This window comes from Roseateles subflavus, from assembly GCF_030285365.1.
GTDB classification, from domain to species: domain Bacteria; phylum Pseudomonadota; class Gammaproteobacteria; order Burkholderiales; family Burkholderiaceae_C; genus Roseateles_B; species Roseateles_B subflavus.
Genome location: NZ_JASVDS010000007.1, coordinates 1 through 56,059, shown reverse-complemented (window position 1 = coordinate 56,059; position 56,059 = coordinate 1). Strand labels below are relative to the sequence as shown.

Annotated in this window: 50 protein-coding genes (1 of these 50 cut by a window edge); 27 read left to right on the top strand and 23 right to left on the bottom strand. The window is 70.1% G+C overall.

Going from position 1 to position 56,059, the window contains the following annotated elements; all coding sequences use genetic code 11:
• A protein-coding gene (locus tag QRD43_RS19895) for a YaeQ family protein (protein ID WP_285984248.1) crosses the window boundary here: on the bottom strand, positions 1-58 show its start. It extends 503 nt beyond the left edge of the window; only the first 58 of its 561 coding nucleotides appear in the window; its start codon is at positions 56-58; the stop codon falls past the left edge of the window.
• 194 nt (positions 59-252) lie between these two features.
• Between QRD43_RS19895 and QRD43_RS19890 the strand changes: the two genes are divergently transcribed.
• Positions 253-921 (top strand): hypothetical protein, encoded by a 669-nt coding sequence (locus tag QRD43_RS19890; protein WP_285984247.1) that lies wholly within the window; start codon positions 253-255, stop codon positions 919-921.
• A gap of 120 nt (positions 922-1,041) precedes the next feature.
• Here QRD43_RS19890 and QRD43_RS19885 read toward each other — a convergent pair whose 3' ends face one another.
• Positions 1,042-1,458: a response regulator gene (locus QRD43_RS19885; RefSeq protein ID WP_285984246.1), complete on the bottom strand. Its 417-nt coding sequence runs from the start codon at positions 1,456-1,458 to the stop codon at positions 1,042-1,044.
• A 168-nt stretch (positions 1,459-1,626) separates the two neighbouring features.
• On the opposite strand from QRD43_RS19885, the gene QRD43_RS19880 reads away from it, so the two are divergent.
• The 4 genes from QRD43_RS19880 (at position 1,627) to QRD43_RS19865 (ending at position 4,349) form a co-directional block, all read left to right on the top strand.
• Complete coding sequence (locus QRD43_RS19880) at positions 1,627-2,691, top strand: 6-phosphofructokinase (protein WP_285984245.1); 1,065 nt, start codon at positions 1,627-1,629, stop codon at positions 2,689-2,691.
• Between the two features lie 139 nt (positions 2,692-2,830).
• A complete protein-coding gene (locus QRD43_RS19875) occupies positions 2,831-3,124 on the top strand; it encodes a hypothetical protein (RefSeq protein ID WP_285984244.1) in 294 nt (97 codons plus the stop codon).
• A 62-nt stretch (positions 3,125-3,186) separates the two neighbouring features.
• Positions 3,187-3,975, top strand: coding sequence for an SDR family oxidoreductase (locus tag QRD43_RS19870; protein ID WP_285984243.1), 789 nt, complete (start codon positions 3,187-3,189; stop codon positions 3,973-3,975).
• A gap of 35 nt (positions 3,976-4,010) precedes the next feature.
• A complete protein-coding gene (locus QRD43_RS19865) occupies positions 4,011-4,349 on the top strand; it encodes a hypothetical protein (RefSeq protein WP_285984242.1) in 339 nt (112 codons plus the stop codon).
• Between the two features lie 118 nt (positions 4,350-4,467).
• Here the strand turns inward: QRD43_RS19865 and rsgA are convergent, their stop codons facing one another.
• From rsgA to QRD43_RS19850, 3 genes are read right to left on the bottom strand one after another with little or no spacing between them, the layout of a single operon-like run.
• Positions 4,468-5,421 (bottom strand): ribosome small subunit-dependent GTPase A, encoded by a 954-nt coding sequence (gene rsgA, locus QRD43_RS19860; RefSeq protein ID WP_434063912.1) that lies wholly within the window; start codon positions 5,419-5,421, stop codon positions 4,468-4,470.
• Positions 5,418-5,747, bottom strand: a complete 330-nt coding sequence (locus tag QRD43_RS19855) for a 4a-hydroxytetrahydrobiopterin dehydratase (protein ID WP_285984241.1) — start codon at positions 5,745-5,747, stop codon at positions 5,418-5,420. The genes rsgA and QRD43_RS19855 overlap by 4 nt, the downstream gene beginning before the upstream one ends.
• Positions 5,744-7,072 carry a M48 family metallopeptidase gene (locus tag QRD43_RS19850; protein ID WP_285984240.1) on the bottom strand — a complete coding sequence of 443 codons (1,329 nt, stop codon included), beginning with the start codon at positions 7,070-7,072 and terminating at the stop codon, positions 5,744-5,746. The genes QRD43_RS19855 and QRD43_RS19850 overlap by 4 nt, the downstream gene beginning before the upstream one ends.
• A 69-nt stretch (positions 7,073-7,141) precedes the next feature.
• Between QRD43_RS19850 and orn the strand changes: the two genes are divergently transcribed.
• From orn to QRD43_RS19820, 6 genes are all read left to right on the top strand, one after another.
• Entirely contained in the window at positions 7,142-7,711 is a 570-nt protein-coding gene (orn, locus tag QRD43_RS19845; RefSeq protein ID WP_285984239.1) for an oligoribonuclease, read from the top strand.
• Positions 7,712-7,748: 37 nt separating this feature from the next.
• Complete coding sequence (locus tag QRD43_RS19840) at positions 7,749-9,557, top strand: bifunctional chorismate-binding protein/class IV aminotransferase (protein ID WP_285984238.1); 1,809 nt, start codon at positions 7,749-7,751, stop codon at positions 9,555-9,557.
• A 41-nt stretch (positions 9,558-9,598) separates the two neighbouring features.
• Positions 9,599-12,484, top strand: a complete 2,886-nt coding sequence (locus QRD43_RS19835; RefSeq protein WP_285984237.1) for a helicase-related protein — start codon at positions 9,599-9,601, stop codon at positions 12,482-12,484.
• 547 nt (positions 12,485-13,031) lie between these two features.
• Positions 13,032-14,825, top strand: a complete 1,794-nt coding sequence (locus tag QRD43_RS19830; RefSeq protein WP_285984236.1) for a DEAD/DEAH box helicase — start codon at positions 13,032-13,034, stop codon at positions 14,823-14,825.
• A 70-nt stretch (positions 14,826-14,895) separates the two neighbouring features.
• Positions 14,896-15,546, top strand: a complete 651-nt coding sequence (locus tag QRD43_RS19825; protein WP_285984235.1) for a DUF1294 domain-containing protein — start codon at positions 14,896-14,898, stop codon at positions 15,544-15,546.
• A gap of 17 nt (positions 15,547-15,563) precedes the next feature.
• A complete protein-coding gene (locus QRD43_RS19820) occupies positions 15,564-16,094 on the top strand; it encodes a GNAT family N-acetyltransferase (RefSeq protein ID WP_285984234.1) in 531 nt (176 codons plus the stop codon).
• On the opposite strand, the gene QRD43_RS19815 is transcribed toward QRD43_RS19820, so the two are convergent.
• Both QRD43_RS19815 and QRD43_RS19810 read right to left on the bottom strand, forming a co-directional pair.
• Entirely contained in the window at positions 16,095-16,553 is a 459-nt protein-coding gene (locus QRD43_RS19815) for a CYTH domain-containing protein (RefSeq protein WP_285984233.1), read from the bottom strand.
• An 18-nt stretch (positions 16,554-16,571) separates the two neighbouring features.
• Entirely contained in the window at positions 16,572-17,618 is a 1,047-nt protein-coding gene (locus tag QRD43_RS19810) for a quinone-dependent dihydroorotate dehydrogenase (RefSeq protein ID WP_285984232.1), read from the bottom strand.
• A gap of 118 nt (positions 17,619-17,736) precedes the next feature.
• Here QRD43_RS19810 and QRD43_RS19805 point away from each other — a divergent pair, with 118 nt between their 5' ends.
• The 3 genes from QRD43_RS19805 to QRD43_RS19795 all read left to right on the top strand — a co-directional run bounded on the left by QRD43_RS19805 (position 17,737) and on the right by QRD43_RS19795 (position 20,191).
• Positions 17,737-18,867 (top strand): 3-deoxy-7-phosphoheptulonate synthase, encoded by a 1,131-nt coding sequence (locus QRD43_RS19805; protein WP_285984231.1) that lies wholly within the window; start codon positions 17,737-17,739, stop codon positions 18,865-18,867.
• A gap of 66 nt (positions 18,868-18,933) precedes the next feature.
• Positions 18,934-19,596, top strand: a complete 663-nt coding sequence (gene rpiA, locus QRD43_RS19800) for a ribose-5-phosphate isomerase RpiA (RefSeq protein WP_285984230.1) — start codon at positions 18,934-18,936, stop codon at positions 19,594-19,596.
• A gap of 10 nt (positions 19,597-19,606) precedes the next feature.
• Positions 19,607-20,191: a hypothetical protein gene (locus tag QRD43_RS19795; protein WP_285984229.1), complete on the top strand. Its 585-nt coding sequence runs from the start codon at positions 19,607-19,609 to the stop codon at positions 20,189-20,191.
• A gap of 136 nt (positions 20,192-20,327) precedes the next feature.
• Here QRD43_RS19795 and QRD43_RS19790 read toward each other — a convergent pair whose 3' ends face one another.
• The 8 genes from QRD43_RS19790 to QRD43_RS19755 all read right to left on the bottom strand — a co-directional run bounded on the left by QRD43_RS19790 (position 20,328) and on the right by QRD43_RS19755 (position 34,768).
• On the bottom strand, positions 20,328-21,887 hold the full coding sequence (locus QRD43_RS19790; RefSeq protein WP_285984228.1) for a M4 family metallopeptidase: 1,560 nt from the start codon (positions 21,885-21,887) through the stop codon (positions 20,328-20,330).
• 194 nt (positions 21,888-22,081) lie between these two features.
• Entirely contained in the window at positions 22,082-24,238 is a 2,157-nt protein-coding gene (locus QRD43_RS19785) for a sensor histidine kinase (protein ID WP_285984227.1), read from the bottom strand.
• A 92-nt stretch (positions 24,239-24,330) separates the two neighbouring features.
• Positions 24,331-26,310, bottom strand: a complete 1,980-nt coding sequence (mnmC, locus tag QRD43_RS19780) for a bifunctional tRNA (5-methylaminomethyl-2-thiouridine)(34)-methyltransferase MnmC2/FAD-dependent 5-carboxymethylaminomethyl-2-thiouridine(34) oxidoreductase MnmC1 (protein WP_285984226.1) — start codon at positions 26,308-26,310, stop codon at positions 24,331-24,333.
• Between the two features lie 47 nt (positions 26,311-26,357).
• Positions 26,358-27,719: an MBL fold metallo-hydrolase RNA specificity domain-containing protein gene (locus tag QRD43_RS19775; protein WP_285984225.1), complete on the bottom strand. Its 1,362-nt coding sequence runs from the start codon at positions 27,717-27,719 to the stop codon at positions 26,358-26,360.
• Between the two features lie 241 nt (positions 27,720-27,960).
• The gene (locus tag QRD43_RS19770) at positions 27,961-28,545 is read right to left on the bottom strand and encodes a DUF3617 family protein (protein WP_285984224.1); all 585 of its coding nucleotides are present in this window, start codon (positions 28,543-28,545) and stop codon (positions 27,961-27,963) included.
• Positions 28,546-28,678: 133 nt separating this feature from the next.
• Positions 28,679-29,035, bottom strand: coding sequence for a hypothetical protein (locus QRD43_RS19765; RefSeq protein ID WP_285984223.1), 357 nt, complete (start codon positions 29,033-29,035; stop codon positions 28,679-28,681).
• Positions 29,036-29,078: 43 nt separating this feature from the next.
• On the bottom strand, positions 29,079-33,038 hold the full coding sequence (locus QRD43_RS19760) for a M48 family metallopeptidase (protein WP_285984222.1): 3,960 nt from the start codon (positions 33,036-33,038) through the stop codon (positions 29,079-29,081).
• A gap of 227 nt (positions 33,039-33,265) precedes the next feature.
• Complete coding sequence (locus QRD43_RS19755) at positions 33,266-34,768, bottom strand: DEAD/DEAH box helicase (RefSeq protein ID WP_285984221.1); 1,503 nt, start codon at positions 34,766-34,768, stop codon at positions 33,266-33,268.
• 533 nt (positions 34,769-35,301) lie between these two features.
• Here QRD43_RS19755 and ettA point away from each other — a divergent pair.
• The 4 genes from ettA (at position 35,302) to QRD43_RS19735 (ending at position 39,876) form a co-directional block, all read left to right on the top strand.
• Entirely contained in the window at positions 35,302-36,966 is a 1,665-nt protein-coding gene (ettA, locus tag QRD43_RS19750) for an energy-dependent translational throttle protein EttA (RefSeq protein WP_285984220.1), read from the top strand.
• Positions 36,967-37,182: 216 nt separating this feature from the next.
• Entirely contained in the window at positions 37,183-37,665 is a 483-nt protein-coding gene (locus QRD43_RS19745; RefSeq protein ID WP_285984219.1) for a Spy/CpxP family protein refolding chaperone, read from the top strand.
• A 118-nt stretch (positions 37,666-37,783) separates the two neighbouring features.
• A complete protein-coding gene (locus QRD43_RS19740; RefSeq protein WP_285984218.1) occupies positions 37,784-38,497 on the top strand; it encodes a response regulator in 714 nt (237 codons plus the stop codon).
• A complete protein-coding gene (locus QRD43_RS19735; RefSeq protein ID WP_285984217.1) occupies positions 38,494-39,876 on the top strand; it encodes a sensor histidine kinase in 1,383 nt (460 codons plus the stop codon). The genes QRD43_RS19740 and QRD43_RS19735 overlap by 4 nt, the downstream gene beginning before the upstream one ends.
• Before the next feature lie 84 nt (positions 39,877-39,960).
• Here QRD43_RS19735 and QRD43_RS19730 read toward each other — a convergent pair whose 3' ends face one another.
• From QRD43_RS19730 to trpS, 3 genes are read right to left on the bottom strand one after another with little or no spacing between them, the layout of a single operon-like run.
• Positions 39,961-41,370 (bottom strand): MATE family efflux transporter, encoded by a 1,410-nt coding sequence (locus QRD43_RS19730; protein WP_285984216.1) that lies wholly within the window; start codon positions 41,368-41,370, stop codon positions 39,961-39,963.
• Entirely contained in the window at positions 41,367-41,795 is a 429-nt protein-coding gene (locus tag QRD43_RS19725) for a DUF3717 domain-containing protein (protein ID WP_285984215.1), read from the bottom strand. The genes QRD43_RS19730 and QRD43_RS19725 overlap by 4 nt, the downstream gene beginning before the upstream one ends.
• 32 nt (positions 41,796-41,827) lie before the next feature.
• On the bottom strand, positions 41,828-42,820 hold the full coding sequence (gene trpS / locus QRD43_RS19720) for a tryptophan--tRNA ligase (RefSeq protein ID WP_285984343.1): 993 nt from the start codon (positions 42,818-42,820) through the stop codon (positions 41,828-41,830).
• 150 nt (positions 42,821-42,970) lie between these two features.
• Here trpS and purN point away from each other — a divergent pair, with 150 nt between their 5' ends.
• Positions 42,971-43,597, top strand: a complete 627-nt coding sequence (purN, locus tag QRD43_RS19715; protein WP_285984214.1) for a phosphoribosylglycinamide formyltransferase — start codon at positions 42,971-42,973, stop codon at positions 43,595-43,597.
• A 6-nt stretch (positions 43,598-43,603) separates the two neighbouring features.
• Here purN and QRD43_RS19710 read toward each other — a convergent pair whose 3' ends face one another.
• The gene (locus QRD43_RS19710; protein WP_285984213.1) at positions 43,604-44,272 is read right to left on the bottom strand and encodes a DUF1345 domain-containing protein; all 669 of its coding nucleotides are present in this window, start codon (positions 44,270-44,272) and stop codon (positions 43,604-43,606) included.
• Positions 44,269-44,511 (bottom strand): DUF1653 domain-containing protein, encoded by a 243-nt coding sequence (locus tag QRD43_RS19705; RefSeq protein ID WP_285984212.1) that lies wholly within the window; start codon positions 44,509-44,511, stop codon positions 44,269-44,271. The genes QRD43_RS19710 and QRD43_RS19705 overlap by 4 nt, the downstream gene beginning before the upstream one ends.
• A 72-nt stretch (positions 44,512-44,583) precedes the next feature.
• Between QRD43_RS19705 and QRD43_RS19700 the strand changes: the two genes are divergently transcribed.
• The 3 genes from QRD43_RS19700 to QRD43_RS19690 all read left to right on the top strand — a co-directional run bounded on the left by QRD43_RS19700 (position 44,584) and on the right by QRD43_RS19690 (position 47,958).
• Positions 44,584-45,846: an RsmB/NOP family class I SAM-dependent RNA methyltransferase gene (locus QRD43_RS19700; protein ID WP_285984211.1), complete on the top strand. Its 1,263-nt coding sequence runs from the start codon at positions 44,584-44,586 to the stop codon at positions 45,844-45,846.
• A 175-nt stretch (positions 45,847-46,021) separates the two neighbouring features.
• The gene (locus tag QRD43_RS19695; protein ID WP_285984210.1) at positions 46,022-47,245 is read left to right on the top strand and encodes a DesA family fatty acid desaturase; all 1,224 of its coding nucleotides are present in this window, start codon (positions 46,022-46,024) and stop codon (positions 47,243-47,245) included.
• 212 nt (positions 47,246-47,457) lie between these two features.
• On the top strand, positions 47,458-47,958 hold the full coding sequence (locus QRD43_RS19690; RefSeq protein ID WP_285984209.1) for a DUF3016 domain-containing protein: 501 nt from the start codon (positions 47,458-47,460) through the stop codon (positions 47,956-47,958).
• Between the two features lie 89 nt (positions 47,959-48,047).
• Here QRD43_RS19690 and rpmG read toward each other — a convergent pair whose 3' ends face one another.
• From rpmG to trxB, 3 genes are all read right to left on the bottom strand, one after another.
• Positions 48,048-48,218 (bottom strand): 50S ribosomal protein L33, encoded by a 171-nt coding sequence (rpmG, locus tag QRD43_RS19685; protein ID WP_285984208.1) that lies wholly within the window; start codon positions 48,216-48,218, stop codon positions 48,048-48,050.
• A 31-nt stretch (positions 48,219-48,249) separates the two neighbouring features.
• Positions 48,250-48,483: a 50S ribosomal protein L28 gene (rpmB, locus tag QRD43_RS19680; RefSeq protein ID WP_183106657.1), complete on the bottom strand. Its 234-nt coding sequence runs from the start codon at positions 48,481-48,483 to the stop codon at positions 48,250-48,252.
• A 221-nt stretch (positions 48,484-48,704) separates the two neighbouring features.
• Positions 48,705-49,661, bottom strand: a complete 957-nt coding sequence (gene trxB / locus QRD43_RS19675) for a thioredoxin-disulfide reductase (RefSeq protein WP_285984207.1) — start codon at positions 49,659-49,661, stop codon at positions 48,705-48,707.
• A 169-nt stretch (positions 49,662-49,830) separates the two neighbouring features.
• Here trxB and QRD43_RS19670 point away from each other — a divergent pair, with 169 nt between their 5' ends.
• From QRD43_RS19670 to QRD43_RS19650, 5 genes are all read left to right on the top strand, one after another.
• Positions 49,831-50,496 (top strand): Crp/Fnr family transcriptional regulator, encoded by a 666-nt coding sequence (locus QRD43_RS19670; RefSeq protein ID WP_285984206.1) that lies wholly within the window; start codon positions 49,831-49,833, stop codon positions 50,494-50,496.
• Positions 50,497-50,686: 190 nt separating this feature from the next.
• Entirely contained in the window at positions 50,687-52,924 is a 2,238-nt protein-coding gene (locus QRD43_RS19665; RefSeq protein WP_285984342.1) for a DNA translocase FtsK, read from the top strand.
• Positions 52,925-52,935: 11 nt separating this feature from the next.
• Positions 52,936-53,553: an outer membrane lipoprotein periplasmic chaperone LolA gene (gene lolA / locus QRD43_RS19660; RefSeq protein WP_285984205.1), complete on the top strand. Its 618-nt coding sequence runs from the start codon at positions 52,936-52,938 to the stop codon at positions 53,551-53,553.
• Positions 53,554-53,574: 21 nt separating this feature from the next.
• The gene (locus tag QRD43_RS19655; RefSeq protein WP_285984204.1) at positions 53,575-54,978 is read left to right on the top strand and encodes a replication-associated recombination protein A; all 1,404 of its coding nucleotides are present in this window, start codon (positions 53,575-53,577) and stop codon (positions 54,976-54,978) included.
• A 238-nt stretch (positions 54,979-55,216) separates the two neighbouring features.
• A partial coding sequence (locus tag QRD43_RS19650) for a branched-chain amino acid ABC transporter permease (protein WP_285984203.1) occupies positions 55,217-56,059 on the top strand: 843 nt, incomplete at its 3' end.

Below are 56,059 nucleotides of genomic sequence, written 5' to 3'. Positions count from 1 at the left end.
GGCGGTCCATGTCGGCGATGTTCAGCAGGGCCTTGTAGATCGTTGCCTTGAGTGCCATGAGCGTGTCTTTGTACCTGGGCCGCGGCGGAGCGCCGTGCCTGCGTGGGAGGAGTCGGCGCAGGTTCTCGGGCTGCGCCAGGACGAAGGGGCGGATTATCCCCGCCCGGCCGGCGGACCCGCTCGTGGCATCATTCCGGCTTTGCGCCATCCGGCGTGCCAACCGCTGTGCCGCAGCACCAGCCCCGCACCGTCATGAAACGAATCCTCCTCTCCGTCTGCCTGGCCGCCCTCCTGCCGGCCCTGGCTTCCGCCCAGACCGTGAACCCCAACGCCAAGGTCGACCCCAAGAACAACAAGGTCAGCCGCCCCGTGGTGGAGAAGCCCAAGCAGAAGCTGATGACGCGCGACGAGCTGCGCGCCTGCTTCAAGCAGCAGGCCGACAACGACGCCGAGGCCAAGGGCGTCCTGGCCGCCGAGGCCGAGTACAAGCAGGCCCGCGAGCGCCTCATGGCCGACAAGGAGACGCTGACCAAGGAAGGCGAGGCCATCGACGCCAATGCCGTCGCCATCAAGGCCGAGCAGGCCGAGCTGATCAAGTCCAACGAAGACCTCAAGACCAAGCTGCCCGACATGAGCCGCAGCGAGCAGAAGGCGGCCATCGACGCCTACAACGAGCGCGCCAAGGCCAACGACGCCAAGATCGAGACGCACAACAAGCGCAAGGACGAGTACATCGCCCGCGCCCGCGCATTCGACGAGTCCATCGAGAAGTTCAACAAGAGCGGCAAGGACCTGGAGAGCCGCAGCCTGGATCACCTGGACGCCGTCGACAACTGGAAGAAGGCCTGCGGCAACAAGCCCTACGACGAGGCCGACGAGATCGCCATCAAGAAGGAACAGGCGGCCGCTGCCGGCAAGTAAGCCACGCGCTGCGGGCCCCGGGCGGGGTCCGCGACGCTCGATGCCGACGATCAGGCGCTGGCCCGCGAGGGTGCAGCGCCTTTTTCATGGCGTTGCGGGTCGAGGCCCGGGCCGGAGGTGTCAGGCCGCGCCGTAGTAGGCGTCCAGCCCCGCCAGGAAGACCTTGAAGTCGATGGGCTTGGTCCAGTAGTCGGCGAAGCCGGCCTCGTTCGCCCGCCGCACGTCTTCCGGCATGGCATTGGCCGACAGGGCGACGCAGGGGATGTGGGCCGTGGCGGGATCGGCGCGCAGGGCCTGCAGCAGCTCGTGACCGTCGCCATCGGGCAGCTGCATGTCCACGAGGATCAGCCGGGGCTGCAGCGCGGCCGCCATCCGCAGGCCCTCGGCCACCGTTTCCGCGCCGCTGAGGGCGATGCCGCCGCGCTTGTGCACCAGCTCCTCGACGATCAGCATGTTGATGGCGTTGTCCTCGACATAGAGCAGGCGCGGCAGGGCCGTGTCTTCAGGGGCGGGGCTCGAGCCGGGAGCGGACATCATCGGGGCGGGCAGGGTGGCGGGTAGGGGATTGTCGCCCCACGGGGGCGGCGTCTTGACCAAGGACAAGACCTGACCCCCGGAAATCGGGGACAACGGTGATGCCTTGCAACGATGGCATGGCGGAGCCGGAGGCTGCCGTGGCAGCATCCGGGCAGCGAGGTTTCATCCATGCATATCGGGATTCTGACAGGTGGCGGCGACTGCCCGGGGCTCAATGCCGTGATCCGGGCGGTGACGCTCGCCCTGGTCGAGCGCTGCGGCGCCACGGTCACGGGCATCGAGCGCGGCTTTCTGGGGCTGCTGGACGGCCGCTGCCGGCCGCTGGAGGCCTCGGCCGTGCGCGGCCTCATCGCGGAGGGCGGCACCATCCTCGGCACGCACAACCGGGCCGATCCCTTCCACTTCTTCGGGGCGGGCGGCACCGACTGTTCGGGGCAGGCGCTGGACTTCCTGGGCCGCCACAACATCGACGCGCTGGTCGTCATCGGCGGCGACGGCACCATGACCATCGCCGAGCGCTTCGCGCGCCTCGGCGTGCCGGTGGTGGGCGTGCCCAAGACCATCGACAACGACCTCATGCTCAATGAACGCAGCTTCGGCTTCGACTCCGCGGCGACCGTCGTGAGCGACGCGCTGGGGCGCCTGCAGACGACGGCGCGCAGCCACGGCCGCGTGATGATCGTCGAGACGATGGGGCGCTATGCCGGCTGGATCGCGCTGGAGGGCGGGCTGGCGGGCGGCGCCGATGCCATCCTGATGCCCGAGCAGGGCTACCAGATCGAGCAGCTGGCCGCCTTTGCCCGGCAGCGGGCCCAGGAGCAGGGCTTCGCCCTGCTGTGCGTGGCGGAAGGCGCCAAGGCCGTCGGCGGCGAGTGGGTCATCCAGCGGCAGCTCGACGACAGCCCGGACCCCTTGCGCCTGGGCGGCATCGGTCACCGGCTCACGGCGGACCTGGAGGCGCACCTGGGCAGCCAGGTCGAGGTCCGCTGCACGCTGCTCGGGCATCTGCAGCGCGGTGGATCGCCCACGGCCTTCGACCGTGTCCTGGCGACGCGATTCGGCGTGGCCGCGGCAGGGCTGGTGATGCGCGGGCAGTTCGGCCGGATGGTCGCGCTGCAGGGCGACCGCTGCGTGGACGTCGGCCTGGCCGAGGTCGCGGGGCAGACCCGCTTCGTGCCCCTGGACCACGAGCGCCTCCAGGTGGCGCGGGCGCTGGGCATCTTCCTAGGGTAAACCCGTTCATCCGGCCGCGCTGCAGTTCGTCGCGGTCGATCGGCCGTCCGTCCCGTCCGGCTTGGTGGCCCGTCCCCGGCTTGGCACAGTGCATGTCATCCCGCCGCTGCGCGATGCCTGTTGCCCCGAGGAGGTTCCCATGAAGCCCGTGACTATTCCCTGCTATGACCGCTATGCCCCCCTTCGCCGCCTGGCGCTGGGCAGCGGCCTGGTGCTGGGGCTGACGATCGGCGCCGTGATGGCGCTGCCCACGCAAGCGGCCCTGCCCACCCGCACGGCCCCGCAGATCGAAACCCTGCCGCGCGTCGAGGTCCACGGCCAGCGCGCCCGCATCGAGCAGCTGCCGCCGGTGGTGGTTTCGGGGCACCGCGCCCGGGCTGCGGAGGTCCAGCTCGCCGGTGCCGCGTCCGAATCCCCCTGGCAGACGCCCTGAGGCGGGGCTGACTATGATGCCGCGTCGGCTGCCGCTCCGGGCAGCCCCAGCGCCTGCCTGCCATGACACCGTCCCCCGCCGCCTTGACCTCAGCACCTGATCTGTCCGACCGCATCGCGCTGGTCACCGGGGCCGGCAGCGGTATCGGCCGCGCCGCCGCGCTGGCGTTGGTCCGGGCCGGATGGCAGGTGGTGCTGGCAGGGCGCCGCGCCGAGCCGCTGGCCCAGACGCAGGCGGCCTGCATCGCCCCGGAACGCTGCTGGGTGCAGCCCTGCGACGTGGGCGATGCATCGGCGGTGAAGGGCCTGTTCGTTGCCATCGAGGCCCGCTTCGGCCGCCTTGACCTGCTGTTCAACAACGCCGGCCTGAGTGCGCCGGCGGTGCCGGTGGACGAGCTGTCGGTCGAGCAATGGCAGGCCGTGGTGGACGTCAACCTCACCGGCAGCTTCCTGTGCGCGCAGGCCGCCTTCGGCTTGATGAAGCGCCAGCGGCCCCGGGGCGGTCGCATCCTCAACAACGGTTCGATCGCCGCCCACGTGCCGCGCCCGAACTCGGCGCCCTACACCGCCACCAAGCACGCCATCACCGGCCTGACCAAGGCGCTGAGCCTGGATGGGCGCGAGCACGACATCGCCGTCGGCCAGATCGACATCGGCAATGCTGCCACCGAGATGGCCGTGCCCATGCAGCAGGGCGTGCGCCAGGCCAACGGCAGCATCGCCGTCGAGGCCACCATGGACGTGCAGCATGTGGCGGACGCCATCGTGCAGCTCGCGCAGCTGCCGCTGTCGGTCAACGTGCCCTTCATGACCCTCATGGCCAACCGCATGCCTTACATTGGGCGCGGCTGACGCCTCGGCGTCGTCTTTTCTTGAAAGGAACCGGCTTGTTCTCTGCTCTGATTTCCCTGGTGCTGCGTCTGGTCCTGGCCGTGGCCACGGCCGTCCTGGTGCTGGGCCTGATGGCGCTGGCGCTGGCAACCCTGCTGGGCCTGAGCCTGTGGAGCCTCATCCGCGGCCGCAAGCCGGTGGTGGACCTCTCCGGCTTTGCCCGTGCGCGCGCCTTCCGCGCAGGACAGGGCTTTGCGGGGGCCGCCGGACCCGGCGGACGGCGAGTGGATCCGGCGGATGTCGTGGATGTCGAGGCCCGCGAAGTGGGCGGCGACGTGGGTGGCGACGCAAACGCTGCGCCCGGCCGCCCGGCACTGCCGCCTCAGGCACCGTAAGCGCTCGGACCGGCGGCCGCCCGGCGGTCTGCCCGCCCCAGGCTGGATCGCGATGGGGCGGCACGGCAAGGCCCCGCGGCTGCCTGGCCCGGAGCCCGCATGGCCGGCTGCGCAGGCCTCACCAGCGCTTGCTGCTGAGCTCCTCGAAAATCTCGCCGTAGATGCGATAGCGCGAGGCCGCGATCTGCCCGGCCTCCAGCGCCGCCCGCACGCCGCATCCCGGCTCGTGCAGATGCGTGCAGTTGTAGAAGCGGCACCCGCCGGCGTGCTGGCGCAGGTCTGGCATCAGCTGCGGCAGCTGGGCGGGCTCGATCTGGCGCAGGCCGAACTCCTGGAAACCCGGCGAGTCGATCAGCGCGGTTCCGCGTTCGGCGTCCATCCAGTACCACTGCGTCGTGGTGGTGGTGTGGCGGCCGGAGTTGAGGGCCTGGGAGATGTCCCCCACCTGGGCCTGGGCATCGGGGATCAGGAGGTTGATCAGCGTGCTCTTGCCGGTGCCGCTGGGGCCCAGCACGAACGTGCGCTTGCCCTGCAGCCATGGCACGAGTGCGGCGGCGGAGGCCGTCGGGTCCTCGCGCAGCGCCAGCTCCATGACCGTCAGTCCCATGTCCCGGTAGGGCCGCAGGCGCTCGCGCTGGGCGGCGACACCGGGGAGGTCGGTCTTGTTGAGCGCCACCCGCGCGCTGATGCCGGCGCTCTCGGCGGCGATCAGGGCGCGCGCCAGCTGCGACTCCGAGAAGACGGGCTCGACCGCCACCAGCACCAGCAGCTGGTCCAGGTTGGCAGCGAAGCTCTTGGTCTTCCACTCGTCCTGGCGGAAGAGCAGGTTGCGGCGGGGCTCCACGGCCTCGATCACGCCCTCGTCGCTGCTCGCTTCCGCCCAACGGACCTGGTCGCCGACCACGCAGTCGCTCTTCTTGCCGCGAGGGTGGCAGACGCGCCGCCGGCCCTCGCTGTCCTCGACGATGTAGTGGCGCCCGTGGCCCCGCACGACCAGGCCGAGATCCAGCCCGCCGGCCTGGCTGGCGCGGCTGTTCGCGCCCGGGCGGCCCTTGAAGCGCGGAGCGCTCACGGCTGGGCCTCGGGCAGCGCGTTGATCTGGGCGGCGCAGATGAAGTCGTTGACGCTCAGGGCCTGCACCGAGTGCGTGCAGTAGCTCACCGTGGCCACGTTGAAGCTCAGCACCATGTCCGGGTGGTGGTCCTGCGCATGGGCGATCTCGGCCACGGCGTTGGCGAAGGCCATCACCTGGTAGTAGTTGTCGAAGGTGAAGCGGCGGGCGATGGCCTTGTGCGTGGCGTCGGGCAGCCAGCCAGGGACCTGGGCGAGCCAGTCACCGAGTTCGGACTCGGGCAGGGCGGCGGTCTGGGGCACGCATTGGGCAAGGAGGAGATTCATGCAGGGCGGGGGCTGAGGCGTTCAATGGCGGCCAGACGTTCGCTGGCCGGCGGGTGCGAGTAGTAGAAGCCGGCATAGACCGGATCCGGGGTCAGGGTGCCCGCATTGTCCTCGTGGAGCTTGAGCAGGGCGTTGGCGAGGTCCTGGCCGCTGGACTGCGCGCAGGCGTAGGCATCGGCCTGGAACTCGTCCCGGCGCGAGCGCTGGGCGGCGATCGGCGTGAGGAAGAAGCTGAACACGGGCAGCACGAGCATGAAGAGCAGCAGGGCGAGCGCGTCGTTCGGCGCCGCCATGTTGGGCTGCACGCCCAGGCCCACGTAGAAGCCGACCTGCGTCGAGAGCCAGCCCAGCAGCGCGAAGCCGAGCAGGCTCAGCGCGAAGAGGCTGACCATGCGCTTGAGCACATGGCGGTGCTTGAAATGCCCCAGCTCATGCGCGAGCACGGCCTCGACCTCCCCCGGGTGCAGGCGCTGCAGGAGGGTGTCGAAGAAGACGACCCGCTTGGCCGCGCCGATGCCGGTGAAGTAGGCATTGCCGTGGGCCGAGCGGCGGCTGCCGTCCATCACGAAAAGCCCCTTGGCCGCGAAGCCGCAGCGGGCCATCAGGGCCTCGACGCGTCCGCGCAGGAGCTCGTCCTGCAGCGGCTCGAACTTGTTGAACAGGGGGGCGATCACGGTGGGATAGAGCACCATGATCAGCAGGTTGAAGCCCATCCACGCGCCCCAGGCCCACAGCCACCACAGCGGGCCGGCGGTGCCCATGAGCCACAGGATCAGCGCCGCGATGGGCAGGCCGATCAGGGCGCCCACGAGCAGGCCCTTGAACAGGTCGGCCACGTAGAGCGGCAGCGTGGTGCGGTTGAAGCCGAAGCGCTGCTCTAGGCGGAAGGTGTGGTACAGCTCCAGAGGCAGGTCCAGGAGCCCGCCGATGAGGGCGAAGACGGTCAGCAGGCACAGCTGGTAGCCCAGCGGGCCGAAGCGCTGCAGCGTGTGGTCCAGCACCCATTCGTTCAGGCCATGGAGGCCGCCGAGCAGCGTCCAGCCCACGAGCAGGGCGCTGGAGACGGCCAGGCTCAGCATGCCGAAGCCGGTGTTGGCCGCGGTGTAGTCGGCCGCCTTCTGATGGGCGCCGAGCGGCACGCTGGCTGCGAAGGGCGCGGGCACGGCGCCCCGGTGCTGCCGCACATGGCGCACCTGGCGGCTGGCCAGCCACAGCTTGAGCACCAGGCTCAGCGCCAGGGCCGCAGCCAGCAGGGCGCTCATCACGGGGGCCGGCAGCGGGGGCAGCCACGCTTGCAGCACCGAGGTCAGGGAGGCAGTTTGCATGGCCCCGAGTGTAGGGCTGCGACAATCGCCGCCTGCCCCCGAGGCGCCATCCGATTGAATGACGACACCATGAGCGACACCACTGCCCCCCTGCTGCCCATCAGCGACCAGAACCTGATCTGGATCGACCTGGAGATGACCGGCCTCTACCCGGACCGCGACCGCATCATCGAGGTGGCCGTGGTGGTCACGGACCCGCACCTGACCGTGCGCGTCGAGGGCCCGGTCTTCGCCATCCACCAGACCGACGAGACGCTGGACAAGATGGACGCCTGGAACAAGGGCACCCACGGCAAGAGCGGCCTGATCGACCGCGTCAAGGCCTCGACCATCTCGGAGGACGAGGCCGCCGCGCAGACCATCGCCTTCCTGAAGCAGTACGTGCCGGCCGGCAAGTCGCCCATGTGCGGCAACAGCATCTGCCAGGACCGCCGCTTCCTCGCGAACTACATGCCGACGCTGGAGGACTTCTTCCACTACCGCAACCTGGACGTGTCCACGCTCAAGGAGCTGGCCCGCCGCTGGAAGCCCGGCATCATCGAGGGCTTCAAGAAGGCCCAGGCCCACACGGCGCTGGCGGACATCCATGAGTCCATCGATGAGCTGGCCTACTACCGCACGCACTTCCTGAGCCTCTGAGCCGGGTGCCGAACCGGCCTTTGCGGGCTTCCCTGACATGACGCCATCGCTTCGCCCGGCGCAGGTCCAGGCCGCCTTCGATTTCCCGCGCCATCCGCTGGCCCGGGAGGACGGCGAGCGCGTGCGCGGGGTCTGGACGACCCCGCCGGCACGCTGGCTGCGGGCGCACAGCGCCGAGTCGCTGCCCGGCGTGATCGCCGCGGCGGAGGCGGCCGCGCAGGCTGGCGCCTGGGTGCTCGGGGGGCTGCGCTACGAGGCCGCCGCCGCGCTCGACCGCCATCTGGTCCACCACGCGGCAACGGGCCCGCTCGCGGAGTTCGCCGTCTACGAGCAGGCCCCCGAGCCCTGGCCGGCCCTGGCATGCCACACCGGCGCGCTGGGCTGGACGGACACCCAGCCGGACGCCGACGAGGCCGCGCAGGTCGAGCGCATCCGCGAGTGGATCCGCGCCGGTGACTGCTACCAGGTCAACCTGACCACCCGGCTGCGGGCGCCGCACCCTGCGCCGGACCTCGCCCAGCTCTTCTTCGCGCTGCAGGCGGCCCAGCCGGGCGGCTTCGCGCTCTTTCTGCGGGAGGCGGGCGTGGCGAGCGTCTCTCCCGAGCTCTTCTTCGACTGGCGCCCCGTGCCGGACGCGCCCGACGGCACGCGCAGCTGGCTGCTCGCCGCCCAGCCGATGAAGGGCACCGCGCCGCGCGGGCGCGACGTCGTGGAGGACGAGGCCGCGCAGGCGCACCTGCGCACCAGTCCCAAGGAACGCGCCGAGAACCTCATGATCGTGGACCTGCTGCGCAACGACATCAGCCGGGTCGCCCAGGTCGGCACGGTGCGCGTGCCGCGTCTGTTCGAGCTGATTGCGCTGCCGACGGTGTGGCAGATGGTCTCCAGCGTCAGCGCAGTCACGCGCGCCAGCGTGCGCCTGCTGGATGTCTTCCGTGCCCTGTTCCCCTGCGGCTCCGTCACCGGCGCGCCCAAGGTCCGCGCCATGCAGATCATCCGGGCGCTGGAGCCCGAGGCCCGCGGCTGGTACTGCGGGGCCCTCGGGCTGATGCAGCCGGGCGGCGTGACGACCTTCAACGTGCCGATCCGCACGGCGGAGCTCGGGCCCGCAGGCCTGCAGTGCGGCATCGGCAGCGGCATCACGCTGGACTCCGAGCCCGCCGCCGAGCTCGCCGAGTGGCGGGCCAAGACGCGCTTCCTGCTGCGCGCCGAGGCGCCCGTCGAGGCCCTGGAGACGCTGCGCCTGGAGGACGGCGCCTATGCGCTGCTCGATCTCCACCTCGCGCGTCTGCAGCGCACGGCGCATCACTTCGGCCTGCGCCACCGGCCGGCCGATGTGCGCCAGGCGCTGTCCGAAGTGGCCGCGCAACACCCGAGCGGCCGCTGGCGTGTGCGACTGACGCTGCCCCGCGACGGCCTGCCGCGGCTGGGTTGCCAGCCCTTGGGCGATACTCCGACCCCAGTGCCACTGATGCTGGCCCGGCGCCCCATGCCGACGCGGGGCGCGCTGGCGGAGTATCTGCAGCACAAGACCACGCGACGCGCCCACTACGAGGCCTTCGCACAGGACAAGATCGCGGCAGCCTTCGATGTGCTGCTGTGGAACGAAGACGAGGAACTCACGGAGTGCAGCTTTGGCAATATCGCACTCCAGATCGAGGGCCGCTGGCTGACGCCGCGCCTGGCCGCCGGGCTGCTGCCGGGCGTGCTGCGCGAGTCGCTGCTGGCCCGAGGGCAGCTGCAGGAAGCGCCGCTGCACAAGTCGGACCTGGCACGTGCCCAGGGTCTGGCCTTTTTCAACAGCCTGCGGGGTTGGTGCCCCGCTGTGCTGATCACTGACCCCTGATTTCATCGGGGCGGCCGCAGGGCCTGTCCCGACTCCATGCCATGGCAACTAGCAAAACCCCGCGCCGCAAGGCCGCCCCCGACGCCGCGCCCGAGACGGCAGCGCCGGCCCCCGTGAAGAAGCCGGCAGCGAAGACGGCGCCCAAGACGGCGCCCAAGACTGCTGCCCCGACCGCCGCCAAGGTGGCGGCCAAGACGGCAACGAAGACGGCCCCGAAGACGGCCACGAAGGCGGCTACCAAGGCGCCCGCGAAGGCCGCCACCAAGGCCCCGGCCCAGGCCCCCGTGAAGGCCGCGGCCAAGGCAGCGGCCGTGGCCCCCGCGAAGACCGCGGCCAAGAAGACCGCCACCTCCGCCAAGACCGCTCCGGCCGCCAAGAAGGCGGCCGTGGCAGTGGACGCCCCTGAGGCGAGCACGCCCGCGAAGGTCGCCAAAGCTTCCGCCAGGACCTCTGCCAAGACCTCCGCCAAGAAGGCGCCGGTGAAGACCGCCGCCGCCCGCAAGGTCACGGCCAAGCCGGTGAAGCCGGAGCTGCCGGTGGTCGAACCCGAGGCATCGGCCGCACGCAAGCCGGCGAAGAAGGGGGCCGCCCAGAACGCTGGCGACGCCGTGACCCCGGTCGCAACGCCTGCCCCGCGCAGCCGCGCCGCGGCCCCGAAGGCAAAGGCCGCCGACCCGGTGGCTGCCGCGGCCAAGCCCGCTCGCAAGCGCAAGGCGGCAGACGTGACGGTGGAACCGGTGGCTGCCAAGCCCGCCCGCAAGGCAACGGCACAGCCGGTGGACACGCCGGCCGCCCCGGCCGGCAAGACCCGCAAGACCGCCACGCCCGCCGTGGCGGCCCCTGTGGCGGCGCTCGTCGCCGAGGTGGCGGCGGCCTTCGAGCAGCCCGCGCCTGAAGCCGGCAGCCGCCGTGGTCGCAAGGCGGCCGCCCCGGTCGCCGTGCCCGACGCGCCGCCCGCCCGCAAGTCCCGCGCTGCAAAGCCGGTCGCCGTCGCCGAGGCGCCGCAGGCACCGGACGCCGAGCGCCTGGCCGACGTGCCCGCACCCGTCACCCGGCCGCAAGGTCCCGACTGGCGCTGGCACAAGACCCAGCCGGGCCTGTTCGGCAGCTATGCCATCCAGTCGGCCGGCGGTGAGACGCTCGCCACGCTGGACCTGCAGGGCAGTGCCCTGGGTCGCTACCGCTGCAGCTGCGCGGAATTCCAGGACAGCGAGGCGGGGGACTGCGCGCACAGCCACTGGCTCATCGCTCAGCTCGCTGGCGCCCGCGCGGGCCAGGCCGAGCGCCTCGCCGCCGGGCCGGACACGCCCTACAGCGAGCTGACGCTGAGCGCCGGCTGGGAACGCCGCCTGGTCTGGCGTCTGGGGCAGGGCGCGAGCCCGGCGCTGCGCGCGCTGGCCGAGGACTGGGCTGACGAGGAGGGCCGCTTCATCGCGCCGCTGGAGGGTCAGGTCTTGCCTGCGCTGCTGCAGGCGGCGGCCGAGGAGGGCCACGAACTGCGCGTGGCGCCGGACGTCTGGCAGCAGCTGGCGCTGTCGGCCGATGCCGGCGACCGCGTCGAGCGCCTGGCGCAGCGTTTCGAAGAGGGCCTGGCCTCGCCGGCGCTGCACGCGCTGGTGAAAACGGCCCTGCCGGAGCTGCAATGGGAAGCCGCGCTCTTCGCCGTCTGCGCGGGGCGTGCCTTGCTGGCGGACGAGTCCCCGCTGCCGCAGCGGGCCTCGGCCGTGGTCGCGGCGCGCCTGTGGCAGACCGGTTTTGACGTCGGCACCGTGGCCATCGTGGCGCCGGCCGAGCTGCAGGCCGCATGGCGTGACGAGGCCCAGCGCCTGCTGGGCGCCTGGCCGGCCGACTGGACGCTGACGACGCCGGGCGCGCTCGACGTGGCCCGCGGCTGTGAACTGCTGATCGTCGACGCCATCGAGACCCTGGGCGAGGCACTGCCGTCGCTCCAGGCGATCGGCGCGCCGCAGCTGATCTTGCTGGCTCAGCAAGAGTTGCTGGGCACCGCGCTGCTCGCTCCGCTGGTGGCCTGGCTCGACGAGGCCCGTCGCGGTCCCTATGCGGCCCTGCGTCGCCTGGGGGCGGAGGCCGGCAAGCGCCAGCAGCGGGAGGTGCTGGAGGCTGTGATGCTGGCGCGCCGCCGTCGCGATCTGGCGCAAGGCCTGCCCGCGTCGCTGGCGGCCCAGCTCTCGACCACGCTGCTGCACATCGCGGCGCAGGACGCGCCGGGCGTGCAGCTCGACGCTGCCGATGTCCAGGCCGTGACGCGCCTGCATCAGCGCTGGTCCCGCCTGGGCAGCCTGTCCGCCGGTGAGCAGCTGCAGCTGCAGCAGGCGCTGCTGCGTCTTCGCCACGGCGAGGGTGCGCAGGCCGAGCGCCGGGGCGAGGCCCGTGCCGCAGCCCTGGTGCGGCTGCTGCCGGAACTCGTGCCCGCCCGCGCCGAGCGCGTGGTGGTCTTTGCGCAGCAGGACGCCGCCTTGCGCCCGCTGGCGCTGGCGCTGCAGGACCTCGGCCTGCCGCTGGCCAATCTGCGCCAGCACCAGAGCGCCGAGGTGCGTGCCCTGGAATTGCAGGCCTGGGCCGAGGGCGAGGCCAGCGTGCTGCTGGCCACCGACGCCGCCTGCGCGGGCCTGGAACTGCGCCAGGAGGGCAGCGTGCTGGTGCATGCCGACGTCAGCTGGAACCCCGCGCTGATGCGCGAGCGCCAGGCGCGTGTGGCGATCGACGGTGGCGAGGTGCCGGCCTGGGTGCTGGTGCTCGAGAGCGCGCTGGATGCCGCTGTGCTGGCGGCTCACGGCGAAGCGGACGCGCTGCCGTCCGCGGTGCAGGATGGCGAGGCCGGTGCCATTCCCTTCCTGGCCGGCACCGACCTGCAGGCCTTCATGGAGGCCCTGGGCCGGGCGCTGGCCGCCTTGCCCGGCGCCTGAGCAGGGCGGGGGCGCCGCCCGCGGCCGCGTGGCCCTGGTCGCCCCTACCGGCGCATGCCGGAGCCGCCGGTCCAACCGGCATGAATTCACGCCGTCTCCCGTTTCGGCCCTGAGCGCATGCGCCCAGGGCCCGCGGGTGCTGGCGCTTTCCGTGAAAACCCTGGTATACTCGCGGCTTCGCTGCAGCAAGGCGTCCATGCCCATCCCGGGTTTGACAGGGCCTCGCCAGTGAACCGTACGTCTCCTCTGACCTTGTCCGGCAGCCCCTGGCCATCACTTCGATGCGCACGCGGTGCCCGACGCCCTCGGGTTCGGTCGGCGGCGATGCCGTCGCTTTGACTGTGACCCCGACGCCGCACCGGCTCCAGAGCTCAAGCCTCTTTCTCTGCTTGGCAGACCCCTGATGGTCTCGCACGCCCGGTGTACGACGTGAATCGTCTTCCAGCGACCTGACCAAGACCGCGGCTTTTCAATTGCCTGCTGCGGTCGCATGCCTTGCGCCTGCCATTCCTGGCCGACGCCAGGCATGGCTTTGCAGAAAGAAATCATGAGTTTTGAAAATCTGGGCCTGAACGAAGTCCTGCTGCGTGCCGTGAAGGATTCCGGCTACGAGAACGCCACCGAAGTGCAGACCCTGGCCATCCCGCCCGCCATCGAAGGCGCGGACCTGATGGTCTCGTCGCGCACCGGTTCGGGCAAGACCGCCTCCTTCATCCTGCCCGCGCTGGAGAAGATCATTGCCGCCCGCGGTGACAACACCAAGCGCCGCGAGAAGGGCAAGATCTACGGCCCCAAGGTCCTGGTCCTGGCCCCCACCCGCGAGCTGGCCATGCAGGTTGCCAAGGCCGCACAGACCTACGGCCGCCATGTGCAGGGCCTGAAGGTCGCCACCGTGCTGGGCGGCATGCCCTATCCCCTGCAGATCCGTCAGCTGACGGGCCCGCTGGACCTCCTGATCGCCACCCCCGGCCGCCTGCTGGACCACCTGGCCTCGGGCAAGTGCGTGCTGGAGAACGTCGAGATGCTGGTGCTGGACGAGGCCGACCGCATGCTGGACATGGGCTTCATCGACGACATCAACACCGTCGCCGCCGCCACCCCGGCCACCCGCCAGACCGTGATGTACAGCGCGACCTTCGCCGGCCACGTCGGCCGCCTGGCCCAGGAGCTGCTGCGCGACCCGCAGCGCATCGACGTCGCCTCGCACACCGACACGCACGAGAACATCGAGCAGCGCCTGCACTGGGCGGACAACCCCATCCACAAGGACAAGCTGCTGGAGTCCATCCTGGCCCAGCCCGAGCTCGACCAGGCCGTGGTGTTCACCAGCACCCAGCGTGACGCCGACTGGCTGGCCGAGCGCCTGGCCGAGATCGGCCACGCCGTGGCCCCGCTGCACGGCGCCATGCCGCAAGGCAAGCGCAACCGCACGCTGATGGCCCTGCGCCGTCGCGAGGTGCGCGTGCTGGTGGCCACCGACGTCGCCGCCCGCGGCATCGACGTGCCGACCATCACCCACGTGATCAACTACGGCCTGCCGATGAAGGCCGAGGACTACGTGCACCGCATCGGCCGTACCGGTCGCGCCGGCCGTCAAGGCCTGGCCGTGACGCTGGCCCTGCGTGACGATGTGTCCATGATCCGTCGCATCCAGCACTTCACCACCCAGCAGATCCCGGTGACGCACATCGAGGGCCTCGAGCCCAAGACGCAGGAACCGCGCATCTTCCCGCCGCGTCCCGCCGGCGAGCGTGGCTTCGATCGTGGCGATCGTGGTGACCGTCCGGGCTGGGCGCAGAAGGGCGACAAGCGCTTCGGCAGCAAGCCCTTCCAGCGCGAGGGCTTCGCGCCGCGCGGCAACTTCCAGCCGCGTGACGGCTTCGCTCCCCGTGACGGCTTCGCGCCCCGCGACGGTGGCAAGAGCTTCGGCCGCGAGCAGGGCGCCCAAGGCCGCGACTTCGCCCCGCGTGAGGGCTTCGCGCCGCGCCGTGACGAAGGCTTCCGTCCCGATGCCCGCCGCTTCGACGACCGCAAGCCCTACGGCCAGGACCGCGGCTTCGGCGGCCAGGATCGTGGCTTCGACCGTGGCGGCGACCGTGGTGGTGATCGCCCCGGTTTCGGTGGCGACAAGCGGGGCTTCGCACCGCGTGATGACCGTGGCGGCTCCTTCGGCGAGAAGCGCGGCTTCGGCGGCAAGCCGGCCTTCGGCGACAAGCCCTTCCACGGCAACCGCGAAGGCGGCCGCGAGTTCAACCGTGACTTCGGCGACGACCGCCGTGCCGGCGGCCCGGGCAAGCGTCCGGCCCCGCAGGGTCCGCGTCGCGGCGGCTTCGGTCGCTGAGTGAACGCAGGCCGGCGCGTCGTGGACGCTGCCGGCCTTTTTTTCGTTTCTGGTCGATCAATCAGGCGAGATGGGAACGCGGCAGCACGGCACGCTCACGCAGTGGGACGATGCCAAGGGTTATGGCTTCATCGCCCCGGATGCGGGCGGCGGCAAGCTCTTCGTCCATGCCAGGGCCTTCGGCCTGCGTGCCTGGCGCCCCTACGTGGGCGAGCGCCTGAGCTTCGAGGCCGGGCATGACGCGCAGGGCAAGCCTCGCGCGCTGCGCGCCAAGGCGCTGCAGCCCCGTCGTCCGGCGGCGGCCCGCAAACCGGCACCGGCCCGGCCCGCGCCGGGCTCGCGCGACGCGGCCCGCGGGGGCGCCGTCCTCCTGCTGATCCCGGCCTTCGCCTCGCTGGTGCTGGCCGTGCACCTGTCCTGGCCGCTGCCCCACGGCGTGTGGGGCGCCTACATGGCCATGAGCCTCGCCACCTTCATCGTCTACGCCGGCGACAAGCGCGCCGCCCGCAAGGGGCAGTGGCGCGTGGCCGAATCGACGCTGCAGGGCCTGGCCCTGTGCTGCGGCTGGCCCGGCGCGCTGCTGGCCCAGCAGCTGCTGGCGCACAAGCGCAGCAAGCCCGTCTTCATGCGAATCTTCTGGGGCACCGTGGCCCTCAACATCCTCGTCTTCGTCGCGCTGTTCACGCCGGCGCTCAATCCCTGGGGCCGCCTGCTGTCCTGAGCTTGCCCGTCTGTGCCATGTCCCCTGACTTTGCCGTGAGGCCGCTGCGCGCGGCCGACCTGGACGCCGTCCTGCGTCTGCAATCCACCTGCTATGGCCCCGACTACGTCGAGCCCGCCGAGGCCTTCGCCTCCAAGCTGCGCGAGACCGCGCCGCTGCAGACCTGCTGGGGCGCCTTCGATGCTGCCGGTGAGCTCCTGGCCTATGCCATCAGCCTGCCCGTGTGCGCCGAGACCATGCCGGGCCTGCATGCCAGCGACTACCGCTGCCCGGCGCAGCCCACGCTGCTGTACCTGCACGACGTGGCCGTGAGCCCGGCAGGGCGGGGACGGGGCCTGGCCCCGCGGCTCCTGGCGCACGTGCAGCACCGCGCCGTCGTGCTCGGTCTGCCGCGCCTCGGCCTGATCGCGGTGCAGGATTCCGCGCCGTTCTGGCAGCGCCTGGGCTTTGCGCCGCTCGCAGCCAAGCCCTCTTGGCTGCAACGCAAGCTGCAGAGCTTCGGCGAGGCGGCACGCTACCTGGAACGCCAGGTCAACCCCGCGGGCTGATCACCAGCTGGAGAAGGGCCGCGCCGCCAGCGCGGAGTTGAAGTAGCGCGGGTCCTGCGTCACTTCCTCGCCGACCCAGGCCGGGCGCTCGAAGGGCTGGTCCTCGCGCGGCAGCTCGATCTCGGCGACGACGAGCGGCGCATTGGCGCCCAGGAACTCATCGATCTCCCAGACGAGCTCGCCCATGGGCACCAGATGGCGCCGCTTCTCGACCGCCGGGCCGTCCGCCAGCGCGAGCAGCGCCTGCGCGTCGGCCACTGGAATCGCGTACTCGAACTCGCTGCGCGTGGCACCCACGCTGCGCCCCTTGATCGTGAGGAAGGCCTGCTCGCCATCGATGCGCACCCGCACCGTGCGGGCCGGATCGCGGTTCAGGTAGGCCTGGCAGAGGTAGCGGCCCTCACCGTGGCGCCAGGCCTCGCCCTGCACCAGGAACTTGCGTTCGATCTCGATGCCCATGTGCTTTGCGTCCCGCCCTCAGCCCTTGAAGCCCTGCAGCGCACGGGCGCACTCGGGCACCAGGGCCGAGCCCTTGTAGATGAGGCCCGTGTAGACCTGCACCAGATCGGCCCCCGCCTGCAGCTTGGCGCGGGCGTGCTCACCGCTCATCACGCCGCCGGCGCCGATGATGGGATAGCCCGCACCGAGCTCGGCGCGCAGCAGGCGGATCACGCGGTTGCTGGGCTCGAACACGGGCTGGCCTGAGAGCCCGCCCGTCTCCTCGGCATGCGGCAGGCCCTTCACGGCCTCGCGGCCGATGGTCGTGTTGGTGGCGATGACGCCATCGATGCCGTTGGCCTTCAGCGTGCGGGCGATCACCACGACCTGGTCCTCGTCCAGGTCCGGCGCGATCTTCAGGAACATCGGCACCACGCGGCCGTGCTCGGCCTGCAGCTGCAGCTTGCGTTCCTGCAGGCGCGAGAGCAGGGCGTCCAGCGCCTCGTCGCTCTGCAGGGCGCGCAGGTTCTTGGTGTTGGGGCTGGAGATGTTGACGGTGATGTAGTCGGCATGCGGGTACACGCCGGCCAGGCCGATCAGGTAGTCGTCCACCGCGTGCTCGATGGGCGTGACGGCGTTCTTGCCGATGTTCAGGCCCAGCAGGCCGCCGGCCTGCCTGAAGCTGTGGGCCTGCTTCACGTTGGCGATGAAGCTGTCCAGGCCTTCGTTGTTGAAGCCCAGGCGGTTGATCAGCGCGTTGGCCGCAGGCAGGCGGAACATGCGCGGCTTGTCATTGCCCGGCTGGCCCTTGGGCGTGACGGTGCCGACCTCGATGAAGCCGAAGCCCATGGCGCCCAGGCCGTCGATGCAGCGGCCGTTCTTGTCCAGGCCGGCGGCCAGGCCCACGCGGTTGGGGAAGCGCAGGCCGGCCAGCTGCACGGGGTCGCTCACGCGGCTCTGCGACCACAGGCACTGCAGCGGCGTGTTCTGGAAGCGGGCGATGGAGCCCAGCGTCACTTCGTGGGCATGCTCGGGGTCCATGCCGAAGAGGAAGGGGCGGGTCAGGGCGTAGGGGATCAGGGACATGGCGGCACGGCGGCGCCCCGGCGGCGTGAGGCCAGGGGCATAGGCTTGTAGGGGTGGGGGCGATTGTCGCATCCGCCCTCGCTGATAATCGGGGCAATCCCGCCTCTGCCCAGCCCTCATGAAATCCCTCGACCATCCCCAGAATGACCGCGAGATCGGCTCGCGCGACAGCACCCGTGACACCACCCGCACCGATGACACCCGCATCGGCGCCGTGCGCCCCCTGATCTCGCCCGCCCTGCTGCTGGACGAGCTGCCCATCTCCGACGAGGCCCTCAACGTCGTCGAGCGCGCCCGCCACGAGATCAGCGACGTGCTGCACGGCCGCGACGACCGCCTGCTGGTGGTGGTGGGCCCGTGCTCCATCCACGACCACGACCAGGCCATGGACTACGCCCGCCTGCTCAAGAAGGCCCGCGACGAGATGAAGGGCGAGCTGCTGCTGGTGATGCGCGTCTACTTCGAGAAGCCGCGCACCACCGTCGGCTGGAAGGGCTACATCAACGACCCGCGCCTGGACGGCAGCTTCCACATGAACGAAGGCCTGCGCCTGGCGCGCCAGCTGCTGCTGGACGTGACGGCGCTGGGCCTGCCCGCCGGCACGGAGTTCCTGGACCTGCTCTCGCCGCAGTACATCTCCGACCTCATCGCCTGGGGCGCCATCGGGGCCCGCACGACCGAGAGCCAGAGCCACCGCCAGCTGGCGTCCGGCCTGTCCTGCCCGGTCGGCTTCAAGAACGCGACGGACGGCGGCATCAAGGTCGCGGCCGACGCCGTGCTGGCCGCCCGCGCCAGCCATGCCTTCATGGGCATGACCAAGATGGGCGCCGCCGCCATCTTCGAGACCCGCGGCAACGACGACTGCCACCTGATCCTGCGCGGCGGCAAGACGCCCAACTACGACGCCGCCTCGGTGCAGGCCGCCTGCGACGCACTGAAGTCCGCCGGCCTGCGCGAGCAGGTGATGATCGACTTCTCGCATGCCAACTCCAGCAAGAAGTTCGAGCGCCAGATCGATGTCGGCCGTGACGTCGCCGCCCAGATCTCCGGCGGGGACAGCCGCATCACCGGCGTGATGATCGAGTCCCACCTGCAGGCCGGCCGCCAGGACCTGCTGGACGGCCAGACGCGTGCCGACCTCAAGCCCGGCGTCTCCATCACCGACGCCTGCCTGGGCTGGGTGCAGACGGAGCCCCTGCTGCGCGAGCTCGCCGCCGCCGTGAAGGCCCGCCGCGCCCGCCAGGCCTGATGGCCTGATGGCCGGATCCCCGCCTGGCAAGACCTGACCCTCTTCAGAACCCCCGGAAAGACTGCAATGACCCAAGACGAACTCAAGGCCCTCGTCGGCCAGGCTGCGATGGCCTATGTGCAGGAAGGCGCCATCGTGGGCGTCGGCACCGGCTCGACGGTGGACAAGTTCATCGACGCCCTGGCCGCCAGCGGCCGGAAGATCGCCGGCGCTGTCTCCAGCTCCGTGCGTTCCACCGAGCGCATGAAGGCGCTGGGCATTCCCGTGCTCGAGGCCGCCGAGGTGAAGGGCCTGAAGGTCTACATCGACGGCGCCGACGAGATCGACCACCAGGGCCACATGGTCAAGGGCGGCGGTGCTGCGCTGACCCGCGAGAAGATCGTCGCGGACCTGGCCGAGACCTTCGTCTGCATCGCCGACGAGTCCAAGCTCGTGCCGACGCTGGGCAAGTTCCCGCTGCCGGTGGAGGTCATCCCCATGGCCGCCGCCCAGATCGCCCGCCGCTTCGCCGCCATGGGCGCCGAGGCGCAGCTGCGTGCCGGCGTGGTGACGGACAACGGCTGCCACATCCTCGACGTGCGCGGTCTGTCCATCACGGATCCGGCTGCCTTCGAGGCCGACGTGAACCAGTGGCCCGGCGTGGTCACCGTGGGCGTCTTCGCCCGCAACAAGGCCGGCGTGTGCCTGCTCGGCACGGCCGAGGGCGTCAAGACGCTCACCTTCGCCTGAGCCCGCGGCGGTGGTCCGCGACACCCTGGCCTACCTGCTGGGCCGGCGAGCCTTCGAGGAGCGCCACCACCGGCGCTACCAGTTCGCGGCCAGCCTGATCCTGCGCTTCATGGCGAGTGCCCTGGCCCTGTCCTACGTGATGGCCGGGCAGGAGGAATGGCGCTGGATCCGTGCCGCGATGGTCGGCTGGGTGCCGGCCTGGCTGTTCACGCCCGAGCTGATGGCGCTCGTGCACGGGCTCTTCTCGGGCCTTCGCGAGCAGGCGCTGTCGGACGTGCAGGGGCAGTACTACGCCTTTCGCGGCAAGCCGATCCGCGTCGTGGAATGGCTGCCGGGCGAGCGCTGGCTCGCCACGGACGACCTCGAGCGCGTGCTCGGCTTCGCCATCAGTCGCCAGTTCCTGCGACATGCCCAGCAGCAGACGCTGTGCATCCAGCGCGACGGCCGCGTCTGGCTCAGCGCGCCGGCGGTGCTGACCTATCTGGAGGGCCGCCCGGAGCCGCTGTCCCTGAAGCTGCGGCAGTGGGTGCACGGCACGGTCTGGCTGCCTTCCGCGCAGGCGAGGCGCCTCGGCAAGGACCGCTGGCAGCAGTGACCGGCGGCGCCGGGATCGTCCCAGGCTGAGTGCCCGTGGCAGGCCATGAAAAAGGGGAAGCCGGCTGGCTTCCCCTTGTCACTGGCGGCCGAGGCGCCGACGGCCGCGAGGGCCTGGGCGCCTGCTGGCCTCAAGCTCAGTTCACGTTGACGGCCGTCCAGGCCGCGGCCACGGCATTGGCCTGCGTGCTGCCAGCGCCGTACAGCTCGTTGGCCGCGGCGATGGTGGCGGCGCGGGCGCCGGCGTAGTTGGTGCTGGAGGTCATCTTGGTGGTCAGCGCGCGGTACCAGATCTTGGCGGCGGCATCGCGGCCGATGCCGGTCAGGCTGCCCGTGCCGGTGGCCACGCGGGTGTCGCCGGCCTTGCAGGTGGGGCTGCTGCCCAGGCTGCTGCTGGTGCCCTCGGCGAGCATGAAGTAGAAGTGGTTGGCCACGCCCGAGCTGTAGTGCACGTCGAGGCTGCCCACGCCGCTGTACCAGCAGTCGGCGGAGGCGCCGTCGGCGCTCGGCTTCATCATGTTGCGCAGGAAGGCCGACTTCACCATGACCTTCTCACCGATCAGGTAGTCGCCGGCGTCGCTGCCGTTGGCGGCATAGAACTCGACCATGGTGCCGAAGATGTCCGAGGTGGCTTCGTTGAGGCCGCCGGATTCGCCGGAGTAGGTCAGGTTGGCGGTGCGGCTCGTGACGCCGTGAGTCATTTCATGGCCGGCCACGTCCAGGGAGACGAGGGACTTGAGGCTGGTGCCGTCGCCGTCGCCGTAGGTCATGCAGAAGCAGGAGTCGGACCAGAAGGCGTTGGCGTAGTTGCGGCCGTAGTGCACGCGGTTGAAGGCGCCCTTGCCGTCGTTGGCGATGCCGCTGCGGCCGTGCACGTTCTTGTAGTAGTCCCAGGTGACGGCGGTGCCGTACTGGGCATCGACGGCGGCGGAGGCCAGGTCGGCCGTGGTGCCGGTGCCCCAGACGTTGTCGGTGTCCGTGAAGATCGTGCCGTTGCCGGCCGTCTTCTTGTTCATGTTGGTGGTGTAGGTGCTGCCGCGGGCCGGGTCGCGCAGCTCGTAGCCGCCGGAGATCGAGTTGGTCGTCAGGGTGACCGTGCCGCTGTACAGGCTCTTGCCGGTGCCGGTGGCCGCGGCCGTGTGGATGTCATTCCACATGTCCAGGTGGGCGCCGGTCTGGGCGTCGATGATGGCGTGCTTCTCGAAGGGCGTGCCGTCGGCTTCCTCGCCGCCGACCAGCACGTCCCAGGCCAGGCGGGGCTGCTCGCCACGGGCGTAGATCACGAGCTCGGGCTTGGCGCCCATGTCGGCGCCGCCATGCTTGGCGACGGCCAGCTGCTTGGCCTGGCCGAGCGAGACGGCCGGCTTGGTCACGACCTTGGGCTCGCGGGCCAGCGTGTGGTGCATGGCCTGCAGGCTGCCGTTGCGATCCGAGCGCACGACCAGGTCGCCGCCGATCACGCGCAGGCCATCGACGGTGCGGTCGAAGCGGACGTGCTCGGTGCCGTCGGCATCGACGATCACGTCGCGCACGCTGTAGTCATGGCCGCTGCCGTGCAGGCTGCGCCCGGAGAACTGCTTGATGTGACCCAGCGCGCGGCCTTGCGGGTCGGCTTGAGCGGTCAGGGGGGCCAGCATGAGGCCCGCCAGGGCGGCCACGGCGATGCTGATGCTGTTCAGGGACCTAGACTTCTTCATCGTGTACTCCGTCTTGCGCTGGATCCGGGGATCCTTGTGTTTTTGGGTGGCTTGCCGAGGAGGGGAACTCGGGGCACCCAGCAAATTTGCGACAAGTTGTTTCCTCGCGTGCTCCTCAGAATCCCTCTTGGTGTTGCCCCTCACTTGCGCAGACCATGACGAATGTCATAGGTGTGGCTTTCCGGTTTGCGAAGTCAGACTTCCTTGAATGTCATGGGCAAGCGGATGGTCACGGCCGTGCCCTGGCCGGGTTCGCTCTGCAGCGTGAGGGCGCCGCCCATGCGCTCGACGACGAGCCGGTGCACGCTGGTGAGGCCCAGGCCCACGCCGCTGCGGCCCAGCTGCGTGGTGTAGAAGGGCTCCAGGACGCGCGGGAGGTGCTCGGCGGGGATGCCGACGCCGTCGTCCCGCCAGTGCAGGCGGACCAGCGTCGTTTCGGGCGGCAGCTCGCGGCCCGTGAGAGTCGTGTGCTCCAGCGGCGGATCTGTGGCGTTTTCGAGATTCTCGACCGACAGGTCGATCCAGATCGTTCCCTGCCGACCCTGCCTGAAGCCGTGGATCAGGCTGTTCTCCAGCAGCTGCTGCAGCACGTGCTGCAGGTCCTGCGGGTGCGCGCGGAAGGGACAGTGGGCCGGCAGGTTGAGGCGCAGCTCCACGCCGGCCTCGGCCAGCGCCTGGCGCCAGCTGGAGGCGCTGAGCTGGACGAGTGCGCTGAGGTCCAGATCGCTGCGTTCCTGCTGCCCGTCATCGTGGCCTAGCGTCTTGAAGCGCTGCACGAGTTGCGCCACACGCACGAGACCCCGGTCGATGAGGTCGCTGCCGCCGTCCAGCTGCACCAGCAGGTCGGCCAGCTCGCCCCGGCGCAGGCTGTTTTCCTGGAGCCGCTGGCGCAGCTGCTGCGCCCGCTCGCCGATGAGCGAGGCGCCCATGCGCGCGTTGTCCAGCGGCGTGTTCATCTCGTGAGCCATGCCGGCCACCATGCGCGAGAGCGCCAGCTGCTTCTCGTGCTGCATCAGCGTGCGCATGGCCTGCTCCAGCTGGGCGCTTCGCTCGCGCACCTGGGCTTCGAGCTCATCGTGGGCCTTCTGCAGCGCCATCTCCGTGGCCTGGCGGATGGAGATCTCCGCCTGCAGCCGGGCGAGGGTGTCGGACAGCTCGGCATTGCGCTGGGCCAGCGAGCTCTCGAGGTCGGAGCCGCGCTGGGCGAGGGCCTCGCGCTCGTGGATCAGGTGGGGCCGTTCGAGCACGGCGTCCACCGTGTCGCTCAGCGTGTGAGCCAGCTGCAGGTAGGACGCCTGGCGCAGCTCGTTCAGCCGCTCTGCCGCCCACAATGCATCGCCCATCCGACCCAGCCGGCGCCCGAGGCGCTTCACGGCATGCAGGCAGGCATCCCGCACCGCGGAGCGGTTGAGCCCGTGGCCCATGTAGTCGCGAGCGGCGTCCATCAGCGCCTGCCATCCCGCCTCGCTCTGCTGGGCGTTGACCAGCACGGCGCAGTAGCGGTGCCACTCCTTCCAGCCCGGGCGGTTGGGATCGACCTCCGGCCGGCGCTCTACCGCCTCCATCAGCGAGCGGCTGAGCTCGGCGTGGCCGCGGGTGGCCTCGACGATCGCGAGATTGGTCAGGCTCACCGAGGCCAGCGCTTCCAGGCCGTGGGCCTCGGCCAGGGCCATGGCCTCCCGGTGCAGGGCGATGGATTCCTCGAGGTGACGCTCGAAGCTGGCGTCGTCGTCCGCGCGGATGGCCAGGCTGAAGGCCGCGCCGGCGGCCCCGGCGCCGCCGAGGATGCGATGGCGGAAGGCGGGCGGCAGCGGCGTGCCTTCGGCGAGCAGCTGCCGGCAGGATGCGCCCAGCTCCTCGTACATCTCGGCGTGGAAGAGCACGCTGTTGCGCTGCACCGTCATCAGCTGCGCGAGTTCGTCCTCGCCGCCCTGCAGGTAAAGGCTCGCGGCCATGCCGGCGCTGTGCAGGGAGGCCGGGAACATCTGCAGCAGGCTCTCGAGCGTGTGCATGACCCGCCACGCGGCGGCCTCGGCGAGCGGGGCCTTGAGGGTCATGCCGAGCTGCTGCAGCTCCCGCGCCCGGCGCAGGCGCTGCAGTGCGGCGGACGGGTCGCGACCGATGCCCTGGAGCAGCCGGTAGGCCTCCAGCTCCAGGGTCTGGGCCGGATCGGGACGGAAGCCGTTCGCGCGCTCCAGCTCCTCGCGAAGCTTCTCGGCGGGCCATTCAAGCTGGCTGAGCCGCATGCCGGCGAGCAGCTGCTCGAGCTCGTCCGGCCCGGCGTCGGCTGGCCGCGCGGGAGACGCGATGACGTGAGGGTCGGACCTTGCGCCGCTGATCGATGGGGGCACTTGCTGAGACTCCTGGCAGTGCGGACTGGGCGGTGCGCTGGTATCAGCTTAGCGTCTCGGGCCGGCACGTCCAGCCCCTCGGGCAAGGGCGCTCAGCCCGGTCGGGATTGGGGCCGGGTCTGGCGGCACGCAAAGCGCAACGGGTCCACCGCGTCCACCAGGCTCGCCTCGAGCGGCGCGGGCGCCCCGGTGAGCCGGCTCGCGGCCAGCTCGCCGCATAGCAGGGCCCAGGTCAAGCCGCGCGACGCCATGGCCGTGCACACCAGCAGCCCCGGGAGGCGGGGGATCATCCGCACCTGGTCGGTGCGCCCCGTCAAGGGTGGCACGGCCAGACCGCCGACCAGGGGCAGGCGGTCCGGTGCGATGAGCCGCCAGCCCACCCGGCCCTGCTCCGGCGCCGGGCGGGGCAGGGCCTGCGGGGTCAGCAGCGCGAGCTGGGCGAGGTTCTCGTGGTGGTCGCTGTCCCGGATTTGTGGGTCCAGGTCCCCTTCCTGATGTGTGGCGCCAAACACGAGACCGCCGTCCGGCAGGCCCAGCGCATAGCCCGCGCCGGCCACCGGCAGCCGAGGCGCCTGCAGGCCGGCGGCCGCCAGCGCATCGGGCCCGAGCAGGCTGATCTGGCCGCGCTGCGTCATCAGGGGCGGCAGCAGGCCGCCGAGGTCCGGGCCCGCCAGCGTGCCGAGCAGGCCCAGGCTCTCGGTGCCGGCCGCCAGCACCAGCGCGTCGGCCTCGGCCAGCAGCTGCCCGTCGGCACCGAGGCAGCGCCAGCGCGCGCCGTCCTGTGCGAGCCGCGCCACGGGACGGTCGCACATCAGGCGGATGGGGCGGGCCGCGGTCGCCAGCAGCGCCCGCACGAGCCCGCCCGGGGGCAGGGCACCGCCGCCCGGGTAGAACCAGGCCGGGGGGCCGCCGCGGGCCGCTTCGCCCAGGGGCCAGCCGGCGGCCTCCGCGGCCTCCGGGGCTTCCAGGGCCTGGACGTAGTCCCGCGGCAGGCCCAGGCGGGCGATCTGGGCCTGCAGCGTGGCCAGGTCCCGCTGAGGATCGAGGCGCAGCAGGCCGCGTTGGAGCCACGGCAGGTGGCCGCTGGCGAGCAGCGCGTCGGCGCAGCGTCGCGTGTGCAGCGCCGTGGCGCGGTTGAAGCGGGCATGCAGGCCGTCGTCGGGATTCAGCGTGCCGTGGAAGAGCCCGCCGGGATTGCCCGAGCCGGCCTGCGCGGGGGCGTCGCGGGCCTCGAGCAGGCTCACGTCCAGCCCCTGCGCGGCCAGGGCGTGCGCACAGGCGGCACCGGCGATGCCCGCCCCGATCACGAGGGCCGTGCGGGCCTGCGGGGCCAGGGCTTCGCGTCCGGCCGGCCGCTGCGGCACGTGGCGCGGCTGGTGGCGCGCCACGCTCATCTGCCCCTTGCTGGCAAAGCCCTCGGCCTTGCGGACCTCGAAGCCCGCGCTGGCCAGGCCCTCGCGCACCGTGCGCGCGACGCTCCAGGTGGCCGCGGTCGCACCCGGTGCCGCCAGCCGGCCCAGGCTGCGCAGCAGGTAGGGGTCCCAGATCTCCGGGTTGAGGGAGGGGGAGAAGCCGTCCAGGTAGAAGGCGTCGACATCGGCCACCAGCTCGGCCAGCCACTCCCGCGCCTCGCCCAGGCACAGCATCAGACGCACGCGGCCCTGCTCGAAGTCCAGCACGTGCAGGTTGTGGGTCAGCGGCGGCCACTGGGCCAGGAGCTGGCGGGCGAGCGCCGGCTCGGGGGAGCCCGCGTGGGCCTGCTGCAGGTCCGCCGTGCGCAGCGGGTGCTTCTCGACGCTGATGAAGACGAGGCGCTCGGCGCGGGCCGGATCGTCTCGCCAGGCGGCCCAGGTGGCCAGGAAGTTGTTGCCCAGCCCGAAGCCGGTCTCGAGGATCACGAACCGCGCGCGCCCCTGCCAGCGCTGCGGCAGCCCGTTGCCGCCGAGGAAGACGTGGCGGGCCTGCGCGAAGGCGCCGGCACGGGCATGGTAGACGTCGCCGAAGGCCGGCGCGCTGGGGGCGGCCGGTTCGGAGAAGTCGACCTCGGCAGGGCGGATGGGCTGGGTTCTCATGGGCGGCGCAGTATGCCGCAGCCCCGCGGCGACGAGGCTGCGCGGGCTCAGACCTCCACGGACTCGCCCTGCTGCGGCACGCGCACGGCCCAGCCTAGCTCGTCCTGGATGCGGCTGCGCAGGGCATCGGCTGCCTGGGGCTCGCCATGCACGACGAAGGTCTGCTCCGGCGGGCGGCGGAACTGGCGCAGCCAGGCCATCAGCTCCTCGCTGTCGGCGTGGCCGGAGAAGCCCTCGAGGTGGCTCACCTCCGCGTTGACCGACACGAACTCGCCCCGCAGCTTCACCTCGCGGTCACCGGCCACCAGCTTGGCGCCCCGCGTGCCGCCCACCTGGAATCCCGCGAAGCAGATGTGGTTCCGGGCCTGCGGTGCCATCACCTGGAGGTAGTTGAGCACCCGGCCGCCGGTGGCCATGCCGCTGGCGGAGATCACCACGCCGGGTCGGCGTGTCATCGCCTGGGCCATCTTGAGGGACTCCTGCGGCTTGCTCACCAGCGTCACTCCTTCGCACAGCCGGGAGAGCTCGCCGGGCGACACCTTCGCCAGGCGGCGGTACTCCAGCGTGATCTCGGTGGCTTCGCGGGCCATGGGGCTGTCCAGCACGATGGGCAGGTTGCCGGGAATCTCGCCCGCGGCCCGCAGGCGCTGCAGCACCAGGAGCAGCGCCTGGGCGCGGCCCACCGCGAAGCTGGGCAGCAGCACGCTGCCGCCGCGTTCGATCGTGGCGCGGATGATGCGGCCCAGCCGCTCCTGCACGTCCTCAGGCGGATGGCGGCGGTCGCCGTAGGTCGACTCGATGAGCAGGACGTCCGCCTCCTCCAGCGGCTGGGGCGGGGGCAGCATCAGGTCCTTGCTGCGGCCGAGGTCCCCGGAGTACACCAGACGGCGCCCCTCGCTCTGCACCGTGATGCACGACGCCCCGAGCAGGTGCCCCGCGGGCGTGAAGCGGATTTCGCTCTTGCCGAGCTTCAGGCGGCCATCGCGGGGGAGGCCCACGAAATGCGTGATCGCATGCTGGGCATCCTTGAGCGTGTAGAGCGGCAGGGCCTTCTCATGGCGGGTGCTGCCCGTGCGGTTGGCGCGGCGGGCGTCCTCCTCCATCAGGTGGGCGCTGTCGGACAGCAGGACCTCGCAGAGCTTGCGCGTGGCCGGCGTCGAGAAGATCTGGCCCTTGAAGCCTTGCCGCACCAGGGCCGGGATGTAGCCGCTGTGGTCCAGGTGGGCATGGGAGAGCAGCACGGCATCGATGCTGTGCGCCGGGACGCCCAGCGGCAGCCAGTTGCGTTCGCGCAGGGCCTTGTAGCCCTGGAACAGGCCGCAGTCCAGCAGCAGGCGCTGCCCGCCGGTGTCGATCAGGTGGCGGGAGCCGGTGACGGTGTCGGCGGCTCCCAGGAAACTCACGCGCATGGCTCACTCCCCAGGATCGGCCCCGCTGGCGGGGCGCGGTGTGCTGGCGATTGTGGCTCAGGGGGCGCCGGCGGCCCGGGACGCCGCTTGAGCCAGGTCAATGCCAGTCATCGACGCCCGCCGGCAGTGCCGTCGTCGATCAGCGGCACGAGTCAAGGGCAGGGGGCCCAGGTGCGGGTCAACGGCGCAGGTCAGAAGTGCGGGTCAAGGCGCAGGTCATGACGCAGGTCAAGGGGGCCGATCAACGATCCCGCTGCGCCAGGCTGGCAGCGCTGCACTTGGCGGCCAGCCAGCGGCCGTCGACGGCCCACTTGCTGGTGACGCGGCTGCTGGCGTCCCCCGGCTTGTGCTCGACCGTGCCGCTGATTTCGTAGCTGAACGTCCGGGCGCCGAAGCGCATCAGCGCCTGCCCCTTGGAGGTCTGGCCGCTCGGGCTGCGGCAGCTGAACTGGAGCTGGTCGTTCTGCGGGTCGGTGAACTGGCACTTCCAGCCTTCCGCGCCGCCGGTGACGAGCTGCTGGAGGGTCTGCCGGGGCTGCATCTCGCGCACGTCCTCGGCGGTGATGCAATCGCGCTCCTCCTCCACGCTGTTGGGGCTGGCGGCGGCCGGTGCCTTGCCCGGGGGCAGGCCCTGGGCGCTGGCATTGCGCAGAGCCTTCAGGCTGGCCAGCGCCTGCAGGACCTTCGGATTGCCCTCGTGGGTCTCCTGCGTCCGGACGAGCCACTCGCCCGGCTCGGGCTGGGGGGCGGCCTGGGCCTGAGCGAAGGCCAGGATGAGGCCGAGGCTGAGCAGTGAATGGGTGATGGCAATGGGGCGATGCGTCAAAGTCTCTCTCCCTTGGTGTAGGCGTCGGAGCGAGTGTAGGGGGCGGCAATGCCGCTCGCGGCGGCGCGGGCAGCGCTGCTGTAACGCACGGTGACGAGCGCCGGCTGACGTCGGGGAGCGAGCCGTGAGCCGGTCAGCCGCGTCCGGGCGCCTGCACGAAGGCAGCCGATGCGGCACTCGAGGCCTGCCACTGGCTCATCACCTCGGACGTGACGTCCCGGCCGCCGGTGAGGTTGGTGAACACGGTGCTGACCGTCCAGATGGGCCCCCACGGGATGCCCCACCAGCCCAGCAGCAGCGAAGCCAGGCTGTGAAGGGCGGCCTTGCCGGCCACGCTCTCGCCTGCGGGGATGAAGTAGATGTCGGAGCTGCGCTTGAAGGACATCACGACCACGGACAGGCAGTAGGGAAAGAGGACGAAGCGGGCTCCGCCGTCGACGGCAGCCTGGATCTGTGCTGGGCTCAGGTTCTCGATGCCTTTGATTTTCATGGGGTGACTTTCGGAACAAGGGGTGAAGGCGAAGGACCGCGCGTCAGCGGGTCTGGAAGTAGGGGCGTTCGTCGCCGAACAGCAGGGACTCGGCTCCGATGCGCCAGGCCATTGGGGCCTTGGACCCGTAGACGATGGCGGCCATGCTCATCGCCTGGCCGCGCATGAACAGGGGCATGCCCTGCATCAGCGCGGTGCATTCCGCCGTGGGGCGGCGCTGCTCGAGGGCCGCGATGAACCGTCGCAGGCGGGCCTCGTCCAGCCGACCGACCTGTGCCGCATAGGTCGGCAGCAGGGCGAGGAGCTCCTGGTGGCCTTGACGTTCCCGCAAGGCGAGGCCGAGGCTGCTCCAGTAGCTGCGGGCATCGACCCCCGCCTCGACGGGCAGTCGCAGCGCCGCCTGCAGCAGGGGGGCACTGGCCGTATCCGATGCCCCCAGCAGACGGATGAGCCGCGGATCGCGCGAGCCCTCCGGCGCGGGTGCCCGCGACAGCACCTGCTCCAGCTGGCCGCTGGACAGGGCGCCGTAGGCCCGTGCCCAGGCACCACCGTGGTCCTGGCCGCGTTCCAGGGCGAGGTGCAGTTTCAGCTCCTGTGAGGCGGGGCTGAGCGTCTGCATCAGCTTGTCCAGCTCGGCGCTGGTGAGGCCGCCCTGCCAGCGCGCCAGCCGGGCCAGATCGACGTTGACCTCCTCGGCAAGGGCGGCGCTGCGCTGGCGCACGAAGTCCCAGCCTGCCCTGGCCTGCGCCCAGTGCGCCTGCTCGGCATGGGCCATGCTCGCGGCGTAGGCCAGCCACAGGTGCCGAGGATGGGCTTGTGCGCCGTCGATGAAGGCCTGGCCCTTGGACTCGCTCTCCGGCTGGCATCGCACGGACAGGTAGCGCAGGTCGGCGTCGTCGGGCGACTGCCTGGCCTGCGCCTTGATCTGCGTGCACAAGGCCTCCCGCCGCGGCGCGTCGGCCTGGTCCATCTCCATGCGCCGCCACATGAGGTCCGCCGGGGTCTCCTTGAGGCGCTGGGCGAGGATCTCCCGGGCGGCGGGGCCGTCGCCGAGCAGCGTCCACCAGAGGGCGATGCCGGCGCTGTCCGAGGCGTCCCAGCGGGCGTGGGCCTGAATCAGGCGCTCCGGCTTTTCGTCCGGCGGCAGGGCCGACAGCTGCGTCGTGACCTGGTTCACCGGCACGGCCTCGAGGACGCGACGGGACTCGCCACCTCCCTTGGTCCGGATGCTGCGGGGCGGATCCTCGAAGACGTGGCGAGCCTCGCTGGCCCGCCAGCGCGCGGTGCCGACACGGGTGGGCGGCGGCGGCGAGCCGCCTCCGTAGACGGCGGTCCACTCGACCATGGCGGCGGCCGAGGCGACGTTGTAGATGTAATGTTCGAACGCACCGCCCACGGGGGCCTCGAAGCGCTCGATCAGCGCCCGATCCGCCGTGCGCGTCTCCACCCCCAGCACGCGGTGGGCCGGCGCCTTGGTGAGCCGGTGCTCGCCCGGGGCCAGCGACAGCGTCTCGCCGTTGGACAGCGTCACGACGACCGGTCGATCCAGGCCGTTGTAGAGACTCACGGTGGCCTGCATGGCCAGGCCGCCCAAGCCGAGCACCGACATCACGATGCCGCCGGCGACCACCAGGCGTGCCGTGGCCGGCAGCCAGCCGTCGGCCGTCTGGAATCGAACCCAGAGACTCTGGCGGAAATCACGCGGGCGCTCCTGACCTTCGAGCAGGACATCGGGTGCCGGCGGAAACTGGCTGCGGCCTGGCGCCGCGCCGGGGTTGATCTCGCTCAGCCACTGGCGCACCACGCGCTTCTCGGTGTGCAGCAGCAGCTCCAGGGCCTCGCGTCGCAGGGCGCCGCAGGCATTGGACTGCTGGTCCACCCAGCCGTCGATCACGTTCAGCCAGTCGCCCAGGTTCTGCGCGGTGGGCCAGGGCAGCTGCAGCTCGCCGATCGCCTGCCGCCATTGCTCGATGTGCAGGGCGTCGGCCAGCACGGCGTCGAGCTGCACGAGCGCCGCCTCCTGGTCCAGCTTGTGCATGGCCTGCTGGAGCGCGCTGGCCGCCTCGACGATGCGCTGACGCCCGGCATCGTTGACCCGGCCGGTGGCCGTGGTCTGTCGGATCGTGTGCTGCAGCAGCCCTTGCAGGTCACGCAGATTGGCCTCGCCGTGGCTGCCGTAATGCAGCGCGGTGATCAGGCCTCGCAGGTGCTCGGGCCAGCCTTGTCCCAGGCGGTCGGCCACGGCCAGATGGAGGCTGCGCACGCGCAGGTCCTGCAGGCGCAGCGACTCGCGCAGGGCCTGCAGCTCTGCCTGCACCTGCTGCAGCGCGACATGCAGGGACTTGCGGCTGAGCGTCTGGTCGCGGAAGCGGATCACGCCCCCCTGCGCCTCCAGATGGCCGCGCTCCAGCGCCTGCAGCTGGCCCTGCTCGGTTTCCAGCGCGCTCAGGCGCGCCATGTCCTGGCTCAGCCGGGCGGGATAGAGGTCCACGAGCTGGCTGCGCTCGAAGCCGGGGCAGTCCTGCCACAGGGCCTGCGCGTCGGCCGTGTGGCGCACCGGGGAATGTCCGAAATAGAGGCCGCGGTAACGGGCATCGAGGTGTTCGCGTTCGAACTGCTGCTGCAGTCGCTGCAGCGACTCATCCGGGTGCGCAGGGCCCGCTTCGCCGGCCTCCGCCGGGTCGTGGGCCTTGTGGTCGGAGGACACCTCGCCTGCGCGCAGGGCGAGCGCCGTGACCTGCACCCGCAGCGCCGCGGCCTCCTGGAACAGCGCCCAGGCCGGCCGGTCGTCAATCGGGGCGTGGAGGTACTGGCGCTTCGCATTGGCCTCGCGCTCGTGGCTTGGCGGATGGCTCTGCCACATGCGGGGCGGCTGCGCCAGCTGGGGCTGGAAGATGCGGTGCCCCGCCGCATCCTCGGGCAGGGGCGGTGGCTGGCCATGGTCCGGCTGCTGCAGCAGGCTGCCCAGCTGCTGCTGGATCTGAGACTGCAGGGCGAACAGGTCGCCCACCCGGCGTCCGGCCTGCTTCTCGCCCATCGCGAAGGTCATGGCGCGAGACCAGGCGTCATCGGCGGCCTGGAGGCGGTACAGGGCATGGATCAGCGCGTCGCTGCCGGTCAGTGCGACGGCCACCAGGTCGGCATTCATCTCCATCTCGCGGGAGAGCGCGCGCTGCAGCAGGTCCACGGCGCGGTAGGCGCTCTCGACCAGGCTTCGCACCGACCAGACGACGAGCCGCAGCCCCCAGCCGAGCCAGGCGATGCGCAGGTCCCACAGGGAAACGCGCTGCAGCACCTCGTCCAGCTTTCCCCGGTGCACCACGAGGTGCCGGGCGATCTGCTGAGCCACGTAGACCCAGCGTCCCACCGCCATGGCGCGCTGGCCAAAGTGGCCGAACTCATGGGCAAGCACCGCGCGGAACTCGCCCAGGTTCAGGGCCTGGACGAGCCCCAGCCCGATCAGCAGGTTCTTGCGCGAGGGGATGAGCAGGTTCAGCAGGCTCAGGTCATAGAAGACCGAGGCGTTCACGTCCGCGCTCAGGAAGACCTTGTGCGGGCGCGGCGCGCCGGCCTTGTCAGCCAGCCGGTGCAGGAAGGCGAAGAGCTCCGGCTGGTCTTGCGGACGGAGTTCGAGCAGGCGGTCCGTGCCGCCGCGCTTGACGAAGAACAGGGCCCGGAACATGAGGGCCGCGAGAAAGGCGGCACCGAGCCCGCCCAGCCAGCCCCACAGGGCGTCCTGCCCCATGCCGCCTCCGATGGTGAGCTCGAAGGCCGTCCAGGCGAACCAGGTGGCGAGTGCCAGGTACAGGGTGACGAAGCAGAGCAGGGCAAGCAGCGCGATCCAGGTCTGGCGTCGGTACGCAGAGCCAGGGCGGGCGAGCCGCTCCACCAAGGCCGTCCCGGACAACGGCGGCTCGCCGCTCAGGTCGGCAGGTGGCGCCTGCCGGGTGTCGTCGTGCGCACGGGCGACGTGCTTGTCTTGCGGCGCTGCGGGCTCGCTCATTCGATCCTCCCTGTGGCGCCCGCCGTGACATCCGGGGGTGCCTGCATTTTTCGAGGGCAGGAGTGTCTCAGGGAAAGGCATGCCCGGCCTCCTGGGAGACCCTTGCCGGTGTATGCGCCTCCACCGCCTGGGGGATTGCCTGCCGGACGCAGGATCGTCGTGGCACCAACAAAAAAGCCCGGCATGGCCGGGCTTTTCGAGGGGAGGGCCTTGTCAGGCCTGGGAGATCAGCGCTTGGGGCTGGTCAGCCGGGCGCCGCCGCCACCTTGGCGCGGCGCACCGCTGCTGGCCGGGCGCTGGCCCTGGCCGCCCCGCGGGGCGTCCGTGCGGCCCCCCGCATTGCGACCCTGGGACGGCGCGCCGTCACGCCGTGCCGGCGCCTGGCCGCGACCGGCGTCCTGGCGCGGACGGTCACCGCCGCGGTTGTCGCCACGGCCGTCACCACGCGGGGCATCGCCCCGGGGTGCTGCCGACGGGCGGCCGCCTCGGCCACCGCCGCCACCACCGCTGCGGCCCCCACGGCCGGCACCGCCGCCGCCATTGAGCACCATGCGGCCCAGCACGATGGGCTCGGGCTTGGCGTTCGGGTCCGGCACGAAACCGGGCACGACCTCGCGCGGGATCTCGCGCTTGATCAGCTTCTCGATGTCGCGCAGGAAGCCGTTCTCGTCCACGCACACCAGGCTCACGGCCTCGCCCTTGGCGCCCGCCCGGCCCGTACGGCCGATGCGGTGCACGTAGTCCTCGGGGACGTTGGGCAGCTCGTAGTTGACGACGTGGGGCAGCTGGTCGATGTCGATGCCGCGGGCGGCGATGTCCGTCGCCACCAGCACCTGCAAGGTGCCGGCCTTGAACTCGGACAGCGCCTTCGTGCGCGCGCCCTGGCTCTTGTTGCCATGGATGGCCATGGCCGAGATGTCTTCCTTGTTCAGGTACTCGGCCAGGCGGTTGGCGCCATGCTTCATGCGGGTGAAGACGAGCACCTGGTGCCAGTCGCCCTGACGGATCAGGTGGGCCAGCAGCTCCTTCTTCTTGTCGCGGTCGACCGGATGGATCTTCTGGGCGATGGACTCGTTCGTCTGGTTGCGACGGGCGACCTCGATCAGCGCCGGCTGGTTCAGCAGACGGTCGGCCAGGGCCTTGATGTCATCGCTGAAGGTGGCCGAGAAGAGCAGGCTCTGCTTCTTCTGGGGCAGCAGGGCCAGGACCTTCTTGATGTCATGGATGAAGCCCATGTCCAGCATGCGGTCGGCTTCGTCCAGCACCAGGATCTGCACGTGGGACAGGTCCAGCGTGCCCTGCTGCGCATGGTCCAGCAGGCGGCCGGGCGTGGCCACCAGGATGTCCACGCCCTTGCGAAGGCGGTCGATCTGGGGCTGCATGCCCACGCCGCCGAACATCACCATGGACGTCAGGGGCAGGTACTTGCCATAGAGGCGCACGCTTTCCTCCACCTGGGCCGCAAGCTCACGCGTGGGCGTCAGCACGAGGGCACGGATGGGGATGCGGCCGCGGGCGTCGCGGCTCGGCTTCTGGAGTGAGAGACGGTGCAGCAGCGGCAGGGTGAAGCCTGCGGTCTTGCCAGTGCCGGTCTGGGCCCCTGCCATCAGGTCGCCGCCCTGGAGCACGGCGGGGATCGCCTGGCTCTGGATGGGGGTGGGGGTGGAGTAGCCGGCGTCGGCAATGGCCTTCAGGAGGGGCTCGGCCAGGCCCAGGGAATCAAAACTCATCGACTGCAGGATTCGCACGCCAACCGCTCGAGGCCAGGCCGCGCCGCATTGTGTGCGACGCCAGTCTTCGGGCCCGGCGGGGCGGGGTGCTTGAGCTCAAAAAAAAATGACGCCACGGCAAGACTGTGAGCCGTAGCGTCGAAGGCCATTATAGGTGCGCACCTGACGCCGGGGGTCGAGTCCGCAAATGAAATGTCGTGACGGGCTGTGCAGCCGTGCGCGCCGCGTCCCGGCGCAGGCCCGGAAACTGCGACAATAGCGGTTTGGCTCGGGAGTTGCCGACCAGCGCCGCCGGTGGGATGCACCGGCAGTGGTGGTAGTGGCTGCAGCGGCGGAAGCGGCGGAAGCGGCGGAAGTAGTGGCCGGTGCAGCCTCCGGCCCAGCGAACGCTGCGGTGTCCGCCCGCCTGCTCCCGGCACCCGCCATCTGCCGCCGCACTGGCCTCGGCCCCTGGTCGAGGCCCTCCCGGCCGGGTGTCGCCCCGAATTCCTGAAGTTTCCGATCGTTCACCTGCTCTCAACCCTGAGTAAGCCATGGCCCAATATGTTTTCTCGATGAACCGTGTCAACAAGACGGTTCCCCCCAAGCGTCACATCCTGAAGGACATCTCGCTGTCCTTCTTCCCGGGCGCCAAGATCGGCGTGCTGGGCCTGAACGGTTCGGGCAAGTCCACGCTGCTGAAGATCATGGCCGGCGTCGACAAGGAGATCGAGGGCGAGGCCATCCCCATGCCGGGCATCAAGATCGGCTACCTGGAGCAGGAGCCGAAGCTGAACCCGGACCAGACCGTGCGTGAGGCGGTCGAGGAGGGCATCGGCGGCGTGCTGGCCGCCAAGAAGCGCCTGGACGAGGTCTATGCGGCCTACGCCGAGCCGGACGCCGACTTCGACGCCCTGGCCGCCGAGCAGGGCGAGCTGGAGGCCATCATCGCCGCCGCCGGCTCCGAGAACACCGACCTGCAGCTGGAGCTGGCCGCCGACGCCCTGAACCTGCCGCCCTGGGACGCCCAGATCGGCGTGCTGTCCGGCGGTGAGAAGCGCCGCGTGGCCCTGTGCCGTCTGCTGCTGTCCAAGCCCGACATGCTGCTGCTCGACGAACCCACCAACCACCTGGACGCCGAATCCGTCGAGTGGCTGGAGCAGTTCCTGCAACGCTTCCCCGGCACCGTGGTGGCCATCACCCACGATCGCTACTTCCTCGACAACGCCGCCGAGTGGATCCTGGAACTGGACCGTGGCCACGGCATTCCCTGGAAGGGCAACTACTCCGACTGGCTGGACCAGAAGGAACGCCGCCTGGAGCAGGAGCAGAAGTCGGAAGACGCCCGCGCCAAGGCCATGAAGGAGGAACTGAAGTGGGTGCGCTCCAACGCCAAGGGCCGCCAGGCCAAGAGCAAGGCGCGTCTGGCCCGCTTCGAGGAACTGAGCGACGTCGAATACCAGAAGCGCAACGAGACGAACGAGATCTTCATCCCCGTGGCCGAGCGCCTGGGCAATGAAGTGATCGAGTTCGAGAACGTCACCAAGTCCTTCGGTGACCGCGTGCTGATCGACAACCTCAGCTTCAAGGTCCCGCCGGGCGCCATCGTCGGCATCATCGGCCCCAACGGCGCCGGCAAGTCCACGCTGTTCCGCATGATCCAGGGCGTGGAGCAGCCGGATACGGGCACGGTCAAGATCGGCAAGACGGCCAAGCTGGCCTTCGTCGACCAGAGCCGCCAGAGCCTGGACGGCAGCAAGACGGTGTGGGAAGACGTCTCGGGCGGTCTGGACAACATCGTCGTCGGCAAGTTCGTGATGCCCAGCCGCGCCTACATCGGCCGCTTCAACTTCAAGGGCAATGACCAGCAGAAGATGGTCGGCCAGCTCTCCGGCGGTGAACGCGGCCGTCTGCACCTGGCCAAGACCCTGGCCCAGGGCGGCAACGTGCTGATGCTTGACGAACCGTCCAACGATCTGGACGTCGAAACCCTCCGCGCGCTGGAAGAGGCGCTGCTCGAGTTCGGCGGCTCGGCCATGGTGATCTCGCACGATCGCTGGTTCCTGGACCGCATCTGCACGCACATCCTGGCCTGCGAGGGCGACTCCCAGTGGTTCTTCTTCGACGGCAACTTCCACGAGTACGAAGCCGACAAGAAGAAGCGCCTGGGCGAGGAAGGCGCGCGCCCGAAGCGCATGCGCTTCAAGCCCATCCGCTGAGCACGGCGTGGCCGGCGGCACAGACGCCAGCCCACGCAGCGACGAGAAGAGGCCCCGCGAGGGCCTCTTTTTCATGGCCGCTTCAGGGCCGCTTCAGGGCGGGCGCCGGCCGCCGGACATGTCCCCACGGCTTTCTTTACGCTTCTTCACCGCCACGGCATGGCGGGCTTACTGGCGCTGCCGACACTGACTCCATCCCACCCAAGGAGCAGTTGTATGAAAAGCCTCAATCTCAAGCGCCTGATTCCCGCCGCCGCCATGGCCCTGGCCCTCGTGGCCGGAGGGGCCCAGGCGCAGCGCCATCCCGGCATGGGCGGCCCCGGCATGATGGGCGGCATGATGGGCGGCCACGTCGAGCACATGCTGGACCTGGTGGACGCCACCGACGCCCAGCGGACCCAGATCAAGACCATCATGGACACGGCCCGCAAGGAGCTGAAGACGCAGCAGGACGCGCTGCGCAGCCTGCACGAGCAGGGCCTGGCGCTGTTCTCCGCCACCAATGTCGATGCCGCCGCGATCGAGGCCCTGCGCGTCAAGGGCAGCGCGCTGCACGAGCAGGTCTCCAAGCGCATGAGCCAGGCCATGATCGACGTCGCCCGTGTGCTGACCCCCGAGCAGCGTGCCAAGCTGGCCGCCAAGATGAAGCAGCGCCAGGCCCGCATGGCCGAGCACATGAAGTCCCGCGGCGGCCAGTGAGCCCTCGAGCCCGGATCGTTCGCTCAGGACTGCGCTTATGCTTCAGGCCTACTTTCCTTCCGCGGCGCACGCCGACCGGGCCTCGGCCCGGGCGCGCTGTGCCAGCCATCTGCCCACCATGAATTCCAGACTGCTGCTGATCGACGACGACGCCCGCCTGACCGACATGGTGGGGGCCTACCTCCAGTCGGCCGGTTTCGACATCGACGTGGCGCCCAATCTGGCCGCGGCCCGGCAGATGCTGGAGCAGGGCGTGTACGACCTGGCCGTGCTGGACATCATGCTGCCGGACGGCGACGGCCTCGACTTCTGCCGCGAGCTGCGCCGCGACGCCCGCATGAAGCGCCTGCCGGTGCTGATGCTCTCGGCCCGCGGCGAGCCCATGGACCGCATCCTCGGGCTGGAGCTGGGCGCCGACGACTACCTGCCCAAGCCCTTCGAGCCGCGTGAGCTGCAGGCCCGCGTCAAGGCGCTGCTGCGCCGGGCCGAGCCGGACATGCAGGGCGTGGAGGTGCTGCGCTTCGGCCGTCTGGAGATCGACCTGGCCGCCCGCATGGCCCGCCTCGAGGGCAAGCCCTGCGACCTCACGAGTCACCAGTTCGACCTGCTCGTCGTGCTGGCGCAGAGCCCCGGCCGTGTGCTGTCGCGCGACCAGATCATGGACTCGCTCAAGGGCCATCCGCTGGAAGCCTTTGATCGCTCCATCGACGTGCACATCTCCCGCATCCGTGCCGTCATCGAAGACGATCCCAAGACGCCGCGCCGTGTGCTGACCGTCCGCGGTGCCGGCTACGTGTTCGCCCGCAAGCAGGACTCCGAAGGCCAGGCGTGAAGTCTCTTTACTGGCGCATCTACCTCACCGTCATCGTCGTGCTGGCCGCCTTCGCCTTGGGGGCGGCCTGGCTGTTCCAGCGCCAGATCGAGCAGGAGCGCGGCAACGCCGAGGTGGCTGCCGGCGAGCGCTGGCAGGCCATGGCCGTGCTGCTGCAGCGGGCCCTGCCGCCGCCGGATGCGCCGCGCGAGCAGCAGGCCCGCGCCATCGAGGAGTGGGGCCAGCGGCTGCGCATGGCGCTGGCGCTGGAGGATGCCCAGGGGCAGCGCATCGGGGCCTCCGAGCTGTTCGAGCGCCGCGAAGACTTCCCCGGCCAGCGTCAGCTGGAGATCACGCTGGACGATGGCCGCCACATTGCCTTCATTCGCAATATCCGGCCTCCCGGGCCGCGTGCCGAGGCCCGCCAGGGACCGGCGCACGGCTCGGAAGGCAACGCCGGCCCGCCGATGATCCGGCGCGAGGACGGCCCCTGGGGGGCGCCGATGCTGCTCGGGCCGCGGCTCTTCCACGGCCAGGGCCTGGCGATCGTGCTGGTGCTGCTGTTCGTGGGCATCGCGGCCGGCGCCTTCCCGGTGGTGCGCCGTCTCACCCGGCGGCTCGAGGCGCTCAAGTCCGGCGTGCAGACCTTCGGCGACGGCCAGCTGAGCCATCGCGTGGATGACAGCGGCCGGGACGAGGTGGCCGCCGTGGCGCGCAGCTTCAACGAGGCCGCGGGGCGCATCGAGGCGCTGCTGCGCTCGCACCAGAGTCTGCTGGCCAACGCCAGCCATGAGCTGCGCTCGCCCCTGGCGCGCCTGAAGATGGCCTTCGCCATGTTCGAGGACGCCGGTGACGCCCAGCGCCAGAAGCTCAAGGTCGAGATCCAGACCAATATCGCCGAGCTCGATGCCCTGGTCGAGGAAGTGCTGCTGGCCAGCCGCCTCGACAGCGGCAGCCAGCAGATCCAGCAGGATGCCGTGGACGTGCTCGGGCTGGCCGCCGAGGAATGCGCACGCAGCGGGGCCGAGCTGCTTTCCGATGAGCGGGACTCGCAGCTGCGGCTGCAGGGCGAGGAGCGCCTGATCCGCCGTTCGCTTCGCAATCTCCTGGAGAACGCCCGTCGCTACGGGGGCGGCAGCGTCGAGCTGAGCCTGCGGCCGATCGGCCGCCTGCTCGAGCTGCGGGTCGCGGACCGCGGGGCCGGGGTGCCTGACGGCCTGCGCGATCGCATCTTCGAGCCGTTCTACCGCCTGCCCGGCCATGCCGAGCAGGCCGGCGGCGTCGGGCTCGGGCTGAGCCTCGTCAAGCAGATCGCGGAGCGCCATGGCGGCTCGGTGCGTTGCGAGGCCCGCGAGGGCGGCGGCAGCGTGTTCGTGCTGAGCCTGCCGCTCAAGACCTGACCCCGTCCGGCTCCCCGCTCCGCTGAGCCGGGTCTTGCCGATGCGCTGTCCGACCCTCGTACGAGGCGCGGCCCTCGCGTCACCTCAGGGCGCGGCGGCCGCGGCGTCGCCGGCCTCCTGCCGCTCCCGGCCGTGGACCCAGGCCATGAGTGCCACGAGGCCCGCCGAGCACATCAGCAGCCCCAGGCTGGCGGCCAGCCAGAAGCCGCTGGCGCCCCGGCAGAAGCCCGGCAGCCAGGCCGGCGGCGCGAATGCCAGCCAGTAGCCCCCGCCCAGCCCCAGGCCCCAGATGGCCACGGCATACACGAGCATGGGCGCCAGGGCCACGTGGTGTGCGCGCAGCACCGAGGCCGCGATGGCCTGGCAGGCATCGCCCGCGTGGAACAGCCACACCCACAGCAGCAGCGGCAACGCGGCGGCCTGGATGGCGGGGTCCGGCGTGTAGAGCGACAGCACCTCCCGCCGCAGCAGGAACACCAGCCCGCCCATCAGCAGGGACAGCAGCAGCGCGATCTCCAGCCCGTGCCAGCCCAGGCGCCGGGCATCGGTGAAGTCGCGTGCGCCCAGGCGCTGGCCCACGAGCGCGCCGGTCGCATTGCCCAGTGCCATCGGCAGCATGAACATCATCGCGACCAGGTTGGCTGCCAACTGGTGCCCGGCCACCGAGGTGGCCCCCAGCCGCGAGATGAACAGCGCCATGAAGGTGAAGCCGGTCACCTCGATGAGGATGGACGCCCCCATCGGCACGCCCAGGCGCAGCAGCCGCCCGATCAGGGCCGGGCGGGGCGGATGCAGGCCGCCGCGCTGCAGGCCGAAGGCGGCGTAGTGCGGATCCCGGCGCAGCACCCAGAGGCCCAGGAGCAGCTGGGACCACACGACCAGCGCCGTGGCCATCGCACCGCCCGGGGCGCCCATCGGCCCGAGGCCCAGCGCGGGCACGCCATGGATCAGCCCGGCGCTCAGTGGCAGCTTCAGCAGCAGGCCGCCGACCTGCAGGGCCATCACGGCCTTCGGGCGGGACACCGCCGTGTTGAAGCCGCGGTAGGCCGTGAACAGCAGCGCGGCCGGCAGGGCGAGGCCCAGGAAGTGCAGGTGGCGCCGCACGATGGCCTCGACGGCCGGCTCGGGCCGTGCCAGCGCGAGCAGCGGGTCGGGGAACAGCAGGATCAGCTCGCCGATCACCGTGAGGCCCAGCGCCAGCCAGGCGGCCTGGTGCAGGCAGTCGCCCACGCCTTCATGGTCCTGCGCGCCAAAGCGCTGGGCCGCGACGGGGGACACGGCCAGCACCACACCCATCAGGCCCACGAAGACGCTGGTGTACATCGCGTTGCCCACGGCCAGCGCGGCGAGGTCCAGCGCGGCATAGCGGGCGACGAGCAGGGTGTCGATCGTCGAATAGGCCAGCACCGCCAGCTGGCCGATGAACACGGGCCAGGCCAGGGGCAGGATGCGGCTCAGGCTGCCATGGCGTCGGCGTCCGAGGGCGGCCCTCACGGCGCCTCGCCTTCGCCCGTCTGGCGTTCCCGGGCGCGCTCGGCGTAGCGGTTGAAGCGCCAGGCCGTGCCCTCGAGCGTGATGCGGCGCCAGGTGACGCGCTTCTCGGCCGGCGTCATCACCGGCCAGTTCTGCACCTCGTCGAAGGTGCGGCCACAGCCCTTGCAGAGCTCGTCGCCCTGGCTCGTGGAACAGATGGCGATGCAGGGGGCATCGGGCGTGCTGTCGTACCAGCGCAGCCAGGCCTCGCGGGCCGCGGCGGGCAGCGAATCCTCGTCGCACTCGCTCTCGCGGTGGTAGACGAGCAGGGCGTAGACCTCCGCCAGGGCCTGGACGGGCGGGCACGCGCTGAGCCCGTCGCCGGGCACGCGCTGGCGCCACCAGTTGATGGCGGCCTCGATGTCGGTGATGTGGATGCCGGCCATGGACTGCAGCGGGCGCTTCTCTTCGTGGGGCTTCAGTAGGCGAGGCCCATGGCCTGCCGCACTTCCTTGAGCGTCTTGCGGGCCACGGCGCGCGCGCGCTCGGTGCCGACCTCCACGATCCAGTGGACCTGCTTGGGGTTGGCCAGGAACTCGTCGGCCCGCTCGCGCCAGGGGGCCTGCTCCTTCTGGATGGCCTCGATCACCGGCTGCTTGCAGTCCAGACAGCCGATGCCCGCGCTGCGGCAGCCTTGCTCGGCCCAGGCGCGGGTGTCGCTGTCGGAATAGAGCTGGTGGAACGCCCAGACCGGGCAGCGCGTGGGCTCGCCCGGGTCGCCGCGGCGCACGCGTTGCGGGTCGGTGGGCATCCGGCGGATCTTGTCCTCCACCACCTCGGGCGCCTCGCGCATGGCGATGGCATTGCCGTAGCTCTTGCTCATCTTCTGGCCGTCCAGACCGGTGAGGCGGGAGGTCTCGGTCAGCAGCGCCTGGGGCTCGGGGAGGATGGGCGTTTCAGGGCAGTAGAGGTGGTTGAAGCGGCGGGCCACCTCGCGTGTCACCTCCACGTGCGCGGCCTGGTCCTCGCCCACGGGGACGAAGGCGGCCTTGTAGATGAGGATGTCGGCCGCCTGCAGCAGCGGATAGCCCAGGAAGCCGTAGGTGGCCAGCTCGCGGTTCTTCTCGACCTGGTCCTTGTAGCTGGGCATGCGTTCCAGCCAGCTGTGCGGCGTGCTCATGGCCAGCAGGGTGAAGAGCTCGGCGTGCTCGGGCATGCGGCTCTGGATGAAGAGCGTGCACTGCTCGGGGTCGAGGCCGGCGGCGAGCCAGTCCACGACCATGTCATAGACGTTGCGCTCGACGACGGACTTGTCCTGGTAGTGCGTGGTGAGCGCGTGCCAGTCCGCGACGAAGAAGAAGCAGTCGTAGGCCTGCTGCAGCCTCACCCAGTTCTTCAGCGCCCCGTGGTAGTGGCCCAGGTGCAGGGCGCCGGTGGGGCGCATGCCGGAGAGCACGCGCTGGCGGGGCAGGGTGGGGGTGTCGCTCATGGAGTGTTCTGTGCGGGGCACGTGGGCGGGATGCCGCGTGCCGGAAGGAAGCCCGTGATTGTAGGGAGTCGGCCCGGCGCATGACGTCCGTCAAGCGCAGACCCTGCGTGGCGCTGGCTACACTTGCGCCCCATGAAGCACATCGTGATCCTGATCTCCGGCCGCGGCTCCAACATGGAGGCCATCGTCAAGGCCTGCGCCGCCGAGGGCTGGCCCGCCCGCATCGCCGCCGTGATCAGCAACCGCCCGGATGCCGCCGGCCTGCAGTTCGCGGCCGCACACGGCGTGCCGACGGCGGTCGTGGACCACAAGGCCTTCCCGGATCGCGAGTCCTTCGATGCCGAACTCGCGAAGGTCATCGACGGCTTTGCGCCTGACCTCGTGGTGCTCGCCGGCTTCATGCGCATCCTCACGCCCGGCTTCACGCGCCACTACGAAGGCCGCATGCTCAACATCCACCCCTCGCTGCTGCCGGCCTTCCCGGGCCTGCACACGCACGAGCGGGCCATCGAGGCCGGCTGCCGCTTCGCGGGCGCCACGGTGCATTTCGTGACGGCCGAACTGGACCATGGCCCGATGGTGGCGCAGGCGGTGGTCCCGGTGCTGGACGGCGACGATGCCGGAGCGCTGGCCGGCCGCGTGCTGAAGCTCGAGCACCGCATGTACCCGGCCGCGGTGCGCTGGTTCGTCAGCGGCCAGATCGCCGTCGAGGGCTCGCGCGTGCGCCAGCTGGCCGGCGAGAGCCAGTCCTTCAGCTGAGCCGCGTCAGCCCACGAGGCTGGCCAGCAGATTGATCGACAGCGCCAGCACGCCCGTGTTGAACACGAAGGACAACAGGGCCTGGATCATCACCAGGCGGCGCATGCGGCGCGAGCTGATCACCACGTCGGACGTCTGCGAGGTGGCGGCCAGCGTGATCGAGAAATACAGGAAGTCCCAGTAGTCGAGGTCCTTGTCCTCGCCCGGGAACTCCAGCCCGTGCGGGGCGCTGGCGCCGCGGTGGTAGAGGCGCGAGTAGGCCAGCGCGAACTCGATCGGCAGCAGCAGCCAGGTGCCCGCCACCGTGGCCAGCGCCAGCAGCAGGTAGGGCCAGCCGGCCACGACATTGCTGCCGTGCCGGACCTGGCTCATCTCGGTGACCAGCGCCGCGAGGATGGCCAGCGCGCCCGTCACGGCCAGCATCAGCACCACCGGCACGCCATCGCCCATGCCCAGGGCCCGGCGCTGCAGCTGGCGGGCGTCGGCCCGGCCCATCATCACGAGCACGAGCAGCACATAGGTCCAGACGCCGGCGTTCCAGCCCAGCAGCAGCCGGGTCACGAGCGGCAGCGGCGTCGGCCAGAGCACGGCCAGCAGTGCACCCAGGGCCAGCGCGATCAGCACACGGGGCCGCCAGCGCGCCAACGCGTGACGGTGAGCCTGCGGGGCGCTCATGCCTCGACGAGCACGAAGCGCGGCGTCATGCGGCCGTCCACCTCGACCGGCTCGAAGAACATGGCATGGGGGCGCACCCACAGGCCGGTGTCGTTGTAGAGCGGGCGGTAAAGCACCAGCACTTCCTCGGTCTCGCTGTGGCGCACGGCGCCCAGCACTTCGTAGTCCTGGCCCTTGTAGTGGCGGTAGCGGCCGGGGGGCGTCGGGGGCAGGGGCGGCAGGGGGGCTTTGTCGGTCATGGCGGCGGGGGGGAAGTCGGGCCTCGGGCGCTGCCGGTTGGGCAGCCGCGCCGGGCCTGGGATAATCCGGCGATGCATCCTAATGCCCTTCTCGATCTCTGCGCCGAACTGCTGCGTTCGGTCCTCAAGTTCGACGCGCCGGCCGACGGCGTCGTCTCTGCCTTCTTTCGCAAGAACAAGGCCCTGGGTCAGCGCGAGCGCCACGCCCTGGCCGAAACCACCTACGCCGTGCTGCGCCAGAAGCCGCTGCTGCAGAGCCTGGCCCAGTCGGGGTCCGGCCCGCTGGAGCGCCGTCTGGCCATCCTGGCCTGGGCGGGCGGCGACGCCGGCCTCAAGGGCGCGCTGAAGCCCCAGGAACAGGAATGGCTGCAGCAGGTCCGCCAGGTGGACCTCGCCAGCCTGGCGCCCAAGCTGCGCCACAACATGCCCGAATGGCTGGCGGAGCCGCTGCTGGCGCGCCTGGGGGAGGAAGAATTCTGGGCGCTGGCGGCCTCCATGAACGAGGGCGCCCCGCTGGACCTGCGCGTCAACACGCTCAAGGCGAAGCGCGAGGACGTCCAGGCGCAGCTCAAGGCAGCCGGCATCGACGCCCAGACCATGCCCTATTCGCCCTGGGGCCTGCGCGTGCAGGGCAAGCCGGCGCTGAACAAGCTGGAGGCCTTCACCAGCGGAGCGCTGGAAGTGCAGGACGAGGGCAGCCAACTGCTGGCCCTGGCCCTCGATGCCAAGCGCAGCGAGATGGTGGTGGACTTCTGCGCGGGTGCCGGCGGCAAGACCCTCGCGCTGGGCGCCGCCATGCGCAACACCGGCCGCCTCTATGCCTTCGACGTCTCCGGCCATCGCCTGGAGTCGCTCAAGCCGCGTCTGGCGCGCAGCGGGCTCTCCAATGTCTACCCGGCCCAGATCGCCCACGAGCGGGACGATCGCATCAAGCGTCTGTCCGGCAAGATCGACCGCGTGCTGGTCGACGCCCCGTGCTCGGGCCTGGGCACCCTGCGCCGCAATCCCGACCTCAAGTGGCGCCAGTCGCCGCAGGCAGTGGCGGAGTTGCAGGTCAAGCAGCGGGCCATCCTGGACAGCGCCGCGCGCCTGCTCAAGCCGGGCGGTCGCCTGGTCTATGCGACCTGCAGCCTGCTGGAAGCCGAGAACGAGGAGATCGCGCGTGCCTTCGGCGAAGCGCACCCGGACTTCGTCCCGCTGGATGCCGCCGCCGTGCTCGAGAAGGCCCATGTGACGCAGGCGGCCGGCCTGTGCGAGCAGGGCTTCATCCGCCTGTGGCCCCATCGCCACCGGGTGGACGGCTTCTTTGCCGCCATTTGGGAGCGCAAGGCCTGAGATCGTTTGCACGCCCCCGGTCGCCATGCCGAAAAGCGCCACTTTGGCGCGCTTGCGGTGCCGGGTCGCGGTTGGCTAGACATAGATCAAGCGGCCTTTTAGGGCATCTCCCCTACAATTGAGGCGCTTTTTGACATCCCCATGACGCTTCTCAAGGAAGCAGAGGTCGGACTGAATGAATGAATTGATGATCGTGCGCGACGTGCTCGTCAACTGGCTGAGCGACGGCCTGACGGGCGCCAGCTTCTGGCAGATCGTGGTCTACACGCTGGTGGTGACGCATCTCACCATCGCTTCCGTGACCATCTTCCTGCACCGCGCGCAGGCCCACCGTGCCCTGGACCTAGGGCCCATCCCCTCCCATTTCTTCCGCTTCTGGCTTTGGCTGACGACGGGCATGGTGACCAAGGAATGGGTGGCCATCCACCGCAAGCACCACGCCAAGTGCGAGACGGTCGATGACCCGCACAGCCCGGTGACCCGCGGCATCGAGACCGTGCTGCTGCGCGGCTCCGAGCTCTACCGCGCCGAGGCCAAGAACCAGGAAACGCTGGCCAAGTACAGCCACGGCGTGCCGAACGACTGGATCGAGCGCCACCTGTACACGCCCTACAGCTGGCAGGGTGTGGCCCTGATGATGATCATCAACCTGGCCCTGTTCGGCGCCATCGGCGCCACGATCTGGGCCATCCAGATGGTCTGGATCCCCATCTGGGCCGCCGGCGTGATCAACGGCATCGGCCACTACTGGGGCTACCGCAACTTCGAGGCCCAGGATGCCTCCACCAATGTCTCGCCCTGGGGCCTGATCATTGGCGGCGAAGAGCTGCACAACAACCACCACACCTACCCGACCTCGGCCAAGTTCTCGGTCAAGCCCTTCGAGTTCGACCTCGGCTGGGCCTACATCCGTGCCATGGAGATGATCGGCTGGGCCAAGGTCCGCAAGACCGCGCCCCAGCTGAAGATGGGTGAACTCAAGGCTGAAGCCGACAAGGCCACGCTGGAGGCCATCATCGCCAACCGCTACGAGATCATGGCCAGCTACGGCCGCAACGTGAAGGCCGCCTGCGCGATCGAGCTGGCCCGCCTGAAGGCCCAGGGCGAGCAGCACAGTGCCAAGTGGCAGCAGTTCAAGCTGGCCAAGCGCTGGCTGCACCGCGATGCCGATCGCATTCCCCAGGCGGTCCAGAGCGATATCGCGGGCGTTCTCGCGGCCTCGCCGGCCCTCGACAAGCTGCTGACGATGCGCGAAGAGCTGCGCCAGCTCTGGACGCGCACGAACGTGTCCGCCGAACAGCTGGTGCGTGACCTCCAGGCCTGGTGCAAGAAGGCCGAGGAGAGCGGCATCGCCGAACTGCGCAGCTTCTCCATGAATCTGCGCGCGGCCCGCGCCTGAGGCAGTTCCCACCGGCATTGCCCGGTGTGAAGCCTTGCAAAGCCCGGTAAAGGCGCCCCTCGCGGGCGCCTTTTTTCATAGTCAAGGCTACATAATGGTTTTCCCTGGCCTGTCATCGCGACGGCAGGGGCCGCGTTGAAGCGGGATCCCTGCAGGCGGAGTGTTACGCTGCGGCAGGGTTTCAGACGAAAACCATGTGAAAGGAGAATGCCATGAAGCAATGGAAGATCGGGCTGCTGGCCCTGGTCGCGGGAGTGGGGATGGCCGGTGGCGTGCAGGCGGGCGAGGTGGAAATGCATTTCCAGCCCCTGGACAAATACCGTGACCTGGGCCGTACCACCGTGGAGCGCGAGGACATCCAGAAGTCGCTGAGCGAGCATTTCCAGAAGCTGGCTGCCGCGCGCCTGCCGGCCGGGCAGACGCTGAAGATCGATCTGCTGGAAATCAACCGTGCCGGTGAGATGGACATGCGCCGTGGCATGCCGGATGAGGTCCGTGTGCTGCGCGAGGTGACGTGGCCGCAGATGGACTTCACCTTCGCCGTGGTCGAGGGCGGCAAGGAGCTCAAGTCGGGCAAGGCGGCGCTGTCCGACATGAACTACCTGCACGGCACCAGTGCCCGCTACAACGACGGCGACCCGCTGCGCTACGAGAAGCCGATGATCGACAAGTGGTTCGACACCGAGTTCGGCAAGAAGGCCGCGTCCCGCTGAGGCCTGCCTCCTGGGGCCCGGCCCCAATGAAAAAAACCCGCCAGCTTGCGCTTGGCGGGTTTTTTCATGGGCTTGCAAGCCGGGCTGAATTACTTCAGCTTGGTTTCCTTGTACAGGACGTGCTTGCGGGCCTTGGGGTCGAACTTCATGAATTCCAGCTTTTGGGGCGTGGTCTTCTTGTTCTTGTTCGTGGTGTAGAAATGACCGGTGCCGGCAGAGGATTCCAGCTTGATCTTTTCGCGTCCGCCTTTGGATGCCATGTTGTTGCTCCTTGGTGCTTAGTGGATCAGATCAGAGCTCGCCCTTGGCGCGCAGATCAGCGACGACTTGTTCGATACCGACCTTGTCGATCAGACGCAGAGCGGCATTGCTCACGCGCAGACGCACCCAGCGGTTCTCGGTTTCCAGCCAGAAACGACGGTACTGCAGGTTGGGCAGGAAACGACGCTTGGTTTTGTTGTTGGCGTGGGAAACATTGTTGCCCACCATGGGCTTCTTGCCCGTGACTTGACAGACGCGTGCCATGACGCTTCTCCGGTTCGAATTTCTTTACCAGATGCCACTGCGCGGTTTCTCCCGCGCCGCAGCATCCCATTGACCGCTCTATGCCTGCTAAACCCAAAAGACTCACGACGTGAGCTTTCAGGGGCGATCCATCCGGCAGGCAAGCCAAAGAGTATAGCTGAAAAAGGAACAGCCGCCCAGGGGCGGCCGGTTCATGCGGAAAAATGCGCGTGGCGCGTCGATCAGCCCTGGGCCTGCTCCAGGTAGCGCTGGGCGTCCAGGGCGGCCATGCAGCCCGTGCCGGCGCTGGTGATGGCCTGGCGGTAGACGTGGTCCTGCACGTCGCCGGCCGCGAAGATGCCCGGCACGCTCGTCATCGTGGCGAAGCCGTTCAGGCCGCTGCGGGTGACGAGGTAGCCGTCCTTCATCTCCAGTTGCCCCTGGAAGATGCCGGTGTTGGGCTGGTGGCCGATGGCGATGAAGCAGCCGTGCAGCGGGATGTCCTTGGTGCTGCCGTTCTCGTGCTTCACGCGCACGCCGGTCACGCCGCTCTGGTCCCCCAGCACTTCGTCCAGCGTCTGGAAGACGTGCAGCTCGATCTTGCCGGCTGCGACCTTCTCCATCAGCTTGTCGACGAGGATGGGTTCGGCGCGGAACTTGTCGCGGCGGTGGATCAGGTGCACCTTGCTGGCGATGTTCGACAGGTACAGCGCCTCCTCGACGGCGGTGTTGCCGCCGCCCACCACGCACACCTCCTGGCCGCGGTAGAAGAAGCCATCGCAGGTGGCGCAGGCGCTGACGCCGCGGCCCGAGAAGGCCTCCTCGGACGGCAGGCCGAGGTACTTGGCCGAGGCGCCGGTGGCGATGATCAGGGCATCGCAGGTGTAGTGGCCGCTGTCACCCTTGAGCAGGAAAGGGCGCTTGGAGAAGTCGACCTCGTTGATGTGGTCGAACACGATCTCCGTCTGGAAGCGCTCGGCATGCTGCTGGAAGCGCTGCATCAGCTCCGGGCCCTGCACGCCCATGACGTCAGCGGGCCAGTTGTCGACCTCGGTGGTCGTCATCAGCTGGCCGCCCTGGGCCATGCCGGTGATCAGCAGGGGCTTGAGATTGGCACGCGCGGCGTAGATGGCGGCGGTGAAGCCGGCAGGGCCGGAGCCCAGGATCAGCAGCTGGGTGTGGCGGGTGTTTTGGGTCATGGTTTCTCAGCTGGGGTTGCAGTCAGGACACACAAGGGGACAAGGTTTTACGTTTCGGGCCAAACCCTATGAATGTGCGTGACTTAATTGGCACAATGCGTCCATTCTAGGGAAGTCAAGCGGCGCCAGCCTGACGCCACCCCAATGACCACAGCTTAGGAGCTCATTCATGGCCATGCTGTCCAATCTGGACCTGATTCGTCGCGTGCCCTTGTTTTCGTTGCTGACGACTGACCAGGCGCAGTCGATCGCCGACAGCGTGATCAAGCGCCGATTCAAGCGCGGTGAGGTGGTGGTGGAGCAGGGCACCAAGTCCAACGCGCTGTTCATTCTGCTGAACGGCCGGGCCCGCGTGTTGACGGCCGACAACCGGGGTCGTGAAGTCATCCTGGCCGTGCTCCAGGCGGGGGACTACGTCGGGGAGATGAGCCTGATCGACGGCGAGTCGCATTCCGCCACGGTGCGCGCCGAGGTCCAGACCGACATGCTCGTGCTGGGCCGCAACGAGTTCGCCCGCTGCCTGCCCGAGAGCAGCAGCCTCTCCTACGGCATCCTGCGCGGCCTTGTGGCCCGCCTGCGCAACGCCGACCGCCAGATCGAGTCGCTCGCCCTGCTGGACGTCTACGGTCGCGTGGCCCGCACCCTGCTGGACATGGCCGAGGAAGACAAGGGCATCAAGATCATCCGCGGCAAGGTGTCCCGCCAGGACATGGCCAAGGTCGTCGGCGCCTCGCGCGAGATGGTCAGCCGCGTCATGAAGGACCTGGAGGACCGCGGCGTCATCGAGACGCTGGAGAACGGCTCCGTGGTCATCAAGGAACGCCTGCACGACTGATCCTGTTGCAGATGGGGTCCGGGTGGCGGCCGGCAGGGCCGCTTTCCTGGGTCACAATCGCAGGATGAGTTTTCCCCTGGGTTCCCTCACGGGTGCGGAGGATGCCGCCCCGGCCGACAAGGTCTACAAGCGCCAGTCCAAGAAGGCCCGGCCGGCGCCCGCGCCGGCGGCGACGTCCCTGCGAACGCCGATGTGGCTGATCCTGGGCGGCCTGCTGTGGTGCCTGGTGCTCCTGGCGCTGCTGACGCATGACCGCACGGACGCGGCCTTTTCCATCGCCGGCAGCAAGGACCACGTGAGCAACCGCGTCGGCACACTCGGCGCCTGGGTCTCCGATCTCCTGCTCTTCGGTTTCGGCTATTCCGCCTGGTGGCTGATGCTGATCGCCCTGCGCCGCTGGCTGAGCGGCCTGGCCGACGTGCTGCGCACCGAGCCCGTGGTGGACGAGACCCCGGTCTGGCAGCGCCGCGCCGTGTGGGCCCTGGGCGTCCTGCTGCTGATGAGCGCCAGCTGCGCCCTGGAATGGACCCGCCTCTACGGCTGGGAGGCGCGCCTCCCGGGAGCCCACGCCGGGGGCGTGCTGGGCTATGCGCTGGGGCCCTGGAGCATGAAGCTGCTCGGGTTTGCCGGCTCCGGCCTGGTCTGGATCGTGGCCCTGCTGGCCGGCAGCTCGATGGCTCTGCAGTTCTCCTGGATGCGCCTGGCCGAGCTCGTGGGCACCCGCATCGACGAATTCCGTCAGCGCAACGTCGACCGCCGCGAGGTGGCCGAGGACAAGCGCGTCGGCAAGAAGGCCAAGCGTGAACGCGAGCAGGTGGCCGAGGTCGAGCGGCAGGTCGTCGAGGAGCATGTGCCCATCGTGATCGAGGCACCGGTCGTCGAGGTGCCGCAGTCCACCCGCGTGGCCAAGGAGCGCCAGACCACGCTGTTCAGCGAGCTGGCCGACACCAAGCTGCCCCAGGTCGATCTGCTGGACGCCGCCCCGCCGCGCGTCGAGACGGTCACGCCCGAGTCGCTGGAGATGACCAGCCGCATGATCGAGAAGAAGCTGCGCGACTTCGGCGTCGAGGTGCGCGTGGTGGCGGCCTCGCCGGGTCCGGTGATCACGCGCTACGAGATCGAGCCGGCCACCGGCGTGAAGGGCTCGCAGATCGTCAACCTCGCCAAGGACCTGGCTCGCTCGCTGAGCCTGGTCTCCATCCGCGTGGTCGAGACGATCCCGGGCAAGAACTTCATGGCGCTGGAGCTGCCCAATGCGCGGCGCCAGACCATCCGCCTGTCCGAGATCCTCGGCTCGCAGGTCTATGCCGACGCACAGTCCCAGCTCACCATGGGTCTGGGCAAGGACATCGTCGGCGCGCCCGTGGTGGCCGACCTCGCCAAGATGCCGCACTGCCTGGTGGCCGGCACGACGGGCTCCGGCAAGTCCGTGGGGATCAACGCCATGATCCTCTCGCTGCTGTACAAGGCCGAGGCCCGCGATGTCCGCCTCATCCTCATCGACCCGAAGATGCTGGAAATGAGCGTCTACGAGGGCATCCCGCATCTGCTGGCGCCCGTCGTGACCGACATGAAGCAGGCCGGCAACGCGCTGAACTGGTGCGTGGGCGAGATGGAGCGGCGCTACAAGTTCATGTCCAAGCTGGGCGTGCGCAACCTCGCCGGCTACAACAAGAAGATCGACGAGGCCAAGGAGCGCGGCGAGAAGATCGACAACCCCTTCAGCCTCACGCCCGAGCAGCCCGAGCCGCTGGAGCGCCTGCCCTTCATTGTCGTGGTGATCGACGAGCTGGCCGACCTGATGATGGTGGTGGGCAAGCAGATCGAGGAGCTGATCGCCCGTCTGGCCCAGAAGGCCCGCGCGGCCGGCATCCACCTGATCCTCGCCACGCAGCGCCCGTCGGTGGACGTGATCACGGGCCTGATCAAGGCCAACATCCCGACCCGCCTGTCCTTCCAGGTCTCCAGCAAGATCGACAGCCGCACCATCCTTGACCAGATGGGCGCCGAGGCGCTGCTGGGCATGGGGGACATGCTCTACATGGCCTCGGGCACCGGCCTGCCGATGCGCGTGCACGGTGCCTTCGTCAGCGACGACGAGGTGCACCGCGTGGTCGAGTACCTGAAGGCCCAGGGCGGTGAGCCGAACTACATCGAGGGCATTCTCGAAGGCGGCGTGCTGGAGGCCGAGGGCGGCGAAGGCGGCGGGGCCGGGGGCGGCGATGCCGAGTCCGACCCGATGTACGACCAGGCCGTCGCCGTGGTGCTGCAGCACAAGCGGGCCTCCATTTCGCTGGTGCAGCGCCATCTGCGCATCGGCTACAACCGCGCGGCGCGCCTGCTGGAGCAGATGGAGAAGTCCGGCCTTGTCGGCGCCATGGCCACCAACGGCAGCCGCGAACTGATCGTGCCCAGGCGAGACGAATGACGATGCTTCGAATGAACACCACCCGCCGCCTGCTGTGTGCGGCTGCCCTGATGCTGGGGTCAGGTCTTGCCCAGGCCGACGCCGTGCAGTCGCTCAAGGACTTCGTGCGCGAGGTGAAGAGCGGCCGCGCCAGCTTCAGCCAGACGGTCACCGCGCCGGACGGCAAGCGCAAGAAGACTTCCAGCGGGACCTTCGAGTTCCAGCGCCCCAATCTGTTCCGCTTCCAGTACCAGAAGCCTTTCGAGCAGCTGATCGTGGGCGACGGCCAGAAGGTCTGGACCTTCGATGCCGACCTGAACCAGGCCAGCTCGCGCCGCATCGGCCAGGCGCTGGCGGGCACGCCCGCGGCCCTGCTGGCCGGCGGCAACATCGAGAAGGACTTCGAGCTCAAGGCCCAGCCCGCAGAGGGCGGCCTCGAGTGGGTGCTCGCGCTGCCGCGTCAGGCGGAGGGCAACATCCAGCAGCTGCGCGTCGGCTTCAAGGGCCGCGAGCTGGCGGCGCTGGAGGTGCTGGACGCCTTCGGCCAGCGCTCGCTGATGCAGCTCAGCCAGCTGCAGACCAATGTGGCGATCGGTGCCGACCGCTTCCGCTTCGAGGTCCCCAAGGGCGTGGACCTGCTGGAGCAGTGACGCCTACGCGCTGAGCGCCCCATGTCAGAGAACGCATCCCTGTTCGGCGACGAGCCCGCCCCGGCCCCGCAGGCGCCTTCCCGTCCCGCCGGCAGCGCCAAGGCGCCGGCCTACCAGCCCCTGCCCGAGCGCCTGCGTCCGCGCCACCTGGACGAGGTCATCGGCCAGCGGCAGCTGCTGGGCGAGGGCATGCCGCTGCGCGTGGCCTTCGAGACCGGCCGCCTGCATTCCATGATCCTGTGGGGGCCGCCCGGCGTGGGCAAGACCACGCTGGCGCGGCTGCTGGCCCTGGCTTTCGATGCGCAGTTCATCAGCATCTCCGCGGTGCTGGGCGGCGTGAAGGAGATCCGCGAGGCCGTCGAACGCGCACAGGTCGCGGCGGCGCAGGGGCGGCGCACCATCGTCTTCGTGGACGAGGTGCATCGCTTCAACAAGTCCCAGCAGGACGCCTTCCTGCCGCATGTCGAGTCGGGCCTCTTCACCTTCATCGGCGCCACCACCGAGAACCCGTCCTTCGAGGTCAACTCGGCGCTGCTCTCCCGGGCCAGCGTGCATGTCCTCAAGTCCCTGGACGAGGAGGACCTGCTCGCGCTGGTGCGTCGCGGCGAGGCGGCGCTGGGCTGCCCGCCGTTCACGCAAGCCGCGGCGAAGCGCCTGGTGGCCTATGCCGACGGCGACGCGCGACGCCTGCTGAATGCCGTGGAGACGGCCGCGCAGCTGGCACCGCCCGGGCTGTCCAGCATCGACGAGACGCAGCTCGAGCGCGCCCTGGGCGAGCAGCTGCGCCGCTACGACAAGGGCGGTGAGCAGTTCTACGACGTCATCTCCGCGCTGCACAAGTCGGTGCGCGGCTCGGACCCGGACGGCGCGCTGTACTGGTTCTGCCGCATGCTCGACGGCGGTGTCGATGCCCGCTACATCTCCCGCCGCCTGATCCGCATGGCCAGCGAAGACATTGGCCTGGCCGATCCGCGCGCCCTGCGGATCTGCCTGGACGCGGCGGACACCTACGAGCGCCTCGGTTCCCCCGAAGGCGAGCTCACGCTGGCGCAGGCGGTGGTCTACCTGGCCATTGCGCCCAAGTCCAATGCGGTGTACACCGCCTACAAAGCCGCGCGGGCCCTGGTCAAGCAGGACGCCAGCCGGCCCGTGCCCCTGCATCTGCGCAACGCGCCGACCCGCTTGATGAAGGACCTGGGCTATGGGCATGAGTACCGCTACGCGCATGACTTCCCGGGCGCCTTCGTGGCCGGGGAGCAGTACCTTCCCGACGGGCTGGAAGACCAGCGCTTCTACGAGCCCGTGCCGCGCGGGCTCGAGATCCGCATCGGCGACCGCCTGGCCGAGCTGCGCCGGCTCAATGCCGAGGCCGCCGACCCCGCCGGTGATCGGACCCCTGACCGCTCGGGACGCGGCGAGACCTGACCCCCGCGCGTGGTTTTCGGGCCCGGCGCCAGCGGGTTATCCCCAGCGGGTGGCGTCGGTGGCGCACTCCTAAAATCCGCGCCCATATGCTGAGTCCCCCTGGCACCCCAGCCCGCTGCTCTGAAGGTCGCGGGCTTTTTTCTTGGCGCTGCGGTGCCGCGGGCCCGGGGGCCGTGGAAGCAGTCTTTTCCTAGTCCGGACGCTGCCTCGTCGAGGCGGCAGGGAAGTGGAGTCATTGATGGAAATCCTGGTCCAACAGATCATCAACGGCCTCGTGCTCGGGAGCATGTATGCGCTCGTGGCACTGGGCTACACCATGGTGTACGGCATCATCAACCTCATCAACTTCGCTCACGGCGAGATCCTGATGGTCGGGGCTCTGGTGAGCTGGACGGTGGCCACGGCGCTGGCCGATTCCGGCCTGCCGGGCTGGGCGCTGATGGGGATTGGCCTGATGTGCGCCATCGTCGTCTGCTCGCTGCTGAACTTCACGATCGAGAAGATCGCCTACCGCCCCTTGCGCAGCGCGCCGCGCCTGGCGCCGCTGATCACGGCGATGGGGATGTCGCTGCTGCTGCAGACGCTGGCGATGATCGTGTGGAAGCCGAACCCGAAGCCGTTCCCGCTGCTGCTGCCCACCGAGCCGTTCAATCTGGGCGGGCCGGTGATCACGGTGACGCAGGTGCTGATCCTGGTGCTGACGGTGGTGATCCTGGCGGCGCTGATGTACCTGGTGAACCACACGAAGCTGGGCCGCGCGATGCGCGCCACGGCGGAGAACCCGCGCGTGGCGGGGCTGATGGGGGTGAAGCCGGACTTCGTGATCTCGGCGACCTTCGTGATCGGTGCGGCACTGGCGGCGGTGGCCGGCCTGATGTGGGCGGCGAACTACGGCACGGTGCAGCACTCGATGGGCTTCATGCCAGGGCTGAAGGCCTTCACGGCGGCGGTGCTCGGGGGCATCGGCAACCTGGCCGGCGCCATGCTGGGCGGGATCGTGCTGGGGCTGATCGAGGCGATCGGTGCGGGCTACCTGGGGGACCTGACCGGGGGCGTGCTGGGCAGCCATTACGCGGACATC

Coding starts and splice junctions, on each gene's coding strand:
- QRD43_RS19775 (WP_285984225.1), bottom strand. CDS start 27,719: ATGCGCGTGAGTTTCCTGGGAGCCGCCGACACCGTCACCGGCTCCCGC.
- trxB (WP_285984207.1), bottom strand. CDS start 49,661: ATGACCCAAAACACCCGCCACACCCAGCTGCTGATCCTGGGCTCCGGC.
- QRD43_RS19655 (WP_285984204.1), top strand. CDS start 53,575: ATGTCAGAGAACGCATCCCTGTTCGGCGACGAGCCCGCCCCGGCCCCG.
- QRD43_RS19765 (WP_285984223.1), bottom strand. CDS start 29,035: ATGAAAATCAAAGGCATCGAGAACCTGAGCCCAGCACAGATCCAGGCT.
- QRD43_RS19805 (WP_285984231.1), top strand. CDS start 17,737: ATGAAATCCCTCGACCATCCCCAGAATGACCGCGAGATCGGCTCGCGC.
- QRD43_RS19840 (WP_285984238.1), top strand. CDS start 7,749: ATGACGCCATCGCTTCGCCCGGCGCAGGTCCAGGCCGCCTTCGATTTC.
- QRD43_RS19670 (WP_285984206.1), top strand. CDS start 49,831: ATGGCCATGCTGTCCAATCTGGACCTGATTCGTCGCGTGCCCTTGTTT.
- QRD43_RS19890 (WP_285984247.1), top strand. CDS start 253: ATGAAACGAATCCTCCTCTCCGTCTGCCTGGCCGCCCTCCTGCCGGCC.
- lolA (WP_285984205.1), top strand. CDS start 52,936: ATGAACACCACCCGCCGCCTGCTGTGTGCGGCTGCCCTGATGCTGGGG.
- orn (WP_285984239.1), top strand. CDS start 7,142: ATGAGCGACACCACTGCCCCCCTGCTGCCCATCAGCGACCAGAACCTG.
- rpmG (WP_285984208.1), bottom strand. CDS start 48,218: ATGGCATCCAAAGGCGGACGCGAAAAGATCAAGCTGGAATCCTCTGCC.
- QRD43_RS19830 (WP_285984236.1), top strand. CDS start 13,032: ATGAGTTTTGAAAATCTGGGCCTGAACGAAGTCCTGCTGCGTGCCGTG.
- QRD43_RS19695 (WP_285984210.1), top strand. CDS start 46,022: ATGAATGAATTGATGATCGTGCGCGACGTGCTCGTCAACTGGCTGAGC.
- purN (WP_285984214.1), top strand. CDS start 42,971: ATGAAGCACATCGTGATCCTGATCTCCGGCCGCGGCTCCAACATGGAG.
- QRD43_RS19760 (WP_285984222.1), bottom strand. CDS start 33,038: ATGAGCGAGCCCGCAGCGCCGCAAGACAAGCACGTCGCCCGTGCGCAC.
- QRD43_RS19710 (WP_285984213.1), bottom strand. CDS start 44,272: ATGAGCGCCCCGCAGGCTCACCGTCACGCGTTGGCGCGCTGGCGGCCC.
- QRD43_RS19755 (WP_285984221.1), bottom strand. CDS start 34,768: ATGAGTTTTGATTCCCTGGGCCTGGCCGAGCCCCTCCTGAAGGCCATT.
- QRD43_RS19885 (WP_285984246.1), bottom strand. CDS start 1,458: ATGATGTCCGCTCCCGGCTCGAGCCCCGCCCCTGAAGACACGGCCCTG.
- QRD43_RS19855 (WP_285984241.1), bottom strand. CDS start 5,747: ATGAATCTCCTCCTTGCCCAATGCGTGCCCCAGACCGCCGCCCTGCCC.
- QRD43_RS19745 (WP_285984219.1), top strand. CDS start 37,183: ATGAAAAGCCTCAATCTCAAGCGCCTGATTCCCGCCGCCGCCATGGCC.
- QRD43_RS19705 (WP_285984212.1), bottom strand. CDS start 44,511: ATGACCGACAAAGCCCCCCTGCCGCCCCTGCCCCCGACGCCCCCCGGC.
- QRD43_RS19665 (WP_285984342.1), top strand. CDS start 50,687: ATGTGGCTGATCCTGGGCGGCCTGCTGTGGTGCCTGGTGCTCCTGGCG.
- QRD43_RS19870 (WP_285984243.1), top strand. CDS start 3,187: ATGACACCGTCCCCCGCCGCCTTGACCTCAGCACCTGATCTGTCCGAC.
- ettA (WP_285984220.1), top strand. CDS start 35,302: ATGGCCCAATATGTTTTCTCGATGAACCGTGTCAACAAGACGGTTCCC.
- QRD43_RS19690 (WP_285984209.1), top strand. CDS start 47,458: ATGAAGCAATGGAAGATCGGGCTGCTGGCCCTGGTCGCGGGAGTGGGG.
- QRD43_RS19740 (WP_285984218.1), top strand. CDS start 37,784: ATGAATTCCAGACTGCTGCTGATCGACGACGACGCCCGCCTGACCGAC.
- QRD43_RS19850 (WP_285984240.1), bottom strand. CDS start 7,072: ATGCAAACTGCCTCCCTGACCTCGGTGCTGCAAGCGTGGCTGCCCCCG.
- QRD43_RS19875 (WP_285984244.1), top strand. CDS start 2,831: ATGAAGCCCGTGACTATTCCCTGCTATGACCGCTATGCCCCCCTTCGC.
- rpmB (WP_183106657.1), bottom strand. CDS start 48,483: ATGGCACGCGTCTGTCAAGTCACGGGCAAGAAGCCCATGGTGGGCAAC.
- mnmC (WP_285984226.1), bottom strand. CDS start 26,310: ATGAGAACCCAGCCCATCCGCCCTGCCGAGGTCGACTTCTCCGAACCG.
- QRD43_RS19725 (WP_285984215.1), bottom strand. CDS start 41,795: ATGGCCGGCATCCACATCACCGACATCGAGGCCGCCATCAACTGGTGG.
- QRD43_RS19835 (WP_285984237.1), top strand. CDS start 9,599: ATGGCAACTAGCAAAACCCCGCGCCGCAAGGCCGCCCCCGACGCCGCG.
- QRD43_RS19825 (WP_285984235.1), top strand. CDS start 14,896: ATGGGAACGCGGCAGCACGGCACGCTCACGCAGTGGGACGATGCCAAG.
- QRD43_RS19790 (WP_285984228.1), bottom strand. CDS start 21,887: ATGAAGAAGTCTAGGTCCCTGAACAGCATCAGCATCGCCGTGGCCGCC.
- QRD43_RS19815 (WP_285984233.1), bottom strand. CDS start 16,553: ATGGGCATCGAGATCGAACGCAAGTTCCTGGTGCAGGGCGAGGCCTGG.
- QRD43_RS19700 (WP_285984211.1), top strand. CDS start 44,584: ATGCATCCTAATGCCCTTCTCGATCTCTGCGCCGAACTGCTGCGTTCG.
- QRD43_RS19810 (WP_285984232.1), bottom strand. CDS start 17,618: ATGTCCCTGATCCCCTACGCCCTGACCCGCCCCTTCCTCTTCGGCATG.
- QRD43_RS19880 (WP_285984245.1), top strand. CDS start 1,627: ATGCATATCGGGATTCTGACAGGTGGCGGCGACTGCCCGGGGCTCAAT.
- rpiA (WP_285984230.1), top strand. CDS start 18,934: ATGACCCAAGACGAACTCAAGGCCCTCGTCGGCCAGGCTGCGATGGCC.
- QRD43_RS19820 (WP_285984234.1), top strand. CDS start 15,564: ATGTCCCCTGACTTTGCCGTGAGGCCGCTGCGCGCGGCCGACCTGGAC.